Origin of the sequence: Vibrio sp. D54 (genome assembly GCF_021728075.1) — a bacterium.
GTDB lineage: Bacteria > Pseudomonadota > Gammaproteobacteria > Enterobacterales > Vibrionaceae > Vibrio > Vibrio alginolyticus.
Window position 1 is genome coordinate 57,672 of the sequence record NZ_JAKKCS010000020.1, and the last position, 41,159, is coordinate 98,830.

Consider the following 41,159-nt stretch of genomic DNA (forward strand, 5'->3'; position numbering starts at 1 on the left):
CTTCTGGTCGAAAATTTTTGCGGTTAACTTTGGAATGGGTGTTGTATCTGGTCTTGTCATGGCCTATCAATTCGGCACCAACTGGAGTGGTTTCTCCGACTTCGCTGGTTCTATCACAGGCCCATTACTGACTTATGAAGTGTTAACGGCTTTCTTTCTCGAAGCCGGATTTCTTGGCGTAATGCTGTTTGGGTGGCGTCGCGTCGGCGAAAAGCTGCACTTTTTTGCAACCTCGATGGTGGCGTTAGGAACGATCATTTCGACGTTCTGGATTCTCGCCTCCAACAGTTGGATGCAAACGCCACAAGGCTATGAAATTGTCGACGGACGTGTGGTGCCAACCGACTGGTTTGCTATCGTTTTCAATCCTTCATTTCCTTATCGTTTGGCGCACATGAGCGTCGCGGCTTTCGTCAGTTCAGCACTCTTTGTAGGCGCGTCAGCCGCTTGGCATTTATTGAGAGGCAATCAATCGACTGCGGTAAAAACCATGTTTTCGATGTCGCTCGGGATCTTAGTGTTCCTTGCGCCACTCCAAGCCGTGATTGGCGATGTGCACGGGCTAAACACTCTGGAACACCAGCCCGCCAAAATCGCTGCCATCGAAGGACATTGGGATAACAGCGATGGCAAACCAACCCCATTGATATTGTTCGGCATGCCAAACATGGAACAAGAACGCACAGACTATGCCTTAGAAATTCCTGTTTTAGGAAGTTTGATCCTACGCCACAGTTTAACTGAGCCAATCCCGGCGCTGAAAGACTTCCCGAAAGAGGAACGACCGAACTCACCTATCGTCTTTTGGTCATTTCGAATCATGGTCGGGCTAGGACTTCTGATGATTTTTCAAAGCTTCTACAGCATATGGTTACGAAAAAAGAACACGCTTTATACTTCGCGTTGGTTCCTCAAGTTTTCATTGTTTATGGGGCCATCTGGTCTTATCGCAATACTCGCTGGCTGGTTTACGACAGAGGTTGGTCGGCAACCTTGGGTCGTGTATGGCGTACAAAAAACGCGTGATGCGGTTTCTGCACACGGAGACCTACAAATGAGCATCAGCCTGCTGTGTTTCCTTGTTGTATACAGCTTGGTATTTGGTTTTGGTTATTACTACATGATCCACCAAATCAAGAAAGGCCCCGATGCAATCGAACACGATGAGCACGACATGACGACCGTTTCAGGTCGCATTTAGAATTTGTCACAAAGTGAAGGTAGAAAATATGCATTTTGATTTATCCGTGATTTGGTTCGCGATCATCGTTTTTGCCACTTTGATGTACATCATCATGGATGGCTTCGATTTGGGTATTGGAATACTGATGCCCTTCATCAAGGATGAAAAACAAAAAGACGTCATGGTCAACAGTGTCGCGCCAGTTTGGGATGGCAACGAAACTTGGATTGTGCTTGGAGGCGCATCTCTATTTGGCGCTTTTCCGATGGCTTACGCGGTGATTATTGAAGCGCTAACCATCCCTTTAACGTTGATGTTGATTGCTTTGATCTTTCGTGGCGTAGCGTTTGAGTTTCGCTTTAAAGCATTGGAAAACCACTTAAAGTTCTGGGATCGCTCTTTTATGGTCGGCTCGATTTTAACCACGTTTTTCCAAGGCATCGTTGTTGGCGCGGTAATTCAAGGCTTTGCGGTGGAAAACCGCGTCTTCGTAGGTAGCCAACTCGACTGGCTCAGCCCTTTTCCCATCTTTTGTGGTTTGGGTTTAGTCGCAACGTACGCGCTGCTTGGTAGCACATGGCTCATCATGAAGACGGAAGGTGAACTGCAAAACACGATGCACCGCTTCACTAACAAAACACTACTGGCGATGATCTCCGCATTAGTCATTGTGAGCGCTTGGACTCCACTTGCTTACCCTGCCATTGCGGAAAGATGGTTTTCTCTGCCTAATTTGTTCTACTTACTGCCCGTACCTGCCATTACTGGGCTGGTATGTTTGAAGATTGCCGACTCCGTTAAAAAGCGTAAAGAGCGCAGCCCTTTCGTGATGGCGTTAGTGATCGTGATTCTCGGGTTCGCTGGGCTTGGCATCAGTATCTGGCCAAATATCATTCCTCCTAGCATATCAATATGGGAAGCAGCGGCTCCTGCAAGCAGTCAGCGCTTTATGCTCGTTGGAGCAGTGATCATCATCCCGATCATTCTGACTTACACCTTTTGGAGTTACTACGTCTTCTCCGGAAAAGTAAAAGAAGGCGAAGCGTACCATTAACGAGTTGATAAGGAGTGAGTATGAAAATCAAAAATTGGTGCCGCCAATGGGCTTGGATGGTTGGAATATGGGTAGTTAGCGTCGCTGCATTAGGGTTAGTGTCTATGTTATTTCGCGTCATGATGACCGCTGCAGGGTTAAAATCTTAGCTCGGCACGTTTAAGTCAATAAAAAATGGATGCCTCTAGATCTTGTGTAAGAGCTAGAGGCGTTGAACCTAATACTCAATCTTAATGAAAAAGCCAAGCGTTAAGAATCTACTCAAAACATTCTTTCATAAGTCTACATTGCCTGAAGTCGTTCATGCATGCTTACGAGATCAAAAGGTTCAAGCTTTTTCGCAATGCTCAGTAATGCTTCCTTTTTATCTTGCGGTAAACTTTGAAACTTCGACTCTAAACGTAAATCCACTTTGCTAAAAAGTAGCTTTCTAATTTGACTAGCTTTTGCCTTTGATAATTGCAATCCATCATTATCGGAGGTTTCAATTATCATGATAATTCTTGCTAAATCACTGAATTCATCATCAGAGCATAAATAAAGTGATTGTTTGTATAAATAGCCAACCGAAATTTCAAAATCAATATTAAGCGCTTGAATCTGACCGACAATGTTTTCACTCATATCATTTTGAGAAGCAGAGTTGATACAATCATCAAATCGCCTTTCAAATGTAACAAATCGATTATTGAGCTCGTCCAACATAGTCGTATCTTTTGCGAATGATTCTATAGGTAAAACCAATAAGAACATTGGCAGTAGGTATTTTTTCAGCGACCGACTATTCACAATCAAGTCCTTCTTCTAAAAAACTTTCATGCGGTGTTGGTGCAATTGTTTCTTTCAAATTCAAGTCCATTAAACTCGCCAAATGGCTTTCATTAAACTCTGATAGCTTTTGCAGCTTTAGACTGGCTTCATTAAACTCTTGGTAGAACTTATCAGGTTGAGGTATCACGACTGTTTTTATGTTTGCTCGTGTTGCCGCAAGCATACCCGAATAAGAGTCTTCAAAGGCAATACAGTTACTTGAATCTACACCTAGTTTATTGATTGTTAAAAGGTAGACATGTGGCTCTGGCTTACCCTGCTCTACATCGTCTGACGATGATATCGCGTCAAAGTAACTGGCAATACCGAGTTTGTTCAAAATGATGGGAATGAGTTGATAAGGTGAATTAGTAGACAACCCTATCTTAAACCCTTTTTCCTTAAGCAATTTGAGTGTTTCTGTAACACCCTCTAATTCGCATCCTTTTTCAATTATTAATGCCTCCACTTTATCCACAACAGCATTCTCTACTTCCTCTAGGCTCTTTTCTTGCCAAGGATTACGTTCATACCAAAACCTTGTTACTTCACCTGTCGTCATCGTCGCAGTCTGCTTTGACAGCACTTCGGTCACTTGGACACCAACTGATGAAAACACCTGCTTTTCCGCTTCCTTCCACAAAGGTTCTGAATCAATCAGCAACCCGTCCATATCAAAGACCGCAGCGTATATCATTGGCACATCCTCAGTAAGTTCTATTCGTTGAGTAAGATTTGTCTATTCAACCAAAGCATAGCTTTGCATATAACGAGTGAGAGTATCACATTTGCCTGTGGCTATCAGAGCCAGTTCGATGACTCATCTTTAAGCCTCAACATGACCGATGTGCATGGCTACTTTTAGCGCTTGTTTATTGAGATTAGATGCCTCCCAAGCAACAACAACACGACTAGTGAGAGGGATATCATCAATCTCGGCGACTGTCGCGGAATCATCGAGATGTTCAGCCAGTGAGCGCGGAACGAGAGCGATACCTAACCCAGCCTGCGCCATGGCAATCGTCGTACGAAGTTGCGGTGCTGCGAACTGTGGTTCGAGCCTTACTCCTGCGTCGGCAAAAAGTGTGCTCATGCCATCAAACAATGCGGGTCCAGTCTCTCGTGGAAACAGTAAAATTTTATGGCCTCTCAACTGTTTCATCTGGATACAGGGATATTTTGCCAGTTCGTGCCCCGCCGGAATCACCGCGACAAACGGGTCGTTAAACAACACCTTGTGCTCAAAAGGCTCACTGGCGTAACAGGGTAGCCGCATGATTGCGAGATCAAGTTGTTTGCTTTTTAACTGAGTGGCAAGCTCTGGCATTGATAGTTCCGCCGTCTGTAAATGAACCCCATTCTCTTGAATACACCCAATCCTCTCCAATACCTTAATGCAGGTTGATGTTGACGTCGCGAACCCAATTTTAACCTGCGTATTTTCACCACGGGCAATCTGTCGGGCTTTTGCTTTAGCGCGTTCCACATCAGCAAGAATATTTACCGCATCCGTATAAAAGACTTGCCCTGCATGGGTCAGTTCTACTCCTCTAGACAAGCGCTTAAATAAGTCCACGCCAAGCTCGTGCTCTAGCTTTTTGATTTGTTGACTCAAAGGAGGTTGCGCAATCCCTAACTGTTCAGCTGCTCGGGTAAAGTGACGAGTCTCGGCGACCGCGACAAAATACTTCAGGTAGCGAAATTCCATATATTTTCCATATCAAAATAAATCTTTTTTATATTGGATTTAGCACCGTGTAGAAGTCAATCTAAATATACTCTTCATTGCATAACTGGTCTTACTCATGCGTGGATTTTATAACCCTCTATGTGCTTGTTCGCTTGAAGTAGCGAAAGAATTTTCTGAATACCATCATGTTACCGGAGATGGTGAGATTTATCAGACTTCGTTAATGAGTGCTTTGATCGCTGGTGTTTACGAAGGCTCAACAACCATAGAAGAACTGCTGAAACATGGGGATTTTGGTTTAGGTACGTTCAATGAATTGGATGGTGAGTTGATTGCTTTTGATAAGGAAGTTTTTCAACTCAAGTCGGATGGCTCCGCAAACCCGGCAGACCTGGCGCAAAAAACGCCCTTTGCTGTCATGACTTTTTTTAAGCCTGATATCGAACTGCCACTGACATCGCGCATGTCACGTCATGAAGTCCATAGCCTCATAGACGACATGGTTCCAAGCGATAACCTATTTTGCGCAGTGCGCATTGATGGCGTTTTCGATTCCGTTCGTACTCGTACCGTACCTAAACAAACACGCCCTTATCGACCAATGCTTGAAGTGGTCAAAGAACAACCAACATTCCGCTTCACGCATAAGCAAGGCGTGGTCGCCGGCTTTCGCAGTCCTAAATATACGACTGGCATCAATGTGCCCGGCTATCACGAACACTTTATTACCGATGACCGCCAAGGAGGTGGTCATATTCAGGATTACAGCATTTCGTCAGGATTTCTCCAGATTGGCAAAGTCTCACGGCTAGTGATTGATACCCCAGTATCGACAGACTTTCTCAGCGCCAATTTGGCTCCGGAAGATATAAATACCGCCATAGAAAAGGCGGAAAAGTAACAAAGTCAGGCAAATAATAAGGACAACAAATGCAATCCAAACCTTCAAATAAAAATGGAGCTCAGTTGATCGCTCAACAGCTAGAGTCTCTCGGCATTAAGTACATTTTCGGTATTCCCGGTGCAAAAATCGATCGACTGTTCGATGCGATTGAAGACACTAACATCCAAATGATTCCGGTACGCCACGAAGCTAACGGCGCATTTATGGCGGGCGTTATGGGAAGACTAACCGGCAAAGCAGGCGTCACAATGGTTACGTCAGGCCCTGGCTGTGGAAATCTAGTTACGGGGGTGGCAACAGCAAACTCCGAAGGCGATCCGCTGATTGCTATCGGTGGTGCGGTGAAACGAACTGACCAGCAAAAACAAACACACCAGAGCATGGATACCGTCAGTATTTTTCGCTCTATAACCAAGTTCAGTGCTGAAGTGCAGCATGTGGACGCCGCAAGCGAGATCATGGCGAACGCGTTTCGTATCGCAGAGTCAGGTCGTCCTGGGGCTTGCTTTTTGAGTCTCCCCCAAGATGTTTTATCCGAGCAAACCCAAACGGACATTATTGTCCCCTCGCCTTACACACAGCCTGGTTGCGCAGACATCGCAGCAATCGAAGAAGCGGTCAGTCGAATCAGTAAAGCAAAGCGCTGTGTGGTTTTACTTGGCCTTCACGCGAGCCGCAGTCAAAACGCTGCTGCTATAACTCGGTTTCTTCAAAATACGCAGCTACCCGTTGTCGGCACTTACCAGGCCGCCGGCACGGTAGACATCAATTACTATCACCACTTTGCTGGGCGTGTCGGTTTATTTAACAACCAACCTGGCGATGTTTTACTGCGGGACGCCGATTTAATTCTCACCATCGGCTTTAGCCCAATAGAGTATGACCCTGAGCTCTGGAACAGCCACCGCAACCCAGTGATTCACCTCGATATTGAACCAGCAGAATACCAACTTAATTATCAACCTTGTGTTGAAATCGTCGGAAACATTGCGCAGTCATTAGACAAGATGGGCAGCTATATCTCTGAATATGCTCGCCTTTCCCCAACGGCACTTTCAGTACTGGAAGAGGTAGCACTGCAACGGCAAGTGATCAAGACCTATCCCAATGTCTATAACAAGCAAGGATTTCATCCACTGGCACTAATAAAAGCTATGCAATCTATCATCACACCGGATACCACGCTATGCCTTGATATGGGGAGCTTCCACATCTGGATCGCTCGTTACTTGAGCTGTTTTCGAGCTCGCCAAATGCTGGTGTCTAACGGCCAACAAACAATGGGCGTTGCACTCCCATGGGCCATTGGTGCCAGCCTACTAAAACCTGGTAGCAAAGTGGTATCGATATCAGGAGACGGCGGTTTTATGCAATCGAGCATGGAGTTAGAAACCGCGGTTAGACTGAACTGCAATATCCTCCATATTGTGTGGGTTGATAACGCCTACAACATGGTAGAAATGCAAGAGGTCAACAAATATCAGCGCTGCTCTGGTGTGAAATTTGGACCAATTGATTTCAAGGCCTACGCCGAATCATTTGGCGCGAAAGGCTTCGCAGTGACTAGTCAACACGAATTACTACCGACATTGAATAAAGCCATGGATGTTGAAGGACCAGCAGTGGTGGCTATTCCCGTAGATTACAGCGACAACGACAAACTGATGTTGCCGCGCACAGAGAAAAATCAAGATCCCGTTTTTGTAAGTTTCAAAGGAGAAATCGCATGAGAGGATTAAAAAATAAAGTCGCACTCGTGACTGGCTCTGCCAATGGCATTGGTTTGGCCATCGCAAAACGTTTGTATGAAGAAGGCGCAAACGTCGCTCTTGCCGATTGGAATGAAGAGCAGTTGGCAAACGCCGTTGAGGGCTTTGATAAACAGCGTGTGTCTGCGCATTCTATTGATGTTTCTGACCCAGAAAAAGTCGCAGCACTGATTTCTGATGTTGTTACCCGTTTCGGTAAACTGGATATTTTAGTAAACAATGCTGGCGTACATGTCCCTGGTTCCGTGATTGAAGGTAGCGTGGAAGACTGGAAGAAAATCTCTGGTGTAAACATTGATGGTGTTGTTTATTGCGCGAAGTTTGCGTTACCTGAACTCTTGAAAACGAAAGGTTGTATGGTAAATACCGCGTCCGTTTCCGGTTTGGGTGGTGACTGGGGTGCCGCATTCTATTGCGCGAGTAAAGGCGCAGTGGTGAACCTTACCCGAGCGATGGCATTGGACCATGGTGCGGACGGGGTAAGAATTAACGCCGTATGCCCAAGCTTAGTAAAAACCAACATGACAAACGGCTGGCCGCAGGGCATCCGCGATAAATTCAATGAGCGCATTGCGCTCGGCCGAGCCGCCGAACCTGAAGAAATTGCGTCCGTCGTGACTTTCTTGGCAAGTGATGACGCATCTTTCATTAATGGCGTAAACCTACCTGTAGACGGCGGTGCCACCGCATCAGATGGTCAACCTAAAATAGTATAAGCATGAAATAGACAGATCAGTGAGAGACGTTCTACTACCTTTCGGATCGATGCTGATCTGTCGCTTTACGCTCTGAGCACACAACCCGTGCCAGCAATAAACTCAACCACTCGACCGCTGTTAGAGATATCTCAACAACTTAAACCAGCAACGAGAAATTAATGTTTCACACAAACCGACAAACTATGTGAGCATTCCATCAGGCATAGAGTGAAGACTTATGTATCAGCGATTCACAAAGAACCAGACAGTTTCCGCGAATACTTTCTAAAGAAGTCTCAGTGACGACTAACGTTTCTGCCACACCATCCATTGCTCTCTGCCTTTAAAAACCTCAACACTGTTTGCCACCACTGAGGACTTCACAAGTTCAAACGTGGGCTCTAGAAAAGCTGCCAACTCCCCACTTCGCAAACAAAATGGAGGGAAGCGAGAGTGGTAATCATCATCTATAACGAAATAACCAATTAACAAACCGTCTCTTGGCAGCAATTTATCCACCATAGCAAAGTATTCTGACCACATGTCTCTCGGTAGTGCTGCGAGAAAGGCCCGCTCGTAAATGACATCAAACGAGTGAGAAAAATCGGCATTAAATACATCACCCAATACGACTTTATCTTTGTAGTTACCTAACGTTGATTGCGCCATTTTTACCGCTTCTTGGCTGTAATCCATCGCGATCACGTCATGCCCATATTGAATAAAAGTGCTCAGTTCATAAGCGGCACCACACCCAGGAATAAACACTGACTGGCCTACATGAAGTGAATTGTCGAGATAGTCCTTGAGTTCTTGAGGTGTCGATTGGGCATCCCAAGGCATAGTGCCTCGGATAAACAAATCATCCCAGAATTGTGTGTTAATCATTGGTGCCTGTTTCATTTACCCGCTCCCTGATTGCGGTAGTAAAAAATAAAGGGATACGCAGCGCAATGTGGTATCCCTTTTCTAGCCTTTTGTCTGACGTTGTTAGTTTTTTATGACAACCACTTTCTACTGCACTTATGCCACCAATGAGTTAACTGCGAAGATCATTGATTAACGGCTGCTCCGCTTGGTTCGGTACAAACTGGACATTGCCTTTCAGTTTAGTGACAGACTGGAGTGTTGCTTGAATGTCCTCTGCTGATACATGCACATCATGACAACAGAAAGTAATGGCATCGTTGAAGCCATCGCGCTCAATTTTCAAGGAGCCTTTAATATCGTGGCGACGACAGACTTCTTGGATCTGATGCGGATAAACAAACAGCCCTTTTACTTTCACCGCGGAGTCTGCTCGTCCCATCCAGCCCTTAATTCGTGCATTCGTGCGTGAAGAATCAGAACTTGTCTCTAGGTATGCCGATAAATCTCCCGTTGCGTAGCGAATCAGCGGGAACTTCTCATCGAGCGACGTTACAACGACTTCACCGACTTCTCCCGGTTGTACAGGAACACCATCAGGATCAACGATTTCAACAATAATATCTTCGGCAATCACTAATCCTTGTTCACCAGACACTTGATAAGCAATCAAACCAAGCTCTGCACTTGCGTAGGCTTGAAAGACTGCAATGCCTTTTTCCTCAAACATCTGTTCCATGTCTGCTGTAACCGCTTCACCAGAGACCAGAGCTTTCTCAAAGCTAGGCAGCTCATTGTATTTCTCTTGATACTTTTGTAGCAACGTCAGCAAATACGAAGGTGTACCAGTGTAACCATTAGGTTGAAGCTGTTTAATTGCCTCTATTTGCGCTTCGGTATTGCCTACTCCAGCCGGAAATACCGCACAGCCACAAGCCCTTGCGCCACCATCCATAATAAATCCGCCAGGAGAGAAATGGTAAGAGAGCGTGTTATGCACTAAATCACCCGCACAGAACCCAGCAGCGTGAAACGCGCGCCCCATACGCCAGAAATCGGCCTCATCCGTTTGAGCCTCATACAACGGCCCAGGAGATTGGAATACGCGCGCCATTTGACCAATGGCAACGCTATTTAAGCCACCAAACGGCGGTTTAAGTTGCTGCTGATTAGGTACATTGAACTTACGTGTAATCGGGAACTGAGCAAGCCCTTCACGATTGTTTGCCAATGTAGGATCTAACTCAGAAAAATGCGCTGCGTAATGTTCGCTATTGGCTTTCGAATTCTCAATCAGTGCTGGCAAACGTTGAAACAGCGACTCTTCTCGCGCCTGTAGAGACAACGATTCTTTCGCATCAAATAGTTCGTTCATCCTTGCTCCTTACAACCAACGCTTACGACGTTTGTAAGATTTCAGATTCTTAAAGCTCTTGCGATCTTCATCGCCGCCGCCAAGGTAGAATTCTTTTACGTCTTCATTGTTTAGCAATTCGTGCTTGCTGCCATCTAGTACGATTTTGCCTGATTCCATGATGTAACCGTAATCGGCCGCTTGAAGAGCGAAGTTGGCATTCTGTTCAACCAAAAGCATGGTAATACCTTGCTCTTTGTTGATCTTGTTAATAATGCTGAATACTTCTTTAACTAGCAGTGGAGAAAGCCCCATAGACGGTTCGTCCAACAAAATCATCTTCGGTCGAGCCATTAACGCTCGGCCAATCGCTAACATTTGTTGCTCACCGCCAGACAAATAGCCCGCCAGGCCAGTGCGCTCTTTGAGTCGCGGGAAATAGTCAAACACCATTTCGATGTCTTGTTCAACTTCGTTGTCAGAGCGTGTATAAGCGCCTAAGCGAAGATTTTCTATTACCGTCATATCTTCAACAATTCGGCGCCCTTCCATAACTTGGAAGATGCCCGAACGGACGATCTCTTCCGGGCTTTTGTTGTCTATACGCTCGCCCATGAAGTTGATTTCGCCGCGCGTCACTTCACCATCTTCGGTTTTCAATAAACCAGAAATGGCTTTCAACGTTGTGGATTTACCCGCACCGTTGGCGCCCAGTAAGGTCACAATCTGCCCTTTTGGAACTTCTAAACTCACACCGCGAAGTACTAGTATTACTTCGTCGTAGACGACTTCAATGTTGTTCACTGAAAGCAGTATTTCTGCCGGTTCGATATTCGTTGCTAATTCAGCCATCAAGCTACTCCTTGCTAGGGTGAGAGTGTTCTCTCACCCATCCTTATTTTCAGTAAGCTTTGTTATTAATAAGTCGTAGATTAGTAACCTAGCCAATCGTCACGACGTGACAATGTCACCTGAGATACTTTCTTAATATCAACTGCGCCGCCATCGTTGTTGCCCATAAAGACGTTCACGGTTGTTGTGCCTCGGTGATCTTCCGGTTTCCAGTTCGCAGGGACACAAACACCTTCTAAGCCTTGTGGTACCCAGTTGTCATGGACATACATGCCCTTCTTGATGTTTTCACCTGTGATGCCACCGTTGTCTTTCGCCCACTCCATTGCTTCTTTCATATAGAACGCAGAACAAATACCGCGAATGTAATGGTGAGTTCTGAATTCGCCCGGCTCTGATTCAGACTGCTTAGAAATCTCACGAACCAGCTTCATGCCTTCGTTATCGTCTCCCCAAAACGCCGTCATACCTGGGAAAACGTAATCTTTAAGGCCATCGCCTGCTGCTTCAAGCACTGGCTTGTCGCCGCCCCAAATGTTTGCCATGTACTGGAACTCTGTCCCAACCGTGTTACAAGACTTCACTAGTGAGATAACCGAGCTACCGATATTGGCAATGTAACCGTAGTTGGTGCCTGACTCTTTCAGCGACAAACATTGCGCTTTGAAGTCCCCTGGTTTTAGTGACACAACGACTGGGTTTTGCACATCAAAACCAAGCTCTTTGGCGTACTCTGCACACGCTTCTTTTGGCGCATTCGGGAATGGATGGTTATCGCCAATGTGCGTAAATTTCGGCGCACCTTGATTGCCCTTAGATTCCCAATCTTCTTTCGCCCACTTAACTAGCGCACGGCACGCATCTGAGTACGACGCACCATAAAAGAAATTATAAGGCGCTGGTTTCGCGGTTTTTGGGTTTTTGCCAGTTGGGTCAGTTAAGTGACCAGAATAAGAAGCAGAGAACACCGGCACTTTGTCTTTGGTAACAAACGAAATAAGTGCTTCGGTATCCGCCGTACCCCAACCTTGCAGCGCAACCATGTCTTTACGCGCCACCCAACGTTTATAGTTGGAAATCGCCACTGGTACTTTGTACGCCATGTCTACTGTTTCAAATTCGAGCTCGGTACCGTTAATGCCACCGTTTTGGTTAATCCAACGCAATGCGTCTCGCACGCCAGAACCATAGGGCTTGCTCACATAGGCAGTTGGTCCAGAAAAATCGACTAATTGCCCGACAAACACAGAATCTTTTGCCCAAGTTGTGGTAGTAAACAGTGCAGATGACAGCACCAACGTTGTCGCTAAATGTCCTTTGTTCATAACTCGTTGTCCTTGTTATTGAGGTATATTCCACTTAATTCCACGTTAATATGAGAACGGATAGTGTTTCCAATATGCTCGAATCTGTTGCCAGCGATGCGATAATCCTTGAGGTTCGAAAATAAGGAACAGCATGATGACTAGACCAATCGCCATCTCTTTGAAGTAAGCCAGACCATCAGTGAAAGCGGTGGTATCACCAAACGCTGAAAGCCCCGTTACGCCAAACTCTAAAACTTCAGGCAGCAGTACGATAAATATCGTCCCCATCAGCGTACCTTTAACTGAGCCTAAGCCACCAATGATGATCATTGCCAAAAACTGGATAGACATCATGATGGTGAAACCTTCTGCTGATACAAACCCTAGATAATGTCCGTAGAGTGCGCCCCCGATGCCTGCATAGAATGCACACACTCCAAATGAGAGCAGACGATACTTGGTTAGGTTGATTCCCATGATCTCTGCTGACAGATAGTGATCTCGTACTGAGACAAACGCGCGACCGTCACGAGAACGGATTAAGTTTGATGCCCACATATACATGAAAATCAGCGCAAACAGAGCGATGTAGAAGAAGCTTTCGTCAGTCGTAAACTCAAAGCCAAACAAATTAATTGGGTTCGCGCTTGCACCATATGAGCCGCCACTGAACCAATCTGCGCGAGCAAAGAAGTCCTCTAGAATAAACTGCGCCGCCAACGTTGCGATAGCTAGATATAAACCTTTAATTCGAGCCGCTGGCAGACCAAACAGCATCCCCACAATCATGGTTAAGTAACCCGCAAGCGGAATCGCAAACACGACTGGAATGTTAAACTGGTTATTTAGCCAAGCCGATGCAAAGGCGCCAAAGCCAAAGAACGCACCGTGACCTAGCGAGATTTGTCCGGTAAAACCAACCAAAATGTTTAAGCCCAATGCCGCGATACCGAGGTATGCAATCTGAATAAACAGGTTTAGGAAGTAAATATCCAAGACCAGCGGTGCTGCCAGCATGGCGATGACACCAGCAATCGCAAGGCTTCTGATGGTTTTGGTTTCAAAAATTGGCGTATCGCTTTTGTATGTGGTTCGAAAATCCCCACATGGGCGCATGCTAAGTTGAGCCATGTTATTTCTCCTTAAATACGCTCAATATCTTTGGTACCAAACAGGCCATATGGCTTGAAGGCAAGAATGATTAACAGCACATAGAATGGTGCGATGTTGTATAAGTTACCCACTTGCAGGTATTGGCTATCAAAAAACTCAGCCAAGTTTTCTAGCACCCCGATGGTAATACCACCGACAATTGCGCCGACTACCGAATCTAAGCCACCTAAAATAACGGCTGGGAAAACTTTGATACCAATAATGGATAGCGCGTCAGATACGCCGTTAACGATACCGATAACAATCCCTGCTGTTGCAGATACCATTGCCGAAATGGCCCAACTGATGGCGAACACTTTCTTGATGGAAATGCCAAGACTCTGGGCTACTTGCTGGTTGAATGCCGTTGCGCGCATTGCCAGACCCATTTTGCTGAATTTGAAGAACCAGTAGAACGCGCCCATGATGAGCATTGAGAAGATCAAGCTCAGAATGTAAGCAAACTCAACATTCAAACCTCCGATATTCACAACGTTGGTTTCGAACACTTGCGGGTACGACACAGCCGAGACGCCGAATATCCACTTCATCAGCGCTTGGAAAAACATCGATAGACCAATGGTCACCATGATCACAGAGATAATCGGTTCACCAATCAACGGTCTGAGCACAATGGTTTGCACGGCGATACCAAAAATCATCATGAACGCGAGCGTGAGTAAAAAGCCGATAAAAAACGGTAACTGTAGGTGTACCAATGCCGCCCAACATACCCATGCGCCAATCAACAAGAACTCCCCCTGAGCAAAGTTGACCACCTGGGTCGATTTGTAGATCAATACAAAGCACATGGCGACAACGCCATACAACATGCCAACGATCACGCCATTAATGACGAGTTGCAGTAATAAATCCGTATTCACTATGCGATCCTCCGTTGTTCGCTATCCACTAGTGTTGGCTCATGCTCAATAAGCGTTTCAATAACTAGCGACGTTTGAATGCGTGTTTTAGTGCCATCTTGATAAGTGATCACTGTATCGACATCGACTTTTGGATCGTCGCTGTAGATGGTTTCGATGATGTCTCCGTATTTCTCTGCAACCACACCACGACGCACTTTACGCGTACGAGTTAACTCGCCATCGTCGGCATCCAGCTCTTTGTAAAGTAGAATGAATTTGCTGATCTTCTGTGCATCCGGTAGGGATTCGTTCACTTTTTGAACTTCTTCACGAATCGCTTGGTACACTTCTGGTTGAGCAGATAAGTTGGTGTAGTTGGTAAATGCCAAGCCGCGTTGCTCTGCCCACTTCGCGACGATCGCATAGCGAATACAGATGATGGCAGACAGCCAAGGTCGACCTTTACCTACCACCACGGCTTCTGCAATAAACGGCGAGAACTTGAGTTTGTTTTCAATGAACTGCGGAGAGTAGCGGTCGCCGTGGCTGGTTTCCGACATATCTTTCAGACGATCAATCACCACCAAGTGACCGGAATCTTTAAAATAGCCCGCATCGCCTGTGTGCATCCAACCATCTTGAACATCTTCATCATATGCTGCTTGGTTGTTTAAGTAGCCAGTAAACATACCTGTACTTTTCGCGATGATTTCACCAACGCCATTGCTGTCCGGGTTGATGACTTTCACTTCTGCATTATCAAACGCAACACCAACGGAATCGTAATCCACATCGTCCGCTTGGTGCACAGTGTATGCGCCACACATTTCGGTCTGACCATAAAGCTGCTTAAGTGGCACACCAATAGCTTGTAGGTAACGGAAAGTGTCAGGCCCCATCGCCGCGCCGCCCGTTGCAGCAGATGTTAGGTTCGAAAAGCCTAAACGGTCTCGCAAAGCACGCAAAAGAATCCATTCGGCGAGTTTAGAACGTTTGCCCTGCTCTAACGCTTTGTTGGCTAAGCTCATGCCCAGTTTGTACATCTTTTGCTTAAACGGTGTCGAATCCATCATTCGTGCAGACACGTCTGCCACAATGTTTTCCCACACTCGCGGCGCTAACAGCACAAAGTTTGGACCGATTTCACGCAAGTCGGACATCATGGTTTCTTGTTCTTCCACAAAGTTAACGATTTGACGAGAAATCAACGCCTGACCAACCACATAAACCTGCTCCATAATCCAAGGCAAAGGCAGAACAGAAACGTAGTTGTCGCCTGGGGAACGAGGGTCTGCACGCAAGTAAGCCGCACAGTGATCCAAGAACGTGCCACTGTGTAGCTGAGCCAATTTTGGTTTAGAAGTCGTACCCGACGTTGTACAAAGAATTGAAAGATCGCTGCCTTTGGTTTCAACAACCATATTGAGATATTTGTCTGGGTCCGCTTTATCAATCAGCTGACCTTTTTTGTAGACCTGTTCAACATCAATCAATCTTGGATCATCGTATTTACGCATTCCACGAGGATCGCAGTAAATAATGTATTCAACGCTAGGAATTTCATCACCAAGCTCAAGCAGCTTGTCGCATTGCTCTTCATCTTCGGCAATCACGACTTTTGCTTTGGCATAGTTGATAAGGTACGCCACCTCTTCGTGCATAGAATCTTGATAGATGCCCAGCGAGAAACCTTTGATCGCATGTGCCGCTAACTCGCCCCATACCCATTCCGGGCGGTTATCACCTAGCAAACCAACGACATCTTGCTCACCAATACCCAAATCTTGTAGTGCCAATGCCATCCACTTGACGCGGTTTTCATAATCCTTCCAAGTGAACTCTCGCCAAATACCAAACTCCTTTTCACGCATTGCGACTTGTTCGGGCCAGTTCTTGGCATTGTGTTGCAACACTTTTGGAAAGGTATCTAAGCGGGTTATATCTGCCCAATCATTATGTTGCTGTGCCATTATGCACTCTCCTCTAATGTCGGTAGCTCTTCGCCTAAGTACGCTTGTTTCACATGTGGGTTGGCCATCACTTCTTCAGGCTCACCTGTAGCAATGTGTTTCCCGAAATCCAAAACCAAAACGCGATTAGAGATGTCCATGACCACGCCCATGTCGTGCTCAATCATGATGATCGTGATATCTAATTCTTCATTCAGATCCATGATGTAACGTGCCATGTCTTCCTTTTCTTCCAAGTTCATACCTGCCATTGGTTCATCAAGCAGCAGTAACTTAGGTTTTAAGGCAATGGCACGAGCAAGCTCTACACGCTTACGTAAGCCGTAGGATAGCGTGCCTGCAGTCGCTTTTCGGATGTGCTGGATTTCTAGAAAATCGATCACGTCTTCCACATATTTGCGGTGCGCCATCTCCTCTTTCTGAGCATTGGAGAACCAATAGAGTGGCCCCGTGACGAAGTTGTTTTTCAGTAGGTGGTGTCGGCCAACCATGATGTTGTCCAGTACCGACATATGAGAAAAGAGCGCTAAGTTTTGGAAGGTTCTTCCCAGCCCTAACTCAGCTCGTTGGCTAGGTGTCCGTTTAGTTACATCATCTCCAGCGAAGATTACAGAGCCTTTGTTTGGTGTGTATCGACCAGAGATGCAATTGAGCATTGAGGTTTTACCTGCACCGTTTGGACCAATGATTGAAAAGATTTCCTTTTCATTCACATGGAAGCTCACGTCAGTTAAAGCTTTCACCCCACCAAAAGCCAATGAAATATCGTTTACCTGCAACAGAGGCGATTCCGATACCATAGTTGATCTCCCTTTCGTTATTTAAGTGCGTTCCATTGAGCACTATTTGATCAAACCTAACTTTGATACTGGTAACCGCTTTTACACCTATGCATCAACTTTGTATTCAGTTTACGTAAACGTCAATTTAAAATCAGAATAGTGCCTGAAAGATTAAGTTGCAATCGAGTTCATCGAGAAAGATTTGAACTAACGCAAACTTTAAGTAAATAAATTGTTAATAAAAATTATTCTCAAACGCTTACATATTTGGATAGTTCGGACCACCACCACCTTCTGGTGGAGTCCAGGTAATATTTTGACTTGGATCTTTGATGTCGCAGGTCTTACAGTGGATACAGTTGGCCGCATTTATTTGAAGCTCTGGCTGCTGCTCCCCCTGTACGATTTCATACACGCCAGCCGGACAATAGCGCTGTGCTGGCTCTGCATATAATTCAAGGTTCTGCTCAATAGGAATCCGCTGGTTCTCCAGTCGTAAGTGGCATGGTTGATCTTCCTCATGGAAGATATTGGATAGATAAACAGAAGAGAGGCGATCGAAACTTAACACGCCATCAGGCTTCGGATAGACAATTTCATTGCTGTTTTCCGCCAATAACAGAGACTGATGATCAGGCTTATCACAGCGGATATGCCACTTAGCTTTGCCTTTTAATACGTTATGTTCCAGCAGCGCTAAACCACCGCCCAGCCACGATCCAAAGCGGTGAATACCACTTGAGAAGTTACGTGCTTGATAAAGCTCTTCATACAGCCAAGACTGTTTGAAATGCTTTTGATAATCAGCAGTAACTGACTGACTCTCAAGGGCTTCACATACTGCTTCAGCGGCAAGCATGCCAGATTTCATTGCGGTGTGTGTGCCTTTGATTTTAGCGCCGTTAAGTGTTCCTGCATCACAGCCAATTAACAAGCCACCAGCAAACTGCTGCGTGGGAAGCGAATGAAAGCCGCCCTTGGTGATCGCTCTCGCGCCATAGCTAATACGCTTCCCATTTTTGAGGTATTGCTCAATCAACGGGTGGTGTTTAAAACGTTGAAACTCATCAAATGGACTCAAGTGCGGATTCTTATAATTCAAGTCAACAATCAACCCGACGGCAACTTGGTTTCCCTCTAAATGGTAGAGATAACTGCCACCTGTAGCTTCATTTGATAACGGCCAACCTAATCCGTGCACTACTAAACCTTGCTGATGCTGCTCTGATGGGATTTCCCACAGCTCTTTAAAACCGATAGCGTAGTGTTGAGGCGTTTTCTCTTCAGCAAGATTAAATCGGTTAATCAACTGCTTACCAATATGCCCCCGTGCGCCTTCAGCAAATAAAGTAAACTTCGCTCGCAGTTCAATACCAGGTTCGAAATTTCCTTTTTGTTCACCATTTTTATCTAATCCCATATCGCCCGTGATCACGCCACAAACACGACTATCTTCATCGATGATCGCTTGACTGGCGGTAAAACCTGGGTAGATCTCCACCCCTAAGTTCTCAGCCTGCAACGCCACCCATCGGCATAGACTGCCCAAACTTATGATGTAATTACCTTTGTTATGTAACGTATTAGGCACCGCCCAAGAAGGCAGTTCATGACCATTGATTTCATTGCCTAGATAGTAGGTTTTATCTTGGTTTACTTTGGTATTGAGCGGAGCGCCTTTCTCTTCCCAGTCGGGAAAAAGCTCATCCAAACTCCGCGTTTCAAACACCGCACCCGATAAAATATGCGCTCCAACTTCAGAGCCTTTTTCTACCACGCAAACAGAGAGGTCTTGTTCTTTTTCTGCTGCTAATTGTTTGATTCGGCATGCCGCAGACAAGCCTGCGGGACCTGCGCCTACAATCAGAACATCAAATTCCATGCAGTCTCTTTCCATGATTGCATTCCTTTTTCTTTGCATGTTGCCAACTTGTTAATCAACAATATATTTAAAGTTGACGCAAACGTAAAGGTAAATTAACATCATTTTAAAGACGTCATCACATCGTCTTCACTGTAAACACATAGTCTTCACTGTAAAAGGAATCTAACGTGAAAATACTAGTGCCAATCAAAAGGGTCATTGATCCCTACGTTAAAGTTCGCGTGAAAGCGGACCATAGCGATGTTGAAACCAATAACGTCAAGATGACGATTAATCCATTTTGCGAAATAGCCGTTGAAGAAGCCGTACGACTAAAGGAGCAAGGTATTGCAGATGAAGTCATCGTTGTCAGTGCCGGCGGTAGCCAGTGTCAGGAGCAACTACGTACCGCGCTTGCATTAGGCGCCGATCGCGCTATTCATGTCGATACTGAAGACAAAATAGAGCCATTAGTTGTTGCTAAGCTGCTCAAAGCTCTAGTTGAGCAAGAACAAGCACAGCTTGTGATTACGGGTAAACAATCCATTGATACGGACAACAACCAAGTGGCTCAGATGCTGGCCGCCCTACTTGACTGGCCTCAAGCAACTTTCGCTTCCGACGTGAAGATTGAAGATCAAAAAGTTCAGGTCGTGAGAGAAGTGGACGGCGGCTTGATGACGGTCGCGATGAACTTACCTGCGGTGATCAGTACTGACTTACGCCTGAATGAACCGCGTTTTGCCTCTTTGCCTAATATCATGAAAGCTAAGCGCAAGCCGTTAGATACCATCACACCTGACAGTCTGGGTGTTGAAGTGGTATTTAGCCAAACCATTCAAGAAATTACACCGCCAGCGCAAAGAAAAGGTGGCATCAAGGTTGAATCTGTCTCAGAGCTTCTCGATAAGCTGCGTAACGAAGCGAAGGTGATTTCATGAAGAACTTAATCATAGCAGAGCATGACAATAACCAATTGCATGCGGACACACTCAAAGTGGTTAATGCAGCAAAACAAGTCAGCCAAGACAATGTTTTGATCGTAGTGGGCCACCAGTGTGAAGAAGTCGCTCAGCAAGCTTGTCGCGTTGATGGTATATCAAACGTAATTTGTGTCGATGATGAGCAACTTAAGCATCAATTTGCCGAGAGTATCGCACCTATTGTAGTGAGTATTGCTGAAGGTTTTGACGCAATCTGGGCTAGCTCATCATCAAAAGGGAAAGACCTTGCACCTCGAGTAGCAGCGAAGTTCGGCGTTGGGCAAATTTCCGATATTGTCCAAGTTATCGATGAAAACACTTTTATCCGCCCTATTTACGCAGGAAACGCATTTGCCAAAGTGACCACCAGCGACAAGGTTCGCGTCATCACCGTGCGCGCGTCTGCGTTTGAGCCGGTTACTTGTCACAACCAAGCTGATATTAAGCATCAGCAGGTCACTATCTCAGCTCCAATGGTTGAATTGGTTTCTGTCGATAAAACCGTGTCAGAACGTCCTGAATTAAGCGCGGCAGAGGTGGTTGTGTCAGGTGGACGCGGGGTCGGTAGCAAAGAGAACTTCGCGTTGATCGAACAAGTGGCCGATAAACTAGGTGCTGCCATTGGCGCTTCTCGCGCGGCGGTTGATGCCGGGTTTGTTGCCAACGACTTACAAGTGGGTCAAACCGGTAAAATCGTTGCACCTAAGCTTTATATAGCGGTTGGGATTTCCGGTGCCATCCAGCATCTTGCAGGAATGAAGGAATCCAAAGTGATTGTCGCGATCAACAAAGATCCAGAATCTCCTATCTTTGAAGTTGCCGACTATGGATTGGTTGGTGATTTATTTGAGGTACTACCTCAGCTTGCCGAACAACTTTAAACGATCAGATAAGGGGCGAACACTGCTATGTTCGCCCCTTTATTTTGTTTTTGGTCATATTCAAAAGAATTGAAATTAGAGGGACCTATGCCAAATTCTGCACCTATTTGGTCACCATCTGCTGAGCGCGTCAGCAATAGCAACTTATTACGGTTCATTGAAAAGGTTAATAAAGACAAAGCCGAAGGTGCCGTAATCAACAATTACACGTCTCTACACCAGTGGTCCATTGAGCACAATGATGAATTTTGGCGACATACTTGGCAGTTTTGCAACGTAATCGGAGATATGGGTTCACAAATCAAGAGCCTTGGCAGTCCCAAATGGACACTAACAGGTTCTAATCATCATCATGTAAATAGAGACACAGTATGGTTTGCTGACGCCACGCTGAACTACGCAGAGAACCTCCTATCTCAGGCTGAACAATCACCAGAGCGTGAGTTTATTGTTTTTAGCAATGAAAGCGGTGAACACCGACAACTCACCGGTAAACAGTTGCTTGAACAAGTTTCTGCCATTCAACAATGGCTACTCAATTGTGGTGTCGGTAAAGGCGATGTCGTTGCGGGTTATTTGCCCTACCTTCCTGAAACCGTTATTGCCATGCTGGCCACCACCAGTCTTGGTGCCATTTGGACTTCAACCTCTCCTGATTTTGGTATCGATAGCGTCGTAGAGCGTTTTGGTCAGGTCAAACCGAAAGTTCTTTTTTGCTGTGATGGCTACCAGTTCGGAGGCAAAGCTTTCGATATGACGGACAAGAACACCACTCTTAGTAGTAAGTTAAGCAGTGCCTCCGAAGAGACTACTATTAGCGTATGCCAAATCGAATATTTACAAAACGCTGAGAGTGCTAGCACTTCTGAGTTTGTTTCTTGGTCCGATATTACTCACCACTTTTCTCCACAATCAATTCAATATCAACCAACGCTGTTTAATGACCCGTTATTCATTTTGTATTCTTCTGGTACAACAGGTCAACCTAAGTGTATTGTCCATTCCGCAGGCGGTACCTTGCTCAATCACCTCAAAGAACATCAGCTGCATTGCGACATCAAATCGCAAGACAAGGTTTTCTACTACACAACATGTGGTTGGATGATGTGGAACTGGCATGTTTCCGCTCTTGCGAGTGGTGCAGCCTTAGTGATTTACGACGGTAGTCCGGTTTACCCTGATCACTCCATCTTATGGCAATTAGCAGAAGAACATAGCGTGTCGCTGTTTGGTACTTCAGCGAAATACTTAGAAGCACTGGAACAGGCAAACTGCTCTCCAAAACTAGAACATAACCTGAAGTCACTCAAAACTCTTTGCTCAACTGGTTCGGTGCTTTACCCAGAACAATTTAGTTATGTCTATCAGCACATCAAGCAGGACTTGCATCTCGCTTCTATCGCTGGCGGCACGGATATTTGCGGATGCTTTGTACTGGGAAACCCTATCTCACCAGTTTACAAAGGTGAATGCCAAGGCGCAGGGCTGGGAATCGACGTGCGTGTTTTGGACGACGAGGGAAAAACCATTACACAGCAACGCGGCGAACTAACTTGCAATAACTCACTACCTAACTTCCCTATTGGCTTCTGGCACGACAACGGCGAACGCTATCACAACGCTTATTGGAGCAAGTTTACCGATATCTGGCACCATGGCGACGATGTGATGCAAACCGAACATGGCGGCTTTATTTTTTATGGCCGTAGTGACGCAACCTTAAATCCAGGCGGCGTACGAATCGGTACCGCTGAAATCTACCAGCAAGTGAACGCGTTACCCGAGGTTGAAGACTCCATCGCTGTCGGCAAGTTAAACCAGCAGTCTGAAGAAATCTGGTTACTAGTAAAACTCGCTCACAACGTCGAGTTAACCCAACAACTCACCGATTCAATTCGCCAAACATTGAAAACAAAATGTTCACCGCGCCATGTCCCACGACAAATTTTTGCTATCAGTGATATTCCTAAAACGCGCTCAGGCAAATTGGTTGAGCTAGCAGTGAAACAATTGCTAAACGGACAAGCTGTAAAAAACATTGGTGCTATTGCTAACCCAGAAGTGCTGGAAGAAATTAAAACGCTTTTCAACATAGAAAGTGGCGCCACTGTCACTTAGAGACTCAACAAGTCTTCCAACAATACAGACGGGTATAACCTAACTGTATTTTTAGCTCGCTCGATAACTCCTCCCCACTTTCGTGGAAACTGTGCGAAATATGCTTCATGTACACAAAAAAGGTGAGATAATTCTATCTCACCTTTGAGCCATATGAGCGGGAGCATTAGTTGGGGGTTAAGCTTTTATCAGTTGGCTCATATCTTCGCGAACTTGTGGCACCGTTAAACCAACGATGATTTGAAGGCTCTCTTGATTTCTAACAATATTCACCGCTCCGTGCTGTGTGAAAAATGCGTTCTCCTTTACAAGAGAGACATCTTTAACTTTAACACGCAGACGCGTCGCGCAATTAGTTAACAAGTCAATGTTTTCTTTTCCACCCAAACCTTCAATAAAGGCACTAGCTTGTGACGGACTTGCGCTACTGTTATGGACCGCTTTCGCTTCTTTGTAGTCAGCTTTTGAATACAACTTACTATCTGCACCTTCACGTCCCGGAGTAAGTATGTTGTATTTTAAAATAAGCGCGCGAAACGTAACAAAGTAAACACCAGTAAACATGAGACCAATAATAATCTGAATCACGTATGTTCCTGCATGGTTACCAGCCAAAGGCAACCAGTTTTGGAAAATGAAGTCTATCAAGCCAGTCTGAAAGTTACCGGAAACACCAAACATAAAGGCGATCGTTGCCATTGTCGCAGATAACAACGCATGCAAAGCAAACAGCGCAGGTGCGATAAATAAGAATGTAAACTCTATTGGTTCGGTGATCCCTGTAAGAATTGCTGTGATTGCGGCTCCGAGCACTAACCCCATCACCATCTTTTTATTTTCTTTTTTCGCAACTGAATAGAGTGCTAGTGCGATACCCGTACAACCAAACACTTTACCCATTCCCGTCAACATCAAACCACCCTGAGGAAATTGTGTCGTTAAACTTTCCGAGCTCTGGGCGAATGTCTGTATATTTTGAATCCAATAGGAAACCGTTCCGCCATCGACTGCAACAGGCCCATAAAAAACGGGACCATATACGAAATGATGCAACCCCGTTGGTATCATGATTCGCTCTAAAAACGTAAATAGCCATACCCCTAACGATCCAGCAGAAACCAAAAATGATTGCAGATTGTTAATACCATGCTGAATACTTGGCCAAGTCAAACAAGTTAGAATTGCCATCACGACCATAATTGGGAAGCTAATGATCACAACCAATGGCGTTCCGCCAAATACAGCCGCCCAATCCGGTAGCTTTTTATCAAAGAATCGGTTGTGAACCCAAACAGAGAGACTTGCAATTAAAATCGCACCTAGCAAGTTGGTATCAAGCGTTAGAATGCCACCAACTTCAGTCAAACCTCGCTCACCTTCCGTATAGTTAACGCCCAGTTCTGGCCCCCAAAATTGAAGGATTCCACCAATAACGTAGTTATACGTAATGTAGGAAACAAGTGTTGCAAGTACAGCGCGACCAGATGCTTTTTTAGCTAAAGCGATAGGTAACCCAACCGCAAAAATAAGTGCCATATTTTTAAATACAGCGAGAGATGCCTGTAAAATGATCGTCGAAACTTTAACCCAAGCACTCCCCTCTAGTGCCCAAGGAAACACTTCTTGATTTAACAGCACAACAGAGAAACCCAATAACATGCCCGCTGCTGGAAATAATAGAACGGGTACAAACATCGCGGCCCCGAACCTTTGAATAATGTCTTTCATATAAACCTCTTGTTTCATTCACGGAGCCTACAAGTAGGCCCCGAACGTCCAGTTGTTATTGAAAAAATTGAGGAAGGTAGGCTTTATTTTCTTCTAGTAATTGTTTTGTTATTTCTTTAGCTTTTGGCACATTAACCACGGTACGGTTAAGTGTGAGTGCATTAATCAGCTTTTGCTGACTTCCTTCGTACCAAGCATCCACGACTAATTTCTCGTAACCAAGTTGGCTTTCAATCATGGCTTTTTGGAAGGTTGGGATTTTTCCTACAGTAAAAGCTTTCGGTCCATCACTAGTTAGCGCAGCTGGAACTTCTACCATGGCGTCATTTTGTAAATTTGTAATAGCACCATTATTCGGTACGATGACGAGATACACATCGCTCAAGTTGTAGGCTAGCGAAGCCGCGACTCTCACCATGTATCGACCATGGATATCGGCATGCAGTGTTTCGTGCTTCGTGGTGCCCGCTTCAATTATTCTTGCGTTCGATTCGAACACTCGTTTCTCACGGCCGTTAATTACCTGCCTTGCGCGAGTATTATTGATATCCTCTTTCGCCACCATTTTTTCAGGGTACAAATAGTATTGAAGATACGTATTCGGCAAAAACTCTGGATTATCAGCAAGCATTGTTCTCATGTTTTTGAATGTGGCTTGCCACGATGGGTCATCCGCTATTTCCGCATCAACCGCACTGATCCCTTCTTTTAGGATGATATTTTTAATTTTGTCCGTTAAGTCTTCACCCTGTTTGTTACGAATTTTGGTAAACCAGCCATAGTGATTAAGCCCAAAATATTCAGGAACGAAGTCCCAAATTTCACATCCTAACAATTGCGCATAGCTGACCATAATCGCTGCTGGCATATCACAGATATTTAGAATTCGCTTATCATGCGGAAATTCACGATTTAAAGCTTCAGCGACAATTGCCGCCGGGTTGGTGTAATTAAGAATCCACGCATCTGGACACGTTTGTCGGATCTCGTTCACTAGCTGGATCATGTCGCCGATAGAGCGAAGTCCATATGCCATTCCTCCCGCGCCACATGTCTCTTGCCCAACACAAGAGTTGGATAGCGGGATTTGTTCATCGCGCTCGCGCATGGCCAACCCACCAGTGCGGATCTGGATAAAGAAAAAGTCCGAATCTGCGAATGCGACAGATTTATCCGTTGTATAAACAAACTCTTCAACTTCTGGATAGTGTTCTCGCAATAGAATTTCAGTAGCTAATGCATTCGATTCTTGGCGTTTCTCATCTATGTCGTAAAACACGACTTTTGCGAGTGGAAAGTTATCTTTTTCGGCAATAAGGCTGTTCATCATACCAAGTGTGTATGTACTGCCAGCACCAACAATCGTTAATTTTTGACGTTTCATTTCGCTACCTCAAATGTTTATCCTGAAAATGTATAAAATAAGTATTAATACTTTTATGATACATTTAAAGTATAAGCACAAAGATACGAGATAAAAATCACACAAAGATCCTAAGGAAAAGTATTAACTACATCTCAGATCACATTCTTGCTATCATGATCCAAGACTTAGCGAGGTATTATGAAACCCAAATACATAGACATTGCGGAACGATTAGAAAAAAAGATCAAAGATGGGGAACTACAACCGAAATCGATGCTTCCAAAAGAGAGTGATTTGCAAGAAGAGTTTTCCGTAAGCCGCGTAACCATCAGAAAAAGCTTACAAATTCTGGTCGACAATAATTTAATTAGTCGGACAAGAGGTAGTGGAACTTATGTAAACGATCTAAAAGCCCAACATGATGCCTTACATTTGCTGGGTTTTATCGAGGAAGTCAGTAAACAGGGGAAAACGCCTAGCTCTCAAGTCATAAAGTTCGAACTTAAAAAGCCGAATGAGCAGGTTGCTAAGCAGTTAAATCTCTCGCCCAATGATGATACATATGAAATACATAGACTCAGATGTATTAATGATGAGCCTGAAATTTACGAAGTCACTCATATGCCAGCAATGTTATTTCCAGACTTGAGCATAGCCATAATGAATGGTTCTAAATATGAGTACATTGAAAATAGCAAAGGATTGAAAATTGCGAAAAGCAGTCAGTCTGTCAAACCGTACTTGTTAGATGCAGAGACGGCCTCATACCTGAATGAATCAGAAGCTTCCCCTATTCTAAAAGTTGAGTCCACTGGTTACCTAGAAGATGGTCGTGCATTTGAATATACCGTCAATTACTTCCGACTTCATCAATACAGCTTCGAGTTTATTTCAACTAGGGCGTAGTACTATTCGACGCTAATGGTTAATCATTACGCCAAATCTTATATCCGACCTCTCGCATTGCTCTGCCGAGCAGGTGGGAGGCGACTGGCGCAGTGAGAACGATAAACAACATCGTACCGATAACCCGAGAGATCACGGTAACTTCAGGGAGTGAGAAAGCGACCGCTAATAACAAGCAGCTCACTCCGACAGTTCCAGCTTTGGTCGCTGCATGCATTCGGGTATACAAATCAGGAAGCCTCAGGACACCTAGACTTGCAACCAAGGTCAACAATGTTCCTAAGCATAAAAATAGTCCAATCAACACGTCCATTATTCTTTCTCCTTTCTTTTAACGATCAAACGTGCAAATGCGATCGTGCCGAGAAATGCGACCAAACCTAATGTAATGGCGATGTCTAACAGAGCGTCCTCACCGCTGTCTAAGGTGTAAACCGTAATAAATCCGATAGTGATAAATGAAATCAGATCTAACGCCACAACTCGATCAGCTAGCGTTGGTCCTAGAATTAAACGAGCAAAAGCCATAACAAAGCTGAGTAGTAGCCCAGAATAGGCAAAAGTGACCGTTATTTGCAGCCAACTATCCACGCGTCACCTCCAAAATTCGATGCTCTAACCCATCTTTAATTCCGCGAATAACCTCTTCATGTTCAGGTGCAAACATGGCATGAACGATAAGATACTTTTTATCAGCCGTAACATCCAAACTAAGCGTGCCCGGTGTTAAAGAAACCATGTTCGCCAGTAATGTGATTTCTAGATCAGAATCGACCTCCAGAGGGACATAAACGATATCAGGCTGACTCAAATGAGTAGGTGTCACGACGTCCCACACCACTTTCGCAACCGATATAACCATTTCATAAGCGAAGTACATCAATAACTTCAATGCAGATGCAAAACGTTGAAAATAGCTCGTTTTCAATCCAAATGGTTGACTCAACCTTAAAGCAAAAAAACCGACCGTAAATCCGACAACAAAATTCAGACTCGAATAGCTGCCGTTAAGCATCATCCACGCTAACGCTAAGAAAAAATTGAGGAATAGATAGATCATGCATTTCCTCCTAACACCACTCTGATGTATTCAGTCGGATTTAACAGTTGTTCTGCAGCTTGAACGGAAAATTGATAAAAAGGCTCCGCCACTAAGCCAATGATTAGCGTCAACGCTGTCAATACAATAATTGGAACGCAGTACAACCAATGTACTTTGGCCTGCAGAGTCTGTTCTGGCTTCTCTCTAAATGGCTTTTTCCAAAATGCCTCACTCCAAATTTTCGTCATCGAGTAGACAGTAAGCAACCCCACCAATAACGCGGTACCTGCTAACCAGTAATACTCAGCCTGTATGCTCGACTTGATGACCAATAGCTTTCCCCAGAAACCCGATAGCGGTGGGAAACCGGCCAGAGAAAACGCAGGGACAAGAAACAAGAACGCCAACCAAGGCATAGCTTTATATACCCCACCCAAATGTTCAAGTTGACTAGAGCCATATTTGCGCTCGATGAATCCACCTATTAAGAACAAATTCGCTTTTACAATGATGTGATGAACAATGTAGAAAATGGCACCGGCTAAAGCTAAGGGAGTGTAAATAGCCAACCCCATGATCATATAGCCTATTTGGCTAATAATATGAAAAGAAAGAATTTTCTTAATGTCGAATTGGCTAGCCGCTCCTAAAACGCCCGTTAACATGGTTAGCCCTGCGACCCAAATTAACGTCGGTTGCCAACCACTCTCGGCGAGCGGAAATACCAAGGTAAAGACTCTTATCAACGCGTATACACCGACTTTAGTAAGCAACGCGGCAAACAGTGCCACCACACCGCTTGGTAACGTGTGATAAGAAGCTGGCAACCAAGCAAATAAAGGAAAGAGTGCCGCTTTAATAGAAAAGGCAAACAAAAATAGCGCGGACAGCATCATGTTGATGCTCAATTCATTTTCCCCTACTTTGGTGTAGAGATCGGCCAAGTTCAAGGTGCCCGTTGCGCCATACAATAAACCGATAGCAAGCAAAAATACCAGCGTCGAAATCAGGTTCAACATCACGTACTTTACTGCACCATCAACTTGAGTTTTCGTTGCATCTAACACCATTAAACCAAATGATGAAATGAGCATGACCTCAAACCAAACATACAGATTAAAAATATCTCCAGTCAGGAAAGCACCATAAACGCCAGCAAGCAACACGTGCATTAACGCATGGTAATTGCTATAGGAGGGCTTTCGGTGAAGGTCCGCCATCGCGTAGAAAACACATATCGCACCAATCACCGCCGTTATCATCACCATAGCAACGCTGAGGTAATCTGCGACAAACACGATACCAAATGGCGCACTCCACTGACCAAAAGCAACGGCTTGAATACCATTACTTATGATGTTTTCTGTGAGAAAGCCCGCAACGAAAAGGTTCGAAATCGCACTTACACCGCTCAACCACTCAACACTTTTTGTTGAGCGACGGACGAAGAAGATAGTCAACGCCGTACTCAGCGAGAGAACAACCGGTAACGTAAGCAAAATCGAACTCATTGACCCTCCTCAGAACGTTGCATTTCATCGACGTTTGCAGTTCCAGTGTCTTTATAAGCTCGATAGAACAGCATTAAAGCAAAAATAAGTAGTCCAAAACCGATGACTATCGCAGTTAAGATAAGCGCTTGAGGTAAAGGATTTGCCGCGCTATCTGGTGGTAAAAGAGCATTATCGCCAATCAATGGCGGCTCTCCGGGCGTCAGCCTTCCAGCGGTAAAAATAGCAAGGTTAACCGCACTACTGAGTAACATGATGCCGAACAAAAGGCGCAAGATATGCTTTTCAAGCATTAAATAAACACCTGCTGCGACAAATACTCCAACGACAACACTCCAGACTATTTCCATCACTCTAGCTCCTCATTAATACGAAGCAGCATACCCATCACGCCACCTATAACGGCAAGGTAAACACCAACATCAAAAACCAATGGCGTCCCTAGTGGTATCACGTCTTTCCACCACAGTCCGGTCAAAAACGGTTTATCAAACGCAAAGCTCAAAGCACCAGAAACTAAGCTCAATGCGATGCCAGATAACGCAATGAGAAACGGTTTGAAATACAACCTAGAACGAACGTATTTCGGTGATTCCGCGAACATGAGAAGTGATAAACCAATAACGGCAATCAACGCACCAATAAAGCCACCACCCGGTTCGTTATGACCACGTAACAACAGATACACTGAAAATACGAGCATGAGTGCCGAAACAATGTGTGCCGTGGTTGCAAAAATTAATGATTGGATACGATTTTGCTTTTTCGCTCTTGTCTTAAGCAAACTCACTGCAGCAATCCCAGCAATAACAACGACGACAACTTCTCCCAATGTATCAAATGCGCGAAAGTCGACCAGAATAACGTTAACAATGTTTCGCCCATGTCCACGCGGGACACTGTTTTCTGCAAAGAAATCTGACACCGAAGAGTCCATCGGCTGAGACGTGATTCCTAACAAAAGTAAAGTAACCGAAACACCTATCACACCTGCTATGCAAATATTCGCTACTTTACGTTTTATTGAATGCTTGGGCACGGTGGTTAGACGTGGCATATGACGCATTAACAATGCAAGAAAGACCACCATTAATGTTTCCACTAACAGTAAAGTCTTCGCAACGTCCGGGGCGCTATAAATCATAAAAACAAGCGTGGTCATGAAGCCAATCATACCAAGCGCAGAAATCGCAAGAAGTCTTGCGTGGGACAACGTACATACGAGCGCAGCACCAATCAACAATAAGGCAATACCAATCTCATAGAAAGTGACACTTGAAAGTTCGCCAACCAAAGGCAGAGGAATAAGCGCTACCTGACTCAGTAACGCAACGGCAAGTACCGTGAAAAATAATAGGACATAGCGACTCAATTTCTTTTGCTGTAACCGCGCCGTTTGCCACTTCGCCACTGTCATCATGCCATCTAATAGTCGTTCAAAAATATTCTCCGCTTTGGGGACGAATAGATGTAGCCGCTGAAAAAATGCAGACACAGTAGGATAAACACGGTACACCACATACCCCAACGCTAGCGTAATAACGCTTAACACTAACGGTACATTCACGCCATGCCATAGTGATGTCTCTTTAAGAGCTGCTGTGGGCAGAATGTCAGCAGAGCCCGGAAAAATAATATTGCGATCTAACCAATTTAAACCGAATAACGGGACCAGGAGACTGCCAAGTGCCAAGAGCAAAGGCGAGATCCACATGGCTTTTTTTGTCTCAACTGGCTTAGTTTCAATCGGCACGAGATCACGGCGAGCAAAGAATGGTCTCGCAATAAGCATAATGGTTAGCGCGACCATCAGTATATTCACGATTAATAGTACAAAGGCGATCCAGTTATTGAGCTCTACTGCGGACTTGTACATGTATTCTTTGCTCAAAAAGCCTAACAACGGCGGGAACCCCGCTTTAGACAATGCAGCCAAACTCCCCGCAACCATGCTGATGACGAGAACTGACTTCAGACCGTACAATTGATCAATATCTCGTGTTCCTGTCGCTTTGTCGATATTACCCACCACCATAAACAGCGCAGCTTTATAGAAAGAGTGAGCGAGAATAAACATCAATACTGCACTAACGGCCAAATCTGTGCCCATACCTAGTAATAATGTTAATTTACCCAAAGCAACATTCGTGCTGTAGGCTAGCATCAGCTTCAAGTCAGTTTGTTTTAATGCGACAAATGTGCACCAAATGGCCGTGATACTCCCAGTGATGACTAAAGCATAAAACCAGATCTCGCTGTGGGCATAAACTGGCGATAAACGTGCTAATAGGTAAATGCCTGCCTTTACCATTGTTGCCGAGTGTAAATACGCACTGACCGGAGTGGGAGCTGCCATCGCGTTAGGTAGCCAAAAATGAAACGGGAATTGCGCAGATTTAGTAAATGCACCGAGTAGTATGAGCACTAGAGATGGGATAAACCATTCATGCTGCGCAATAGTGTCTGCCTGCTCGATAATGGTATTTAGCTCATAACTCCCTGCCATTGCTCCCAGCAAGATAAGACCAGCTAGCAACGCTAGTCCACCAGCACCGGTAACAATCAGCGACTGCAAGGCGTTTTTCCGAGACGTTTTATTTTCGTGATTAAACCCGATCAGTAAGTAAGAAGTGATGGTGGTGAGTTCCCAGAAAACAAATAACAACAGAATGTTATCGCTCATCACAATCCCTAGCATGGCAAGCATGAATAGGGTTAGATACAAATGAAAGGAAAACCGGCTATCACTTTCTCGTAAATAAGCCAAAGCGTAGATTTGAATCAGTGCGCCAATCCCACTGATCAGTCCCGCAAAAAGAAATGAAAGACCATCTAATCTAAAGCTAAGGTTGATATCGAGGCTTGGTATCCATTCCGCATTCCAGCTCACGCCTGCAGGAGTATAGATATAGAAGAGAAAAGAGAAGATTAAAACTGGCAGCGCAGGGAAAATCAGTAAGACCAACTGATTATCTAGGTTTTTCGGCAGGTTTTCTTTACCCGTTATGTTATTCAACATCGCAGCCCATTCGTTATTATAAGAAGATACGCCCTATCCGGCGCAAATGACAAACTCCACTGTATTGTTTTAGCCCAAGCGCTTCAAAAACGATCATGAAACCAAGGGAAAAGTAGCAAACAGTAATCACTGAGTGCTACTTAGAGGAACGCCGATACAAACCGCTATTTGCTGTCTGCTACAGCATAAGAACGTAGGTCACTACTTACATATTCTTGGCTGAATGTATATGGATTATCGTCATCAGCTAACTCGAATGCATCGTAGGTGCAGTCACCGATATCATTTCTCGGACAAACATAAACATTCGAACGTTCTATCATTTCTGTGTGGCATTTCGGGCATAGGTTTTTCATGTCACTCTCCTCTGATAACTTATTGATACATTGATAATTCCATGTTCTAGAGATCCATCTCCCTCCTTTACCTAAAACATCACTTAAACCCAACTTTGTTACACCCCAATTACTGAATCGGTGAGACAAAGCCATCGGGCTTAAGAGCGACCAAACTACAGTTAATCGATTGCAAAATATTTTCAGCCGTATTACCAATGACATAGCCAGATATACCAGTTCTCGCTAAGGTTCCCATTACCAGCACGTCTACCTCAATACTCTCTACGTAATCTGGAATCTTTTCGTCGGGTTTTCCATGCAGGTGGTGAATCACAATTTCACCTGTAATCCCAGACTCCTCCAACAGCTGTTGCAGAGCTTGTTTATGATCGGCTTTTGCTTTGTCGAGTTCATGTTTCAACTCAGCATCATCGACTTGAATCCAAGCGTTACCATTTAGGTAGTTTTCTAAGTAATACTCCCAGCAAGAAATCACGTGTAAACGACTATCGCAGGTGTCGGCAATCGAACGCGATAATTCGAGTAAACGCACGGCTAATGAGTGCTGTTCATCGCTTGCCGTTAATGGGTCGATAGCCACAGCAACACGGCGCTTATCTCTTGGCTTATCAATTGGTCGGTGCAACCAAAGCGGACAAGGGCATTTTCGTAACAGAGTCATATCAATAGCTTTGAAACCCTCAGCACCTTCACCTAGCGGTTCAGCTTCTTTGATGATGAGATCTTTGTTATCAGCTAATGCTTCTTGAATAATACAGACAGCGGGCTTTTCACTGCTTTTCACAGTAAGAGGAAATGCGAGATCCTCTTCAGAGAGTCCCAGCTTCTGTCTGTATTCGTGAATACTTTGTTTGAGGGAGTCTTGCAGCGATTGCTCATAACTTTGCTGATACTGGATCATGTCTGTTGGGAAATCAGGACACGCTATTAGCCCTGAGACAGGCACTTTGTTGCTAGATGCAATCCTCATCGCTTGTTCGAGGGCGTCACTATGGCCTGGCAATCCTTGTGTTGCAAAAAGTATGTTTGCGAATCGTTTCATACACACCTCCTTGTTTGGTTAAATATTAACCACCCACAAAGTATAATACCTAACGGATAATTGTAACGGCTTGTGACGTTGATGAAATCAATTCTCATTAAGAGACGGGTATTGCTTCACTTGGTTTTACGTCACACTCTCCTTTCATCACAACTGCCGCCTTCTGACCTAAATAAATTCCGCTACCTAAAATTGAGACCAAATAAAAACCCAAATTACTCAAAGTTTTTTCTCACCTTGAGTAACTTGGGTATAAGCAATAACACACTTAGTGTCCGGATTTAAATGGATGGCCTAAATTTTCACGCAACTTAGTTTAAAGATGCCATCTCAATCACGAATCGGTATGCAAAGTTTTACGGCTTTAGTGACCTAAAATCGCCGTAACTCAATGTTAAGGTTGTTGTTTTGTCGGTGCCAAAGCAATTTCACGAACACATACACCTTGCGGTTGCTGATAAGCAAACAGCACTGCTCGTGCAATGTCGTCTGCTGCCAACACGCCGCCCATATCCACCTTCCAAGCGTCATAGCCATCTTTAATATCTTGAGACGTTGTATGTGAAAGTAATTCCGTTTCCACTGCACCAGGTGCAATCGTCGTAACGCGAACATTCGATGACGCAACTTCTTCACGTACGTTTTCAGAAATAGCATGAACCGCAAATTTGGTACCGCAATAAGCAGCATGATCAGGGAATGTTTTCTTGCCCGCGATAGAGCTGATGTTAATGATCGTACCACTGTTACGTGCTTTCATAGGTGCTAGGACGGACTGCATGCCATTGAGCAAACCAATTACGTTCACATCAAACATGCGCTTCCACTCCGATGCTTCCTGAGTATCTATCTGACCTAGAAGCATAACGCCTGCGTTATTTACAAGTGCATCTACCGGACCATACAACGCTTCTGCTTTCTCAATTGCCGCTTCAAAAGAAGCTTTATCGGTCACATCTACCTTTTCACAAAGCGTATTTGGTAAGTTTAATGCTTCTAAACGTTCTACACGTCTTGCTAACAAAAGAAGAGCATGGCCCTGTTCGCTGAAATGACGTGCAATCGCTTCACCAATGCCTGAACTAGCGCCTGTAATAACAATTAACTTTTTCATTTTGAATCCTTAATAGAACGGTTTACCTCAATGGCGATAAGTTTAAGAAAACTTTGTTTGTTGATATATACCGACCTAGTTGAAACACTGTTGTTATACTGCAACAATACTTTTTTGAATTATGAAGAAGTCATCATGCAAACACACATCAACCTTGCGGATATTCGCTCCTTCGTCCTAATCGCTCAACTAGGAAACTTCACGAAAGCAGCAGAGCAACTTGGCGTTTCTCGCTCACACGTTTCACGTCAAATAACAAATCTGGAGCAACAGATTGGTGTCACTTTGCTACAAAGGACCACTCGAACACTGAACCTCACCGAAGCAGGCAAGGCTCTGTATAAACAGTGTGAAACTGCCCTTCACAATATTGATCAAGCTGTTATGGCAGTGGTTGATGATGTAGAAGACTTAAGAGGTGACATTCGTATCAACTGTGTGGGGGGCTATTTAGGAGAAGACGTTGTCGCAGATATCGTTGCTCAGTTTCTAATCCAACACCCACAAGTGAGCATTAACTTAGATTTTAGTAGCCATCGTGTCGATTTAATCGCGGATGAATTCGATATCGCTTTTCGAATGGGAAAGTTAGACGACTCCAACTTTATCGCTCGCAAACTGATCGATGTGGAAATGGGGACATACGCAAGCCCAAACTATTTAGAAACATATGGCTATCCTTCGCATCCAAAGGACTTAGAAAAACACGTTTGTTTGACAGGTAGTGTGACACGGTGGGCATTTGAGAACACGAATACAAAGCAGTCAACGGAACACCAGATACGTGGACAGTTACGATGTAAGAGTGGCAGAGTAATGATAAAAGCAGCCTTGGCGGGAAATGGCATCATCCGTGTGCCAGCACTTTATTGTCAACAAGAACTCCAGACAGGCAAGCTAAAAGAAATGTTTACCAATTGGAGCATTCCGAGTGTGGAATTTTCACTCCTTTATCATCACGACCGACATCAACCAAAACGCATCCGAGCCTTTGTTGATTTTACTACGCAATACTTTCGCAAACTGCAGAGTAAAGACAAGTAACCTGCACGTTGGTACCTGTCTATGTATGCTTTATAGGCTGAGCCTGTGAACCTGGGGTTTGTTCTAGAAAGAGTGTGAGCATTTTGACGCTTAAGGTTTGGTTTTCATAAACGTCAGAGGTGTTTGTCCAGTTTGCTTTTTGAAAAATGCAATAAAAGCACTGTCTGACGAAAACTCCAGCCAATCGGCAGCTGCGCTGACTGGCATGCCCGTTGATAACAATTCAACTGCTTTTAAAAGCCTCCACTGTTGCCGCCAATCTTGATAATTCATTCCCGTTTCCGACTTAAATAATCGTGTTACCGTCTTGGTGCTTGCCCCAACTTTGCTTGCAAGAGTAGTAAGCGAAGGAGCTAGAAATGAAGGTTCAACCAACTCTCGACGAAACGTTGTTAAGAGCCGATGCGATGGCAAAGGCAACTGAAACGAATAACGTTTCGCAGCATAAAACTCCTCCCAAAAAAGCGCCGTCGTATTTACCATCTCGCTGCTAGGCTTATCCCACTCCCAAAATGACATTTTATCAATAAGAGCTTGGAGTAAATTATTCACTTCTATCATCGTGATCTTACTCGGACAGGCAAACTCCTCACAATCAAAATACAAAGATCGGTACGCCACCACATTCGTCATTAGTGCGCGATGCGGCGTATTAGGTGGGATCCAAACCGCCTTTGTCGGTGGCAAAATACAAATCGAGTCTTCCAGAGCAAAACTCATACAACCTTGAGGTGCGTACAATAACTGCCCTTTCTTGTGCATATGCATACCTGAGTCGTGCTTTCCAATATCCGCAGCAATTCCCACTACACAATTAGAAATTTTGTCTGCATCAAATTGTGTTTTTTCGTTAATAAGCGCCATTTTGTCCGAATATTGATGTATTTAGTTTTTATGTTGTTATTAGATCAATCATAGCCTCATTTATACTGCCCGCCAACTTCATTAACGATGGGTAACAATATGAATACTAAGCCCTCTTTATGGCTCATGCTGGTTATGTTGATGTTTCCGCAAATTGTAGAAACCACCTATAGCCCAGCGTTGAGCTCAATCGCTCTATCATTTGATGTAAACCACGCACAAGCAGCCCAAACATTGTCGATTTACTTCCTAGCTTTTGCCATTGGCGTTGTAGTTTGGGGAGTTCTCGCAGATAAACTGGGAAGAAGGCCCACCATGCTTATTGGGCTCTTTATCTATGGTTGCGCATCTTTACTCGCAACTCAAACTGAAAGCTTTGCTGTTGTCATGGCCGCGCGAGCCCTAAGCGCATTTGGTATCGCGGTAGGATCCGTTGTCACACAGACCATGCTTCGTGACGCGTTTGACGGTCAAGAACTGAGTAAAGTCTTCAGCTTAATGGGGATGGGTATATCAATCAGCCCGGTAGTTGGCATGCTATTAGGCGGGCAGCTTACAGCGCTTGGTGGATACCGTTATGTATTTTTTGCCTTGTTTTTAATCGCGTTAGTATTGTTCGCTTATAACGTTATTAAGCTTCCTGAAACACAGAAGGAACAGACACCAGTACGGTTGCATCAACTTAGCTGGAAAATGGTAAGAGACGCGCGAATTTGGCGCTCAGGATTACTGGTTGCTTTGTATAACATTGCTCTATTTTCTTATTACCAGCTTGGCGCATTTACTTTCTCAGCACTTGGGTATAACTCCGAACAATTTGGATACAGTGGCATGGTACTGGGGTTAGGCACTCTGCTTGGGAGTTATTTAAACAAATCCCTAGTGTCCAAAAATGTTCGAAAAAGCCAGCTACTTTGGTTCTCAGCAATATTGATTAGCGTTGGATCAGTCGGTGTGTTGATTCTGAACCAATCAATCTGGTTTGTTGCTCCAATGGTGTTAGTCGTCATGTCTTACGGGATTGCGATACCCAACATACTCAGTGACGCACTCGTTGATTATAAACAACAGGTAGGTAGCGCAGGCGCTTTATTTGGGCTCATGTACTACATCATGATCGGGACGGGATTAGCGATGGCTGGAACAGCACAAAACTTAGGTGTCGTTCTATTAGCATGTAGCTGTTTAGCGATTTTATTAGCGTTTTCTAAAAGGCAAGTTCATACCAACTTGTGACCAGATACTACGCATTGCTTGCCTAATCTTCCGAAGATTGGTCTACATCTTTTCTAACGGTTAACTAAAACGTAAATAAAAAGCGCCTGTCGGCGCTTTAATTATCCATAGATCTTATTGCCATGTTGGCTCGCCAAACTCTTCACAACGTTGCTTGTCGTAATTTTCAATGCGCCCGCGTTTACCTACAAACTGAACCTGAACAACCATTCCAGCTTCAACATATTCACTGAAATAATCGCAAGAAACACGAAAACTAGTATCGCGTATAACAATTGGTACCCATTCATAGCCGCCGCTGCGTGGTAAGTAAGACTTGAAGGTAATGACACCGTCATCTGAAACGTTGATTTCTTCATCATATTCATTCAACTTATAAAAACGTTGTCCATCAAACTCTGTCTTCGCTTTTTCAATTATTTCCTTCGTTGCTGTCGATTGCATCGGCGTATTTGAGACCAGTTGACACCCAACAACAGATGTCAATACGGACAAAGCCAAAGCGAGTTTAGTTATTTTATTCATTTACCTAACCACTGTATAATTATTCAACACTTACCATCTAAAAAAAGGATGAGAATATACTTTACTTTTAAATAATAAAAGCAATAACTTATCTTTGATAAGCGTGTTCACTGCAAACTTTATCGTCAAAAGATTGGAAAAGTTAGTTGTAATTTTTGCGATGGAATCACAGAACATACTCTTAATTCTTTGTTTTACGTTCGTTTTTAGCTCACCTGCATCACTTCTACAGTTAAGGAAAAGCAATTATTCTAATAACGCCCAAACGGAGCTGTTGTATCATACCAAACGTCGACACATCCAGCTGACTTCAAGTCTTTAATGAAATTATCACTAATATATAATTCATTGTTCTCGTTAAAAACAAAAGCATACTTTTCTTCTATGTCTAAATCAGATAGGGTTGGAAATTGTAAAAGTTCAATTGTTTTATAATCATCAAACTGTCTATCATAATCATCAGGATGGCTACCAAAATCGAAATCACTATCCCAAGCATCTTTCCCTTCTAGCCAAAATTGATTCAACTTTTCTAAAATCTCTTCCCAAATTACAAATCGAATATTATTTTCAAAAATAATAAACAAATCAGGGTTAGAAAAAATCATACCTGGTCTTTTTTCAGGTAATAATTTACTAATATTTTCTTTATTAAACTTGATATACATGTCAACCAGCCCACGCTTCATTAAAGTGCTCTATTGGTACAAATTCAACGCCATTTGGAGTTTTTGATTCAATTTCTTTTACTATACTTTTATGAAAGAATGTGTGAAACCCCCAAGCTGAATCTCTAAAAACTAGCCTTTTTTGAAGCGGAATCGGTGAAATTTTCTGAGGATCAATAACGACTTTTTTCATTCCTGATATATTTCCTCGTTTGAACCTTTTAAAGTCGCTCTGTTCATGACAGATGACATCTAGTTCATTTGCTAACTGTAACATCATGAAATCATGTTCACCTTTATCAATTAATTTGATATGTATCCAGTTAGAACCATATAACTGTTCAACTTTCAAGCTATTATATATATCCTTAGATATAGCAAATTCAGGCTCTATAATAACATCTGGTATTCTATACTGTTCGTCTGGTTTGTATTTTGCTAAAACAGGTACGGGTTTACATGGAAAGGTAAATCTTGTACTGTATGCTGCTTCTTCATATTCCTCAGGAACTGCATAAATTGGTGTAATTTGATTTTCTTTTACGAAGAAATAATCACGCATGATCCTGCCTTTAACTTTCTAGGTTCCATTATCTTGCCTAGTTTATTCCGAATAGTGTGCCTAGTTCCAGTAACATTAAGCCTATGAGGACACGCTTCTCTACTTTTTTTGTCGCTTTCAACGTTACCACCTCCGCATCCAATTTTTGAGCCCGGATCATAGTCTTTACCAAACCTGGACAGAGTCCAATGAAAGCTGTTTAGTTTATCCACTATATCTTCCGCAGCATCATCTAAGTCTTCAGTAAACTCTTTTTTACAGTAATATTTTTTCTCAACTCTTTTTTAATCTCGCTGATATGAAAAAAGCTCCTTTCGGCGCTTATTATACATCTCTTATCCAAATGTCTTTGACGTCTTTTTTAAGAAGGTCAATCACACTTTGGTGAATGAAAACTAAGCCAAAATCTTCTTCTAGTTTAAATATTAATCGTTCTTCTAAGGGGATATTTTCTAATTTAGAAAAATCAAACTCTGTTGATTCAATGTCTAACCAGTTCAACTTACCGTATTGTTTTTCTTTGTCCGTCAATTTATAAGTTTGATGGATATAAGGCATACGATAATCTTCTTAAACTTTAATTTCATCATCAGATGGCTGGCTTGGAGAACAATCCACGCGAGCGTCTAACCACTCTACTCCGTGTACGACCAGTTTCTCCACTTTTGACGCAATATCACTGATGATAAATAGCTTTGGAGAAAAGGTCATTTCCAAAAGCAAATCTGGCTCTACTGGCACTATTGGCTTAGGGCTTTGTTGGAATGGGAAGTTACCTAGGTCTTGTTTAGTTAGTAAATGATATTTTTCTTTCATTTTAAGCCTCAAAACTTTGGAGCAAGGTCATCAGTGCTAATCTTAGCTTTTCTCAAAGAGTAAAATTCTGCCATAAAGTCAATCACATCAAACAATTCTTCACAAAAAAACATCGCCGTTTCAGCGCCTTTTACTCGAAATGCTACTCTATTAGATAACGGAATTTGCTTTAACTTTTCTTCAGAAATAAATAATTCGTGGACTATCAGTTCACCGCTTCTTGGAGAGATTTCGATATCTGAACGCTCTTCAT

General features: G+C 44.0%; 39 protein-coding genes and 2 pseudogenes (1 of these 41 only partly in view). 12 read left to right on the top strand and 29 right to left on the bottom strand.

What is annotated here, in order from left to right:
- The 3 genes in view from L3V37_RS20690 to L3V37_RS20700 are tightly spaced (at most 28 nt apart) and all read left to right on the top strand, a layout consistent with a single transcriptional unit that may run on beyond the window.
- A protein-coding gene (locus tag L3V37_RS20690; RefSeq protein ID WP_005373264.1) for a cytochrome ubiquinol oxidase subunit I crosses the window boundary here: on the top strand, positions 1–1,201 show its 3' portion. It extends 164 nt beyond the left edge of the window; 1,201 of the gene's 1,365 nt are visible here — the last part of the coding sequence; its start codon lies beyond the left edge, outside the window; it ends in the stop codon at positions 1,199–1,201.
- A gap of 28 nt (positions 1,202–1,229) precedes the next feature.
- Positions 1,230–2,237, top strand: coding sequence for a cytochrome d ubiquinol oxidase subunit II (gene cydB, locus L3V37_RS20695; RefSeq protein WP_237306970.1), 1,008 nt, complete (start codon positions 1,230–1,232; stop codon positions 2,235–2,237).
- 20 nt (positions 2,238–2,257) lie between these two features.
- Complete coding sequence (locus L3V37_RS20700) at positions 2,258–2,386, top strand: DUF2474 domain-containing protein (RefSeq protein WP_005373267.1); 129 nt, start codon at positions 2,258–2,260, stop codon at positions 2,384–2,386.
- Positions 2,387–2,519: 133 nt separating this feature from the next.
- Here the strand turns inward: L3V37_RS20700 and L3V37_RS20705 are convergent, their stop codons facing one another.
- The 3 genes from L3V37_RS20705 to L3V37_RS20715 all read right to left on the bottom strand — a co-directional run bounded on the left by L3V37_RS20705 (position 2,520) and on the right by L3V37_RS20715 (position 4,755).
- Positions 2,520–3,026: a hypothetical protein gene (locus L3V37_RS20705; RefSeq protein WP_020480907.1), complete on the bottom strand. Its 507-nt coding sequence runs from the start codon at positions 3,024–3,026 to the stop codon at positions 2,520–2,522.
- Positions 3,019–3,744, bottom strand: a complete 726-nt coding sequence (gene hxpB / locus L3V37_RS20710) for a hexitol phosphatase HxpB (protein ID WP_237306974.1) — start codon at positions 3,742–3,744, stop codon at positions 3,019–3,021. The genes L3V37_RS20705 and hxpB overlap by 8 nt, the downstream gene beginning before the upstream one ends.
- A 129-nt stretch (positions 3,745–3,873) precedes the next feature.
- Positions 3,874–4,755 (bottom strand): LysR family transcriptional regulator, encoded by an 882-nt coding sequence (locus L3V37_RS20715; protein WP_237306976.1) that lies wholly within the window; start codon positions 4,753–4,755, stop codon positions 3,874–3,876.
- Between the two features lie 97 nt (positions 4,756–4,852).
- Here L3V37_RS20715 and budA point away from each other — a divergent pair, with 97 nt between their 5' ends.
- The 3 genes from budA to L3V37_RS20730 are packed head-to-tail and all read left to right on the top strand — an operon-like array spanning position 4,853 to position 8,126.
- Positions 4,853–5,638: an acetolactate decarboxylase gene (gene budA / locus L3V37_RS20720; RefSeq protein WP_005392587.1), complete on the top strand. Its 786-nt coding sequence runs from the start codon at positions 4,853–4,855 to the stop codon at positions 5,636–5,638.
- A 29-nt stretch (positions 5,639–5,667) separates the two neighbouring features.
- Positions 5,668–7,371, top strand: a complete 1,704-nt coding sequence (gene alsS, locus L3V37_RS20725; protein ID WP_237306979.1) for an acetolactate synthase AlsS — start codon at positions 5,668–5,670, stop codon at positions 7,369–7,371.
- Positions 7,368–8,126, top strand: coding sequence for an SDR family NAD(P)-dependent oxidoreductase (locus L3V37_RS20730; protein WP_237306981.1), 759 nt, complete (start codon positions 7,368–7,370; stop codon positions 8,124–8,126). Before alsS ends, L3V37_RS20730 begins: the two co-directional genes overlap by 4 nt.
- A gap of 288 nt (positions 8,127–8,414) precedes the next feature.
- On the opposite strand, the gene L3V37_RS20735 is transcribed toward L3V37_RS20730, so the two are convergent.
- The 9 genes from L3V37_RS20735 to L3V37_RS20775 all read right to left on the bottom strand — a co-directional run bounded on the left by L3V37_RS20735 (position 8,415) and on the right by L3V37_RS20775 (position 19,155).
- Complete coding sequence (locus tag L3V37_RS20735) at positions 8,415–9,011, bottom strand: methyltransferase domain-containing protein (protein ID WP_161446119.1); 597 nt, start codon at positions 9,009–9,011, stop codon at positions 8,415–8,417.
- Positions 9,012–9,147: 136 nt separating this feature from the next.
- On the bottom strand, positions 9,148–10,350 hold the full coding sequence (locus tag L3V37_RS20740; protein ID WP_033906431.1) for a phenylacetate--CoA ligase family protein: 1,203 nt from the start codon (positions 10,348–10,350) through the stop codon (positions 9,148–9,150).
- Positions 10,351–10,359: 9 nt separating this feature from the next.
- Positions 10,360–11,181: an ABC transporter ATP-binding protein gene (locus tag L3V37_RS20745; protein WP_017633695.1), complete on the bottom strand. Its 822-nt coding sequence runs from the start codon at positions 11,179–11,181 to the stop codon at positions 10,360–10,362.
- Between the two features lie 80 nt (positions 11,182–11,261).
- Positions 11,262–12,506, bottom strand: coding sequence for an ABC transporter substrate-binding protein (locus L3V37_RS20750; RefSeq protein WP_033906430.1), 1,245 nt, complete (start codon positions 12,504–12,506; stop codon positions 11,262–11,264).
- A gap of 45 nt (positions 12,507–12,551) precedes the next feature.
- Positions 12,552–13,619 (bottom strand): branched-chain amino acid ABC transporter permease, encoded by a 1,068-nt coding sequence (locus L3V37_RS20755; RefSeq protein WP_005382737.1) that lies wholly within the window; start codon positions 13,617–13,619, stop codon positions 12,552–12,554.
- An 11-nt stretch (positions 13,620–13,630) separates the two neighbouring features.
- Positions 13,631–14,524 carry a branched-chain amino acid ABC transporter permease gene (locus tag L3V37_RS20760; RefSeq protein WP_005373295.1) on the bottom strand — a complete coding sequence of 298 codons (894 nt, stop codon included), beginning with the start codon at positions 14,522–14,524 and terminating at the stop codon, positions 13,631–13,633.
- Complete coding sequence (locus L3V37_RS20765) at positions 14,524–16,476, bottom strand: long-chain fatty acid--CoA ligase (RefSeq protein WP_005382741.1); 1,953 nt, start codon at positions 16,474–16,476, stop codon at positions 14,524–14,526. Before L3V37_RS20765 ends, L3V37_RS20760 begins: the two co-directional genes overlap by 1 nt.
- Complete coding sequence (locus L3V37_RS20770) at positions 16,476–17,276, bottom strand: ABC transporter ATP-binding protein (protein ID WP_005373297.1); 801 nt, start codon at positions 17,274–17,276, stop codon at positions 16,476–16,478. Before L3V37_RS20770 ends, L3V37_RS20765 begins: the two co-directional genes overlap by 1 nt.
- A gap of 241 nt (positions 17,277–17,517) precedes the next feature.
- The gene (locus L3V37_RS20775; protein ID WP_237306983.1) at positions 17,518–19,155 is read right to left on the bottom strand and encodes an electron transfer flavoprotein-ubiquinone oxidoreductase; all 1,638 of its coding nucleotides are present in this window, start codon (positions 19,153–19,155) and stop codon (positions 17,518–17,520) included.
- 155 nt (positions 19,156–19,310) lie between these two features.
- Between L3V37_RS20775 and L3V37_RS20780 the strand changes: the two genes are divergently transcribed.
- From L3V37_RS20780 to L3V37_RS20790, 3 genes are all read left to right on the top strand, one after another.
- Positions 19,311–20,063: an electron transfer flavoprotein subunit beta/FixA family protein gene (locus L3V37_RS20780; protein ID WP_042523555.1), complete on the top strand. Its 753-nt coding sequence runs from the start codon at positions 19,311–19,313 to the stop codon at positions 20,061–20,063.
- Complete coding sequence (locus L3V37_RS20785; RefSeq protein ID WP_017820355.1) at positions 20,060–20,986, top strand: electron transfer flavoprotein subunit alpha/FixB family protein; 927 nt, start codon at positions 20,060–20,062, stop codon at positions 20,984–20,986. Before L3V37_RS20780 ends, L3V37_RS20785 begins: the two co-directional genes overlap by 4 nt.
- Before the next feature lie 87 nt (positions 20,987–21,073).
- Positions 21,074–23,104, top strand: coding sequence for an acetoacetate--CoA ligase (locus L3V37_RS20790; protein ID WP_237306985.1), 2,031 nt, complete (start codon positions 21,074–21,076; stop codon positions 23,102–23,104).
- Positions 23,105–23,281: 177 nt separating this feature from the next.
- On the opposite strand, the gene L3V37_RS20795 is transcribed toward L3V37_RS20790, so the two are convergent.
- Together L3V37_RS20795 and L3V37_RS20800 are read right to left on the bottom strand one after the other, a co-directional pair.
- Positions 23,282–24,832 carry an alpha-glucoside-specific PTS transporter subunit IIBC gene (locus L3V37_RS20795; protein WP_158155883.1) on the bottom strand — a complete coding sequence of 517 codons (1,551 nt, stop codon included), beginning with the start codon at positions 24,830–24,832 and terminating at the stop codon, positions 23,282–23,284.
- A 55-nt stretch (positions 24,833–24,887) separates the two neighbouring features.
- Positions 24,888–26,216 carry a 6-phospho-alpha-glucosidase gene (locus L3V37_RS20800; RefSeq protein ID WP_237306994.1) on the bottom strand — a complete coding sequence of 443 codons (1,329 nt, stop codon included), beginning with the start codon at positions 26,214–26,216 and terminating at the stop codon, positions 24,888–24,890.
- A 180-nt stretch (positions 26,217–26,396) separates the two neighbouring features.
- Between L3V37_RS20800 and L3V37_RS20805 the strand changes: the two genes are divergently transcribed.
- Complete coding sequence (locus L3V37_RS20805) at positions 26,397–27,104, top strand: GntR family transcriptional regulator (RefSeq protein WP_054730587.1); 708 nt, start codon at positions 26,397–26,399, stop codon at positions 27,102–27,104.
- Between the two features lie 19 nt (positions 27,105–27,123).
- On the opposite strand, the gene mnhG is transcribed toward L3V37_RS20805, so the two are convergent.
- From mnhG to L3V37_RS20850, 9 genes are all read right to left on the bottom strand, one after another.
- Positions 27,124–27,417, bottom strand: coding sequence for a monovalent cation/H(+) antiporter subunit G (gene mnhG, locus L3V37_RS20810; protein WP_005373314.1), 294 nt, complete (start codon positions 27,415–27,417; stop codon positions 27,124–27,126).
- Positions 27,417–27,695 (bottom strand): cation:proton antiporter, encoded by a 279-nt coding sequence (locus L3V37_RS20815; protein ID WP_005373317.1) that lies wholly within the window; start codon positions 27,693–27,695, stop codon positions 27,417–27,419. The genes mnhG and L3V37_RS20815 overlap by 1 nt, the downstream gene beginning before the upstream one ends.
- A complete protein-coding gene (locus L3V37_RS20820; RefSeq protein ID WP_104976188.1) occupies positions 27,688–28,164 on the bottom strand; it encodes a Na+/H+ antiporter subunit E in 477 nt (158 codons plus the stop codon). The genes L3V37_RS20815 and L3V37_RS20820 overlap by 8 nt, the downstream gene beginning before the upstream one ends.
- A complete protein-coding gene (locus L3V37_RS20825) occupies positions 28,161–29,657 on the bottom strand; it encodes a Na+/H+ antiporter subunit D (RefSeq protein WP_237307007.1) in 1,497 nt (498 codons plus the stop codon). Before L3V37_RS20825 ends, L3V37_RS20820 begins: the two co-directional genes overlap by 4 nt.
- Positions 29,654–30,007, bottom strand: coding sequence for a Na+/H+ antiporter subunit C (locus L3V37_RS20830; RefSeq protein ID WP_017633704.1), 354 nt, complete (start codon positions 30,005–30,007; stop codon positions 29,654–29,656). Before L3V37_RS20830 ends, L3V37_RS20825 begins: the two co-directional genes overlap by 4 nt.
- Positions 30,007–32,676: a hydrogen gas-evolving membrane-bound hydrogenase subunit E gene (mbhE, locus tag L3V37_RS20835; RefSeq protein WP_237307009.1), complete on the bottom strand. Its 2,670-nt coding sequence runs from the start codon at positions 32,674–32,676 to the stop codon at positions 30,007–30,009. Before mbhE ends, L3V37_RS20830 begins: the two co-directional genes overlap by 1 nt.
- 164 nt (positions 32,677–32,840) lie before the next feature.
- Entirely contained in the window at positions 32,841–33,032 is a 192-nt protein-coding gene (locus L3V37_RS20840; protein WP_082245536.1) for a hypothetical protein, read from the bottom strand.
- A 109-nt stretch (positions 33,033–33,141) separates the two neighbouring features.
- On the bottom strand, positions 33,142–34,077 hold the full coding sequence (locus tag L3V37_RS20845) for a universal stress protein (RefSeq protein WP_005373330.1): 936 nt from the start codon (positions 34,075–34,077) through the stop codon (positions 33,142–33,144).
- A 394-nt stretch (positions 34,078–34,471) separates the two neighbouring features.
- Positions 34,472–35,191: an SDR family oxidoreductase gene (locus L3V37_RS20850; RefSeq protein WP_005373333.1), complete on the bottom strand. Its 720-nt coding sequence runs from the start codon at positions 35,189–35,191 to the stop codon at positions 34,472–34,474.
- 135 nt (positions 35,192–35,326) lie between these two features.
- On the opposite strand from L3V37_RS20850, the gene L3V37_RS20855 reads away from it, so the two are divergent.
- On the top strand, positions 35,327–36,235 hold the full coding sequence (locus tag L3V37_RS20855; RefSeq protein WP_237307012.1) for a LysR family transcriptional regulator: 909 nt from the start codon (positions 35,327–35,329) through the stop codon (positions 36,233–36,235).
- A 90-nt stretch (positions 36,236–36,325) separates the two neighbouring features.
- Here L3V37_RS20855 and L3V37_RS20860 read toward each other — a convergent pair whose 3' ends face one another.
- Positions 36,326–37,099 carry a helix-turn-helix domain-containing protein gene (locus L3V37_RS20860; RefSeq protein WP_237307014.1) on the bottom strand — a complete coding sequence of 258 codons (774 nt, stop codon included), beginning with the start codon at positions 37,097–37,099 and terminating at the stop codon, positions 36,326–36,328.
- Positions 37,100–37,198: 99 nt separating this feature from the next.
- On the opposite strand from L3V37_RS20860, the gene L3V37_RS20865 reads away from it, so the two are divergent.
- The gene (locus L3V37_RS20865; protein WP_237307015.1) at positions 37,199–38,335 is read left to right on the top strand and encodes a multidrug effflux MFS transporter; all 1,137 of its coding nucleotides are present in this window, start codon (positions 37,199–37,201) and stop codon (positions 38,333–38,335) included.
- Between the two features lie 114 nt (positions 38,336–38,449).
- Here L3V37_RS20865 and L3V37_RS20870 read toward each other — a convergent pair whose 3' ends face one another.
- The 5 genes and pseudogenes from L3V37_RS20870 to L3V37_RS20890 form a co-directional block, all read right to left on the bottom strand.
- Complete coding sequence (locus L3V37_RS20870) at positions 38,450–38,860, bottom strand: hypothetical protein (RefSeq protein ID WP_005373341.1); 411 nt, start codon at positions 38,858–38,860, stop codon at positions 38,450–38,452.
- 251 nt (positions 38,861–39,111) lie between these two features.
- Positions 39,112–39,549 (bottom strand): hypothetical protein, encoded by a 438-nt coding sequence (locus tag L3V37_RS20875; RefSeq protein ID WP_237307017.1) that lies wholly within the window; start codon positions 39,547–39,549, stop codon positions 39,112–39,114.
- Entirely contained in the window at positions 39,530–40,090 is a 561-nt protein-coding gene (locus L3V37_RS20880) for a hypothetical protein (protein ID WP_237307019.1), read from the bottom strand. The genes L3V37_RS20875 and L3V37_RS20880 overlap by 20 nt, the downstream gene beginning before the upstream one ends.
- Before the next feature lie 324 nt (positions 40,091–40,414).
- Positions 40,415–40,906, bottom strand: a pseudogene (locus tag L3V37_RS20885) (hypothetical protein).
- A gap of 8 nt (positions 40,907–40,914) precedes the next feature.
- Positions 40,915–41,159: pseudogene (locus L3V37_RS20890) on the bottom strand (hypothetical protein); the annotation flags it as partial.

Coding starts and splice junctions, on each gene's coding strand:
- L3V37_RS20765 (WP_005382741.1), bottom strand. CDS start 16,476: ATGGCACAGCAACATAATGATTGGGCAGATATAACCCGCTTAGATACC.
- mnhG (WP_005373314.1), bottom strand. CDS start 27,417: ATGGACGTGTTGATTGGACTATTTTTATGCTTAGGAACATTGTTGACC.
- budA (WP_005392587.1), top strand. CDS start 4,853: ATGCGTGGATTTTATAACCCTCTATGTGCTTGTTCGCTTGAAGTAGCG.
- L3V37_RS20870 (WP_005373341.1), bottom strand. CDS start 38,860: ATGAATAAAATAACTAAACTCGCTTTGGCTTTGTCCGTATTGACATCT.
- L3V37_RS20865 (WP_237307015.1), top strand. CDS start 37,199: ATGAATACTAAGCCCTCTTTATGGCTCATGCTGGTTATGTTGATGTTT.
- L3V37_RS20850 (WP_005373333.1), bottom strand. CDS start 35,191: ATGAAAAAGTTAATTGTTATTACAGGCGCTAGTTCAGGCATTGGTGAA.
- L3V37_RS20825 (WP_237307007.1), bottom strand. CDS start 29,657: ATGAGTTCGATTTTGCTTACGTTACCGGTTGTTCTCTCGCTGAGTACG.
- cydB (WP_237306970.1), top strand. CDS start 1,230: ATGCATTTTGATTTATCCGTGATTTGGTTCGCGATCATCGTTTTTGCC.
- L3V37_RS20805 (WP_054730587.1), top strand. CDS start 26,397: ATGAAACCCAAATACATAGACATTGCGGAACGATTAGAAAAAAAGATC.
- L3V37_RS20770 (WP_005373297.1), bottom strand. CDS start 17,276: ATGGTATCGGAATCGCCTCTGTTGCAGGTAAACGATATTTCATTGGCT.
- L3V37_RS20730 (WP_237306981.1), top strand. CDS start 7,368: ATGAGAGGATTAAAAAATAAAGTCGCACTCGTGACTGGCTCTGCCAAT.
- mbhE (WP_237307009.1), bottom strand. CDS start 32,676: ATGTTGAATAACATAACGGGTAAAGAAAACCTGCCGAAAAACCTAGAT.
- L3V37_RS20840 (WP_082245536.1), bottom strand. CDS start 33,032: ATGAAAAACCTATGCCCGAAATGCCACACAGAAATGATAGAACGTTCG.
- L3V37_RS20790 (WP_237306985.1), top strand. CDS start 21,074: ATGCCAAATTCTGCACCTATTTGGTCACCATCTGCTGAGCGCGTCAGC.
- L3V37_RS20875 (WP_237307017.1), bottom strand. CDS start 39,549: ATGAAGCGTGGGCTGGTTGACATGTATATCAAGTTTAATAAAGAAAAT.
- alsS (WP_237306979.1), top strand. CDS start 5,668: ATGCAATCCAAACCTTCAAATAAAAATGGAGCTCAGTTGATCGCTCAA.
- L3V37_RS20715 (WP_237306976.1), bottom strand. CDS start 4,755: ATGGAATTTCGCTACCTGAAGTATTTTGTCGCGGTCGCCGAGACTCGT.
- L3V37_RS20750 (WP_033906430.1), bottom strand. CDS start 12,506: ATGAACAAAGGACATTTAGCGACAACGTTGGTGCTGTCATCTGCACTG.
- L3V37_RS20830 (WP_017633704.1), bottom strand. CDS start 30,007: ATGGAAATAGTCTGGAGTGTTGTCGTTGGAGTATTTGTCGCAGCAGGT.
- L3V37_RS20855 (WP_237307012.1), top strand. CDS start 35,327: ATGCAAACACACATCAACCTTGCGGATATTCGCTCCTTCGTCCTAATC.
- L3V37_RS20785 (WP_017820355.1), top strand. CDS start 20,060: ATGAAGAACTTAATCATAGCAGAGCATGACAATAACCAATTGCATGCG.
- L3V37_RS20735 (WP_161446119.1), bottom strand. CDS start 9,011: ATGAAACAGGCACCAATGATTAACACACAATTCTGGGATGATTTGTTT.
- L3V37_RS20800 (WP_237306994.1), bottom strand. CDS start 26,216: ATGAAACGTCAAAAATTAACGATTGTTGGTGCTGGCAGTACATACACA.
- L3V37_RS20755 (WP_005382737.1), bottom strand. CDS start 13,619: ATGGCTCAACTTAGCATGCGCCCATGTGGGGATTTTCGAACCACATAC.
- L3V37_RS20700 (WP_005373267.1), top strand. CDS start 2,258: ATGAAAATCAAAAATTGGTGCCGCCAATGGGCTTGGATGGTTGGAATA.
- L3V37_RS20845 (WP_005373330.1), bottom strand. CDS start 34,077: ATGAAACGATTCGCAAACATACTTTTTGCAACACAAGGATTGCCAGGC.
- L3V37_RS20740 (WP_033906431.1), bottom strand. CDS start 10,350: ATGAACGAACTATTTGATGCGAAAGAATCGTTGTCTCTACAGGCGCGA.
- L3V37_RS20745 (WP_017633695.1), bottom strand. CDS start 11,181: ATGGCTGAATTAGCAACGAATATCGAACCGGCAGAAATACTGCTTTCA.
- L3V37_RS20860 (WP_237307014.1), bottom strand. CDS start 37,099: ATGGCGCTTATTAACGAAAAAACACAATTTGATGCAGACAAAATTTCT.
- L3V37_RS20775 (WP_237306983.1), bottom strand. CDS start 19,155: ATGGAAAGAGACTGCATGGAATTTGATGTTCTGATTGTAGGCGCAGGT.
- L3V37_RS20880 (WP_237307019.1), bottom strand. CDS start 40,090: ATGCGTGATTATTTCTTCGTAAAAGAAAATCAAATTACACCAATTTAT.
- L3V37_RS20820 (WP_104976188.1), bottom strand. CDS start 28,164: ATGATCTATCTATTCCTCAATTTTTTCTTAGCGTTAGCGTGGATGATG.
- hxpB (WP_237306974.1), bottom strand. CDS start 3,744: ATGATATACGCTGCGGTCTTTGATATGGACGGGTTGCTGATTGATTCA.
- L3V37_RS20795 (WP_158155883.1), bottom strand. CDS start 24,832: ATGAAAGACATTATTCAAAGGTTCGGGGCCGCGATGTTTGTACCCGTT.